Origin of the sequence: Marilutibacter maris, from assembly GCF_003233695.1 — a bacterium.
GTDB classification, from domain to species: domain Bacteria; phylum Pseudomonadota; class Gammaproteobacteria; order Xanthomonadales; family Xanthomonadaceae; genus Marilutibacter; species Marilutibacter maris.
The window spans coordinates 3675339-3730194 of the sequence record NZ_CP029843.1 but is presented as its reverse complement, the minus strand read 5'-3'; the positions used below and the strand labels follow the sequence as shown (position 1 = coordinate 3730194).

Annotated in this window: 53 protein-coding genes and 1 pseudogene (2 of these 54 only partly in view); 24 read left to right on the top strand and 30 right to left on the bottom strand. The window is 68.4% G+C overall.

The annotated features are described in order from the left end of the window. Both grxD and C9I47_RS16140 read right to left on the bottom strand, forming a co-directional pair. Positions 1-892, bottom strand: partial view of a Grx4 family monothiol glutaredoxin gene (grxD, locus tag C9I47_RS16145; RefSeq protein WP_111267674.1) — the 5' portion only. It extends 38 nt beyond the left edge of the window; 892 of the gene's 930 nt are visible here — the first part of the coding sequence; the start codon lies at positions 890-892; its stop codon lies off the left edge, out of view. Positions 893-942: 50 nt separating this feature from the next. Further along, positions 943-1974 (bottom strand): DUF1176 domain-containing protein, encoded by a 1032-nt coding sequence (locus C9I47_RS16140; RefSeq protein WP_223250186.1) that lies wholly within the window; start codon positions 1972-1974, stop codon positions 943-945. A 134-nt stretch (positions 1975-2108) separates the two neighbouring features. On the opposite strand from C9I47_RS16140, the gene C9I47_RS16135 reads away from it, so the two are divergent. Continuing rightward, positions 2109-2888: a polysaccharide deacetylase family protein gene (locus tag C9I47_RS16135; protein ID WP_111268195.1), complete on the top strand. Its 780-nt coding sequence runs from the start codon at positions 2109-2111 to the stop codon at positions 2886-2888. 820 nt (positions 2889-3708) lie between these two features. Here the strand turns inward: C9I47_RS16135 and C9I47_RS16130 are convergent. From C9I47_RS16130 to C9I47_RS16120, 3 genes are all read right to left on the bottom strand, one after another. Continuing rightward, on the bottom strand, positions 3709-4398 hold the full coding sequence (locus C9I47_RS16130) for a methyltransferase domain-containing protein (protein WP_111267672.1): 690 nt from the start codon (positions 4396-4398) through the stop codon (positions 3709-3711). Between the two features lie 9 nt (positions 4399-4407). Further along, positions 4408-5022 carry an SGNH/GDSL hydrolase family protein gene (locus C9I47_RS16125; RefSeq protein WP_111268194.1) on the bottom strand — a complete coding sequence of 205 codons (615 nt, stop codon included), beginning with the start codon at positions 5020-5022 and terminating at the stop codon, positions 4408-4410. A gap of 118 nt (positions 5023-5140) precedes the next feature. Beyond that, positions 5141-6400: an aminotransferase class I/II-fold pyridoxal phosphate-dependent enzyme gene (locus C9I47_RS16120; RefSeq protein WP_111267671.1), complete on the bottom strand. Its 1260-nt coding sequence runs from the start codon at positions 6398-6400 to the stop codon at positions 5141-5143. A gap of 203 nt (positions 6401-6603) precedes the next feature. Here C9I47_RS16120 and rsgA point away from each other — a divergent pair, with 203 nt between their 5' ends. The 3 genes from rsgA (at position 6604) to C9I47_RS16105 (ending at position 11840) form a co-directional block, all read left to right on the top strand. Beyond that, entirely contained in the window at positions 6604-7812 is a 1209-nt protein-coding gene (gene rsgA / locus C9I47_RS16115) for a ribosome small subunit-dependent GTPase A (RefSeq protein WP_407067528.1), read from the top strand. A 304-nt stretch (positions 7813-8116) separates the two neighbouring features. Further along, on the top strand, positions 8117-10684 hold the full coding sequence (locus C9I47_RS16110) for a TonB-dependent receptor (RefSeq protein ID WP_111267670.1): 2568 nt from the start codon (positions 8117-8119) through the stop codon (positions 10682-10684). 1 nt (position 10685) lies between these two features. Continuing rightward, entirely contained in the window at positions 10686-11840 is a 1155-nt protein-coding gene (locus C9I47_RS16105) for a cytochrome-c peroxidase (RefSeq protein WP_111267669.1), read from the top strand. Positions 11841-11855: 15 nt separating this feature from the next. Here the strand turns inward: C9I47_RS16105 and C9I47_RS16100 are convergent, their stop codons facing one another. Continuing rightward, positions 11856-12458 carry a hypothetical protein gene (locus tag C9I47_RS16100; protein WP_111267668.1) on the bottom strand — a complete coding sequence of 201 codons (603 nt, stop codon included), beginning with the start codon at positions 12456-12458 and terminating at the stop codon, positions 11856-11858. A 120-nt stretch (positions 12459-12578) separates the two neighbouring features. On the opposite strand from C9I47_RS16100, the gene C9I47_RS16095 reads away from it, so the two are divergent. Then, positions 12579-13850, top strand: coding sequence for a flavohemoglobin expression-modulating QEGLA motif protein (locus C9I47_RS16095; protein WP_111267667.1), 1272 nt, complete (start codon positions 12579-12581; stop codon positions 13848-13850). Here the strand turns inward: C9I47_RS16095 and C9I47_RS16090 are convergent. Further along, the gene (locus C9I47_RS16090; protein WP_111267666.1) at positions 13847-15250 is read right to left on the bottom strand and encodes a hypothetical protein; all 1404 of its coding nucleotides are present in this window, start codon (positions 15248-15250) and stop codon (positions 13847-13849) included. The two genes, C9I47_RS16095 and C9I47_RS16090, sit on opposite strands and share 4 nt — an antisense overlap. A gap of 175 nt (positions 15251-15425) precedes the next feature. Here C9I47_RS16090 and C9I47_RS16085 point away from each other — a divergent pair, with 175 nt between their 5' ends. After that, positions 15426-17720, top strand: a complete 2295-nt coding sequence (locus C9I47_RS16085) for an NADP-dependent malic enzyme (RefSeq protein ID WP_111267665.1) — start codon at positions 15426-15428, stop codon at positions 17718-17720. 228 nt (positions 17721-17948) lie between these two features. On the opposite strand, the gene C9I47_RS16080 is transcribed toward C9I47_RS16085, so the two are convergent. The 5 genes from C9I47_RS16080 to C9I47_RS16060 form a co-directional block, all read right to left on the bottom strand. Continuing rightward, positions 17949-18422, bottom strand: coding sequence for an REP-associated tyrosine transposase (locus C9I47_RS16080; RefSeq protein ID WP_111267664.1), 474 nt, complete (start codon positions 18420-18422; stop codon positions 17949-17951). A gap of 624 nt (positions 18423-19046) precedes the next feature. Continuing rightward, a complete protein-coding gene (locus tag C9I47_RS16075) occupies positions 19047-19445 on the bottom strand; it encodes an STAS domain-containing protein (protein ID WP_111267663.1) in 399 nt (132 codons plus the stop codon). Between the two features lie 29 nt (positions 19446-19474). Further along, positions 19475-19864, bottom strand: coding sequence for an STAS domain-containing protein (locus C9I47_RS16070; protein ID WP_111267662.1), 390 nt, complete (start codon positions 19862-19864; stop codon positions 19475-19477). Then, positions 19864-20295: an ATP-binding protein gene (locus C9I47_RS16065; RefSeq protein ID WP_111267661.1), complete on the bottom strand. Its 432-nt coding sequence runs from the start codon at positions 20293-20295 to the stop codon at positions 19864-19866. Before C9I47_RS16065 ends, C9I47_RS16070 begins: the two co-directional genes overlap by 1 nt. Beyond that, the gene (locus tag C9I47_RS16060) at positions 20289-22193 is read right to left on the bottom strand and encodes a SpoIIE family protein phosphatase (RefSeq protein WP_190238541.1); all 1905 of its coding nucleotides are present in this window, start codon (positions 22191-22193) and stop codon (positions 20289-20291) included. Before C9I47_RS16060 ends, C9I47_RS16065 begins: the two co-directional genes overlap by 7 nt. A 766-nt stretch (positions 22194-22959) precedes the next feature. On the opposite strand from C9I47_RS16060, the gene aceE reads away from it, so the two are divergent. Genes aceE through darG form a run of 3 tightly spaced genes read left to right on the top strand, consistent with a single transcriptional unit; the run spans position 22960 to position 27434 of the window. Further along, positions 22960-25665: a pyruvate dehydrogenase (acetyl-transferring), homodimeric type gene (gene aceE / locus C9I47_RS16055; protein WP_111267659.1), complete on the top strand. Its 2706-nt coding sequence runs from the start codon at positions 22960-22962 to the stop codon at positions 25663-25665. A gap of 30 nt (positions 25666-25695) precedes the next feature. Continuing rightward, positions 25696-26301, top strand: coding sequence for a DUF4433 domain-containing protein (locus C9I47_RS18315; protein ID WP_111267658.1), 606 nt, complete (start codon positions 25696-25698; stop codon positions 26299-26301). 8 nt (positions 26302-26309) lie between these two features. Next, positions 26310-27434, top strand: coding sequence for a type II toxin-antitoxin system antitoxin DNA ADP-ribosyl glycohydrolase DarG (gene darG / locus C9I47_RS16045; RefSeq protein ID WP_111267657.1), 1125 nt, complete (start codon positions 26310-26312; stop codon positions 27432-27434). 95 nt (positions 27435-27529) lie between these two features. Here darG and C9I47_RS17665 read toward each other — a convergent pair whose 3' ends face one another. From C9I47_RS17665 to C9I47_RS16030, 4 genes are all read right to left on the bottom strand, one after another. Next, entirely contained in the window at positions 27530-28477 is a 948-nt protein-coding gene (locus tag C9I47_RS17665; RefSeq protein WP_145985551.1) for a hypothetical protein, read from the bottom strand. 93 nt (positions 28478-28570) lie between these two features. Continuing rightward, complete coding sequence (locus C9I47_RS16040; protein WP_145985550.1) at positions 28571-29260, bottom strand: hypothetical protein; 690 nt, start codon at positions 29258-29260, stop codon at positions 28571-28573. Positions 29261-29328: 68 nt separating this feature from the next. Beyond that, positions 29329-30267, bottom strand: coding sequence for an HNH endonuclease (locus tag C9I47_RS16035; RefSeq protein WP_111267655.1), 939 nt, complete (start codon positions 30265-30267; stop codon positions 29329-29331). Between the two features lie 105 nt (positions 30268-30372). Beyond that, positions 30373-30690, bottom strand: coding sequence for a helix-turn-helix domain-containing protein (locus C9I47_RS16030; protein WP_111267654.1), 318 nt, complete (start codon positions 30688-30690; stop codon positions 30373-30375). Positions 30691-30775: 85 nt separating this feature from the next. Between C9I47_RS16030 and C9I47_RS16025 the strand changes: the two genes are divergently transcribed. After that, a complete protein-coding gene (locus C9I47_RS16025; protein WP_111267653.1) occupies positions 30776-31075 on the top strand; it encodes an XAC0095 family protein in 300 nt (99 codons plus the stop codon). Between the two features lie 134 nt (positions 31076-31209). On the opposite strand, the gene C9I47_RS16020 is transcribed toward C9I47_RS16025, so the two are convergent. Next, positions 31210-31686 carry a hypothetical protein gene (locus C9I47_RS16020; RefSeq protein ID WP_111267652.1) on the bottom strand — a complete coding sequence of 159 codons (477 nt, stop codon included), beginning with the start codon at positions 31684-31686 and terminating at the stop codon, positions 31210-31212. Between the two features lie 446 nt (positions 31687-32132). On the opposite strand from C9I47_RS16020, the gene fic reads away from it, so the two are divergent. From fic to C9I47_RS16005, 3 genes are all read left to right on the top strand, one after another. Then, positions 32133-33245 carry a protein adenylyltransferase Fic gene (gene fic, locus C9I47_RS16015; RefSeq protein WP_111267651.1) on the top strand — a complete coding sequence of 371 codons (1113 nt, stop codon included), beginning with the start codon at positions 32133-32135 and terminating at the stop codon, positions 33243-33245. A gap of 137 nt (positions 33246-33382) precedes the next feature. Then, positions 33383-33637 (top strand): hypothetical protein, encoded by a 255-nt coding sequence (locus C9I47_RS16010; protein ID WP_145985549.1) that lies wholly within the window; start codon positions 33383-33385, stop codon positions 33635-33637. A 224-nt stretch (positions 33638-33861) separates the two neighbouring features. Next, on the top strand, positions 33862-34857 hold the full coding sequence (locus tag C9I47_RS16005) for a bifunctional helix-turn-helix transcriptional regulator/GNAT family N-acetyltransferase (protein WP_111267649.1): 996 nt from the start codon (positions 33862-33864) through the stop codon (positions 34855-34857). Between the two features lie 60 nt (positions 34858-34917). On the opposite strand, the gene C9I47_RS16000 is transcribed toward C9I47_RS16005, so the two are convergent. Continuing rightward, positions 34918-35367, bottom strand: a complete 450-nt coding sequence (locus tag C9I47_RS16000; protein ID WP_111267648.1) for a hypothetical protein — start codon at positions 35365-35367, stop codon at positions 34918-34920. Between the two features lie 147 nt (positions 35368-35514). Here C9I47_RS16000 and C9I47_RS15995 point away from each other — a divergent pair, with 147 nt between their 5' ends. Then, entirely contained in the window at positions 35515-36090 is a 576-nt protein-coding gene (locus tag C9I47_RS15995) for an RNA 2'-phosphotransferase (RefSeq protein ID WP_111267647.1), read from the top strand. A gap of 44 nt (positions 36091-36134) precedes the next feature. Here C9I47_RS15995 and C9I47_RS18115 read toward each other — a convergent pair whose 3' ends face one another. Both C9I47_RS18115 and C9I47_RS17775 read right to left on the bottom strand, forming a co-directional pair. Next, complete coding sequence (locus C9I47_RS18115) at positions 36135-36257, bottom strand: hypothetical protein (RefSeq protein ID WP_262982908.1); 123 nt, start codon at positions 36255-36257, stop codon at positions 36135-36137. 260 nt (positions 36258-36517) lie between these two features. Further along, positions 36518-36694 (bottom strand): hypothetical protein, encoded by a 177-nt coding sequence (locus C9I47_RS17775; protein ID WP_190238539.1) that lies wholly within the window; start codon positions 36692-36694, stop codon positions 36518-36520. Between the two features lie 447 nt (positions 36695-37141). On the opposite strand from C9I47_RS17775, the gene C9I47_RS15985 reads away from it, so the two are divergent. The 4 genes from C9I47_RS15985 (at position 37142) to C9I47_RS15970 (ending at position 40430) form a co-directional block, all read left to right on the top strand. After that, positions 37142-37801, top strand: coding sequence for a CmcI family methyltransferase (locus tag C9I47_RS15985; RefSeq protein ID WP_223250184.1), 660 nt, complete (start codon positions 37142-37144; stop codon positions 37799-37801). A gap of 78 nt (positions 37802-37879) precedes the next feature. After that, on the top strand, positions 37880-38263 hold the full coding sequence (locus C9I47_RS15980; protein ID WP_111267645.1) for a hypothetical protein: 384 nt from the start codon (positions 37880-37882) through the stop codon (positions 38261-38263). Positions 38264-38350: 87 nt separating this feature from the next. Next, positions 38351-38725 (top strand): hypothetical protein, encoded by a 375-nt coding sequence (locus C9I47_RS15975; protein ID WP_111267644.1) that lies wholly within the window; start codon positions 38351-38353, stop codon positions 38723-38725. Between the two features lie 61 nt (positions 38726-38786). Next, the gene (locus tag C9I47_RS15970; RefSeq protein ID WP_145985548.1) at positions 38787-40430 is read left to right on the top strand and encodes a DUF6438 domain-containing protein; all 1644 of its coding nucleotides are present in this window, start codon (positions 38787-38789) and stop codon (positions 40428-40430) included. A 97-nt stretch (positions 40431-40527) separates the two neighbouring features. Here the strand turns inward: C9I47_RS15970 and C9I47_RS15965 are convergent, their stop codons facing one another. The 5 genes and pseudogenes from C9I47_RS15965 to C9I47_RS15950 form a co-directional block, all read right to left on the bottom strand. Next, positions 40528-41520 carry an MBL fold metallo-hydrolase gene (locus C9I47_RS15965; RefSeq protein ID WP_223250183.1) on the bottom strand — a complete coding sequence of 331 codons (993 nt, stop codon included), beginning with the start codon at positions 41518-41520 and terminating at the stop codon, positions 40528-40530. A 129-nt stretch (positions 41521-41649) separates the two neighbouring features. Next, positions 41650-41760, bottom strand: a complete 111-nt coding sequence (locus C9I47_RS18310; protein ID WP_223250395.1) for an excalibur calcium-binding domain-containing protein — start codon at positions 41758-41760, stop codon at positions 41650-41652. 2 nt (positions 41761-41762) lie between these two features. Next, positions 41763-41900 (bottom strand): annotated as a pseudogene (locus C9I47_RS18305) (YHYH domain-containing protein); the annotation flags it as partial. Positions 41901-41987: 87 nt separating this feature from the next. Then, a complete protein-coding gene (locus tag C9I47_RS15955) occupies positions 41988-42257 on the bottom strand; it encodes a hypothetical protein (protein ID WP_111267642.1) in 270 nt (89 codons plus the stop codon). Positions 42258-42379: 122 nt separating this feature from the next. Then, the gene (locus C9I47_RS15950; RefSeq protein ID WP_111267641.1) at positions 42380-43216 is read right to left on the bottom strand and encodes an NAD(P)H-dependent oxidoreductase; all 837 of its coding nucleotides are present in this window, start codon (positions 43214-43216) and stop codon (positions 42380-42382) included. Positions 43217-43311: 95 nt separating this feature from the next. Here C9I47_RS15950 and C9I47_RS15945 point away from each other — a divergent pair, with 95 nt between their 5' ends. The 3 genes from C9I47_RS15945 (at position 43312) to C9I47_RS15935 (ending at position 46505) form a co-directional block, all read left to right on the top strand. After that, on the top strand, positions 43312-44217 hold the full coding sequence (locus C9I47_RS15945; RefSeq protein ID WP_111267640.1) for a LysR family transcriptional regulator: 906 nt from the start codon (positions 43312-43314) through the stop codon (positions 44215-44217). Between the two features lie 88 nt (positions 44218-44305). Further along, positions 44306-45175 carry an arylamine N-acetyltransferase family protein gene (locus tag C9I47_RS15940; RefSeq protein ID WP_223250182.1) on the top strand — a complete coding sequence of 290 codons (870 nt, stop codon included), beginning with the start codon at positions 44306-44308 and terminating at the stop codon, positions 45173-45175. 145 nt (positions 45176-45320) lie between these two features. After that, positions 45321-46505, top strand: a complete 1185-nt coding sequence (locus tag C9I47_RS15935; RefSeq protein ID WP_111267639.1) for a helix-turn-helix domain-containing protein — start codon at positions 45321-45323, stop codon at positions 46503-46505. Here C9I47_RS15935 and C9I47_RS15930 read toward each other — a convergent pair. Further along, on the bottom strand, positions 46438-47181 hold the full coding sequence (locus C9I47_RS15930; RefSeq protein WP_190238538.1) for a DUF2306 domain-containing protein: 744 nt from the start codon (positions 47179-47181) through the stop codon (positions 46438-46440). The two genes, C9I47_RS15935 and C9I47_RS15930, sit on opposite strands and share 68 nt — an antisense overlap. A 345-nt stretch (positions 47182-47526) precedes the next feature. Here C9I47_RS15930 and C9I47_RS15925 point away from each other — a divergent pair, with 345 nt between their 5' ends. Continuing rightward, on the top strand, positions 47527-48273 hold the full coding sequence (locus C9I47_RS15925; protein WP_111267637.1) for a glucose 1-dehydrogenase: 747 nt from the start codon (positions 47527-47529) through the stop codon (positions 48271-48273). 81 nt (positions 48274-48354) lie between these two features. On the opposite strand, the gene C9I47_RS15920 is transcribed toward C9I47_RS15925, so the two are convergent. The 3 genes from C9I47_RS15920 to ald all read right to left on the bottom strand — a co-directional run bounded on the left by C9I47_RS15920 (position 48355) and on the right by ald (position 52155). Then, the gene (locus C9I47_RS15920; protein ID WP_111267636.1) at positions 48355-49125 is read right to left on the bottom strand and encodes an SDR family oxidoreductase; all 771 of its coding nucleotides are present in this window, start codon (positions 49123-49125) and stop codon (positions 48355-48357) included. Positions 49126-49306: 181 nt separating this feature from the next. Further along, the gene (locus tag C9I47_RS15915; RefSeq protein ID WP_111267635.1) at positions 49307-50833 is read right to left on the bottom strand and encodes a tetratricopeptide repeat protein; all 1527 of its coding nucleotides are present in this window, start codon (positions 50831-50833) and stop codon (positions 49307-49309) included. 203 nt (positions 50834-51036) lie between these two features. Further along, a complete protein-coding gene (gene ald, locus C9I47_RS15910; RefSeq protein WP_111267634.1) occupies positions 51037-52155 on the bottom strand; it encodes an alanine dehydrogenase in 1119 nt (372 codons plus the stop codon). A gap of 209 nt (positions 52156-52364) precedes the next feature. On the opposite strand from ald, the gene C9I47_RS15905 reads away from it, so the two are divergent. After that, positions 52365-52838 carry an Lrp/AsnC family transcriptional regulator gene (locus C9I47_RS15905; RefSeq protein ID WP_111267633.1) on the top strand — a complete coding sequence of 158 codons (474 nt, stop codon included), beginning with the start codon at positions 52365-52367 and terminating at the stop codon, positions 52836-52838. 25 nt (positions 52839-52863) lie between these two features. Here C9I47_RS15905 and C9I47_RS15900 read toward each other — a convergent pair whose 3' ends face one another. Beyond that, entirely contained in the window at positions 52864-53259 is a 396-nt protein-coding gene (locus tag C9I47_RS15900; protein ID WP_111267632.1) for a g-type lysozyme inhibitor, read from the bottom strand. 247 nt (positions 53260-53506) lie between these two features. On the opposite strand from C9I47_RS15900, the gene C9I47_RS15895 reads away from it, so the two are divergent. Continuing rightward, a protein-coding gene (locus C9I47_RS15895) for a tetratricopeptide repeat protein (protein ID WP_190238537.1) crosses the window boundary here: on the top strand, positions 53507-54856 show its 5' portion. The gene runs 72 nt beyond the window's last position; 1350 of the gene's 1422 nt are visible here — the first part of the coding sequence; it begins with the start codon at positions 53507-53509; its stop codon lies beyond the right edge, outside the window.

The window sequence follows — 54856 nt, the reverse complement described above, 5'->3', positions numbered from 1 at the left end:
CGTCGATGCCGCCCTCGATGTTGTAGAGCTCACGGAAGCCGAGGCCGCGGAAATGCTCGGCCGCCTGCGCGCTGCGCCCGCCGTGGTGGCAGAGGAAGGCGATCGGGGTGGTCTTGTCGAGCGCTTCCAGCTGCTTCATTCCGCCCCCGTCCAGGGTCGAGAAGGCGATGCCGACCGCGGCCATCTCGCGTTCCGCGGCCGGGCGCACGTCGACCACGGTCAGGGTGCCGGCGGCAACCCGCTCGGCGACCTCGGCCGGGGTGATCGGCCGGACCTTCGGCGGTGCGTTCGGGTTCTCGATCACCAGCCCGCGGCCGCGCTCGTCGTCGACCCAGTCGATCGACAGGCCGTCGGCGCGGCGCACCCCGGCCAGGTCGAACTGCAGGCGCAGGCCGTCGATCTCGACCGCGATCGCGTTGGCGTCGGCCGGGGCCAGCTGCAGCCGGGTCTGGAAGCGCGGGTCGACCTCGACCTGCACCGCGTAGCCCTCGCCGGCGTTGGCGGCGGCATCGAGCAGCATCTGCCGGGCGGCCGGGGTCACGCTGACCGACGGCGGGCTGCGATCCGGCGCCGGCAGTCCGAGCACGCCGTGCAGCTCGCCGGAGTTGAGCATCTGCTCGACGATGTCGCTGCCGCCGACCAGCTCGCCGCCGATGTACAGCTGCGGGATCGTCGGCCACTGGCCGTATTCCTTGATGCCCTCGCGGATCTCCGGGTCGGACAGTACGTCGATGTGGGCATAGCCCTCCGGCAGCAGCGCGTTCAGCGCGCCGGCGGCCTTGGCCGAGAAGCCGCACTGCGGCGCGTCAGGGGCGCCTTTCATGAACAGGACGACCTTGTTCGACTGCAGCAGGGACTCGATGCGCGAACGCAGGGCGGGATCGAGGGACATGGACACGGTTCCGTGAAGCGGGGGAGAACCTGACATTTTACCCCTGCTCGCTAGCGGCCGTCGGACCCGGCCGGCGAGGCGTCCTCGCGGACCTCGCTGACCAGGGTCGGCAGCGGCCAGGCGCCACCGGGAAAGCCGCGGCACAGCCCGGTGGTCTGCTCGTGGCTGCCGACGAAGGTCTCGCCGTTCCAGGTCCAGGTCCGCGAGCCCCAGCAGTCGCCCACGCCGCGGCCCTTGTGCCCGGCCTCGATTCGGCCGCGGTAGTACTCGTTGCCGTCGGTGGTCACCAGCACCGGTCGATACGGCGCCTCCGCGTTGATCACCCAGAAGGCGCTGCCGCTGTTGTAGGCGGCGAGCCAGCAGTGCGCCGACACCAGGCGCTTGCCGTTGGAAAGTCCGCTGATGCTGAGGTCGGAGACCGGATTGCCGTCGTTGCCGAAGGACAGGCTCGGGCACGCGTCGGGCTCCAGCTGCGCCTCCAGTTCGCGCAGCAGGGCCGTGTGCTCATCGGGCGACAACGCGATCCCGGCATCGTCGAGCGCGGGCAGATCGATCACCGGCATCGGCCGCGCGGCCGGCACCTGGGATTCGTCGCGCGTGCCCTTGCGCATCAGCGCGCCGGGGGTTCCGAGCCGTCCCTGGGCCTCGTCCATCTTCAACAGCACCGCGGCGGCACCGTGGTCGGAAAGCGGGTAGACCGTACCGCCCGGGGCGATCCACTCGATCCGGGTGTCGCGGGCGAGCGCCCCGAGCAGGGCGGCGGTCTGGGGCGAGGACAGCGCCCCGTCGGCGGCGACCGTGCCCAGATCGCCGCCGTCGATCCGCAAGGTCAGCGGAAACGCTTCCTGCGCGGATTCTCCGGAGGCGTCCCAGGCGTCGCCGATCTGGACTTCGGCGGTCACCGTCTGCCCCGGTCCGGCGTGGCGCGTGAGCAGGACCGATACCGGCAGGTCGCCGCCGCCGGGCTGGTAGCCGGCCGCACGGCAGGTGCCGGTGTTGTCGCAGGCCAGCAGCCAGTCGTGGTGCTCGAAATGGACGCCGGGGCGGGTGGTGGCCGATGGCGACGACGCCAATGCGGCCATGAGTACGATCCAGCCGGGCATTCCCTGCATGGTCCGGTTCACCTGTCCGTGGGAGAGTGGCGATTCTACTCGTTGCCCATTCCCGTCAGGCGGGTTCCGCGCCGGGCGGTTGCCGGCGTGGCATGATCGCGCGCATGTCCGCTTCGTCCCCGCACCGCCCGCCGCGATACCCATGGGCCTGGGCGTGGGCCTTCGCCGTCTCGCAGCTGGCGGTGTTGGCGCTGTGGGCCTGGGCCGGTTGGCGTTGGGGCCTGCCGGCGTTGCTGGCGACGCATCTGGCCATGGTCTGGGGCACCTTGAAGCCGCAGTCGCGGTTGTTCGGACCGGTGCTGACCCGGCTGCCGACCGATGCCCGCGAGCTGTGGCTGACGATCGACGACGGTCCCTCCGACGACACCCTGGCGATCCTCGACCTGCTCGACGCGCATGGCGCCCGGGCCACCTTCTTCGTGGTCGGCGCGCGTGCGCTGGCACGCCCCGAGCTGGTGCGCGAGATCGTGCAGCGCGGCCACGGCGTCGGTAACCACAGCTTCGACCACCCCGCCGCGAGGTTCTGGATGCTGGGGCCGCGCGCGATGGCCCGGCAGATCGGCGAGGCGCAGGCGGCCCTGGCCGGCATCCTCGGGCAGCCGCCGCGCTGGTTCCGCGCGGTGGTCGGCATGGCCAATCCGTTCGTGGCCGCGGCGCTGAAACGACACGGTCTGGCGCGGGTGGCCTGGTGCGCGCGCGGCTTCGATGCGGTCGAGCAGGATCCGGCGATCGTGGTCACCCGTCTGGAGGGCGGCATCGGGCCGGGCGCGATCGTGCTGCTGCACGAGGGCGCCGCGCATGGCCGCAGCGTCGCCATCCTGGCGGCATGGCTGCGGCGGATGGACGAACTGGGGTACCGCGGCGTGCTGCCGGACGCGCGCTGACCGCCTGTCGGGACCGCGACGCGATCCTGGCGGCACGGTTTTTCGTAGGAGCGGCGCAAGCCGCGATCCCCGGGCTGCGCCCGGGAATCCCCAAAGTTTGCTGCGCAAACCTTGGGCCCCGCCGTTGCGCTTCCACACCCCCATTCGCGCTGCGCGCGAATCGCCCCCTGACTCAGGGGGCTGGGCTCATGAGACAGACAAGCGCTCTTCGTAGGAGCGGCGTAAGCCGCGATGAAGCGCTCATGGGAAAGCCCCGGTCGCAGCTGACGCAGCTCCTACAGGTCAATCTCGCGGCATGCCGATGCGCGCGTCGAAGCCTCCCGTAGGAGCGGCGTGAGCCGCGATATCCGGCTGCGCCCGGATATCTCCCAAAGTTTGCTTCGCAAACCTTGGGCCCCGCCGTTGCGCTTCCACACCCCCATTCGCATCTGCGATGCGAATCGCCCCCTCACTCAGGGGGAACGATATCCGGCTGCGCGCGGATATCTCCCAAAGTTTGCTTCGCAAACCTTGGGCCCCGCCGTTGCGCCTCCACACCCCCATTCGCATCTGCGATGCGAATCGCCCCCTCACTCAGGGGGAAACGATATCCCGCTGCGCCCGGATATCTCCCAAAGTTTGCTTCGCAAACCTTGGGCCCCACCGTTGCGTTGCCACACCCCCATTCGTGCCTACGGCACGAATCGCCCCCTGACTCAGGGGGCTGGGCCCGCGCTAGATCGCTTCTCGTAGGAGCGGCGTAAGCCGCGATGAAGCTTTCGTGGGAAGGCCCTCGCGGCCTACGCCGCTCCTACATGGGATGTGGGCGCACCGCAGGTGCCTATGGCGCGTGAGCGACGACCCGCCAGTTGTTGAACGGGGTGTCGCCGGACAACGAGTCGACCTCGACCCTCAGTCCGGCGTCGGCCAGGCGCGCGCACAGCGCCTCGCGCTCGGGGTAGTGTCGCGGCGCGGCGTTCATCCAGCCCAGCACCCGCGAGAACACGTCGACCGCGCGGGTCACCCGGGCGCGGCTGCCGCCGTCGTCGAAGCCGGTACGGATCACCAGCTTCGCGCCCGGCGCCAGCATCGCGATCGCGCCGTCGAGGATGCCGTCGTGCGCTTGGCGCGGCACGAACTGCAACACGTCCAGCACGGCGACGCTGCCGCGGTGCGCGGGCAGTCCGCCGGCCAGGTCGAGGCGGGCGAATCCGGCGTCGAGTCCGGCCCGGTCGGCCGCGCGCGCGGCACGGGCGATCTTGCCGGCATCGATGTCGACGCCGCGGTAGGGCAGGGCGAGACCGGCGTCGCGCAGCGCATGGGCGAGCAGGCCCAGCCCGCAGCCCAGATCCAGCACCGGCGCCGAGGTGCCGCGCAGGGCGTCGACGATGCCGGGGTAGAGCGGATCGCTGGACAGTTTGCCGCGGACGTAGAAGTAGTCCCAGTAGCTGCCCAGCGGATGCGCGGGGCGGTAGGCGCGTGCGATCGCGCGTGCGGTGGCCGAAGGCAACGGGCGCGCGTCGTCGCTCATCCGGCGGACTTAGTCGGCCAGCAGCCCGCGTGCCACCGGCAGTGCGACCCGGGTCCACTCGGCGTACATCGAGGCCGACGGATGCAGGCCGTCCTCGGCCACCATGGCCGGTTCGGCACCGTGCTCGCGCGAGACCGGGGTGATGTCGACGAACACGACCCCGCGCGCCGCGCACAGTTCTCGGGCGGCGGCATTGAACGCGTCGATCTCGGCGCCGATCGCGTCGACGCCGCGGTCGTCGCGCTCGCCGAACGGGGTCACCCCCCAGTCCGGGATCGACAGCACCATGACCCGGTCGGCGCGGCCGCCGGCATAGCCGATCGCGCGCACCAGCAGGGCATCGAACTCGCTGCGGTAGTTGTCCAGGCTGCGTCCGCGGTACTGGTTGTTGACCCCGATCAGCAGGCTGACGAAGCCCCATTCGCCCAGCGGCTCGGCCGCGTCCAGCGCCTCGGCCAGCTCGTCGGTGGTCCAGCCGGTGGTGGCGATGATGCGCGGGTCGGCCAGCGCCACGCCTTCGTCGCGCAGGGCGGCGGCGAGCCGTACCGGCCAGCGGTCGTCCTCGGCCACCGCCTCGCCGATCGTGTAGCTGTCGCCGAGGGCGAGGTAGGGCGTCGGCGTCATCGTCGGTTCCTTGGGTCGGGTGGGGCCGGCGCAGGCGGCCAGCAGCGCGGTCGTGACCAGCGCAGCGACGAGCGGATGGCCGGCGCCGAACGCCCGCCGCGCCGTCGCGAGGGCGGTTTCAGCCCAGCGCCGCACGTGCCGATCCGCCATCCGCGTCGCGGTCGGCGCGGCGGTCGAGGACCCGTTCGATGCGCTGGAACACCTCGCGCAGTTCGTCGGGTTGCGGCAGCAGGGTCACCCGGAAGTGGTTGCGGTAGGGCACGTTGAAGCTGCTGCCCGGCACCACCAGCACGTTTTCGGTTTCCAGCAGTTCCAGCGCGAAGCGGTGGTCGTCGAAGCCTTCGGCGGCGGCGCCGGCAACCGCCGGGAAGGCGTACAGCGCACCGGCCGGGGCGACCAGTTGCAGATGGCGGCTGGCGGCGACGCTGTCGATGACCGCGCGGCGCGCCTCGTACAGCCGGCCGTCGGGCGCGCACAGCGCGTCGATGGTGTTGTCGCCGTGCAGCGCCGCCTCGACCGCGAACTGGCCGGGCACGTTCGCGCACAGGCGCAGCGCACCGAGCAGGTCCATCGCGTGATGGAACTCGCCGATCGCCAGCGGATCGCCGGACAGCACCGCCCAGCCGACCCGCCAGCCGCAGGCGCGGTGGACCTTGCTCAGGCCGCCGAACGACAGGCAGGGCACGTCGCCGGCCAGCGGCGCGATGGGCTGGAAGCCGGCACCGTCGTACAGGATCGAGTCGTAGATCTCGTCGCACAGCAGCAGCAGGCCGTGGCGCGCGGCGACCGCGACGATCCGCTCGATCAGCTCGCGCGGATAGTTGGCGCCGGTCGGGTTGTTCGGGTTGATCAGCACGATCGCGCGGGTGCGGCTGGACACCAGCGCCTCGATCTCGTCCGGGTCGGGCAGGAAGCCGTTCTCCGGCAGGCAGCGGTAGTAGACCGGGCGACCGTCGTTGAGGATGGTCGCCGCCGACCATAGCGGGTAGTCGGGCGAGGGCAGCAGGACCTCGTCGCCGGGGTTGAGCAGGGCCCGCAGCGACAGGTCGATCAGTTCGCTGACGCCATTGCCCAGGAACACCCGTTCGGGGGTCGCGTTGGGCGTGCCGCGCTTGCGGTAGTGGGCGGCGACCGCCTCGCGCGCGGCCGGCAGGCCCTGCTGGTGCGTGTAGGGGTCGGTCTGGTCGATGCCGTCGACGATCGCGCGCTGCAGGTGGGCCGGCGCGCGGAATCCGAACGCGCCCGGGTTGCCGATGTTGAGCTTGATCAGGGTGCGGCCCTGGGCCTCCAGCTCGCGTGCGCGCCGGGCGAGCTCGCCGCGTATCTCGTAACGGACTTCGGACAGGCGTTCGCGGGTCTTGAGGCTGGATGGCGGCATCGGCGGAGGGGGCGGCGGGCGTGGAAGGGGCGCGTCGGCGCGGGGCCTGGCGCTGCGTGGAAATCGCGATTGTCCGCCAGACTATCCGAATGCGGAGCCGTGTCCAGCGTCCCCGCAACGGCCCTTCAGCGGCGATCCGGGCGCTCCCGGCTGGCCGCGACGACACCCGGCGCGGATAGAATCCGCAGCATGCGACCGGACAGCTGCCGCCCTTGACCGCCACCATCGCCGACCTGCAGTCGATCGGTTGGCCCGTGAACGGGCTGCGCACCGGCATCGACGCCGCCACCGACGCGGCGCTCCCGCCGGGCTGGGCCCGCCTGCTCGACGCGCATCCGGCCGCGCGGCCGGCGCGGATCGTCGAACAGCACCGCAGCGGCTACATGGTCGCCGAATCTCCGGATACCGGCGACGCTCCCGGCAACAGCTATCGGGCCGAGTCCCTGCCGGAATGGACCCGGCCGGCCCAGTACCGCAAGGGCGAGGTCGCGCCGGAGGAACGGCCGGCGGTCGGCGACTGGGTGCTGGTCGAGGGCGAGGGCGGCTCGGCGCGGATCGTCGCCCTGCTGCCGCGCTGGAGCGCGATCAAGCGCGGCGCCGCCGGCGAGCACTACCGGCAGCAGCTGATCGCCGCCAATGTCGACACCGTGTTCGTGGTCAGCGGGCTCGACGACGATTTCAATCCGCGCCGGATCGAGCGCTACCTGCTGCTGGTGAGCGGCACCGGCGATGCCGCCGAACGCTCGGCGCTGGAACCGGTGATCGTGCTGACCAAGGCCGACCTGGCCGAGGCGGCCGAGCCGGGCGCGGTCGCTGCCGCCACCCAGGCGCTGCGCGCGCTGGGCGACCCCGGTCTGGCGGTATGCGCGCTCAACGCGCGCGACCGCGATGCCGTCGCCACCCTGTCGCCCTGGCTGCGGCCCGGGCGGACCGTGGTCCTGGTCGGCAGTTCCGGCGCCGGCAAGTCGACCCTCACCAACAGCCTGCTCGGGATCGAGCGGATGAAGACCGGCGAGGTCCGCGGGAGCGACTCGCGCGGCCGCCACACCACCACCCATCGCGCGCTGATCCCGCTGCCGTCCGGCGCCTGCCTGATCGACACCCCGGGCATGCGCGAGCTCAAGCCCACCGGCGAGGAGGACGTCGCCGAGAGCTTCACCGACATCGAGGCCCTGGCCGAGCAATGCCGCTTCCGCGACTGCGCCCACGCCCGCGAGCCCGGTTGCGCGGTGCGCGCGGCGATCGAGGCCGGGACCCTGGACGCGCAGCGCTTCGCCAACTACCTCAAGCTGCGCGACGAAGTCGCCGGTGCCGCCGGCAAGCTCGCCGACCGCCTCGCCCAGAAGGCGCAGACCCGGGTCCAGAGCAAGGCCGTGAACAAGCGGCAGACCGACAAGTACGGCAAGCGCTAGCAGGAGCGCCCGCGGGGCCCGGACGGCGGTCCGCTCACCTTGCGCCGGCCCGGCGCGAACGATCGAATCCAGCGGCCGGGTCATTGAAGGGCTGGCCGTCGAAGGGCTGGTCGTCGAAAGGCTGATCCGGCACCTGGCCGATCCTGTCCGTCCCGCGTGCGCGATCGTGGGCGATGAAAACGTTTCATTGACAAATGTGAACGGGGTTTGCAGACTCCCTTGACCAGCCAGCCGAGCGTCTTTCCAGACGTTCTCTCGCCAGCGGATCCGGCCCGACCGGCCTCCTTCCGCTTCGAGAGTTCCGATGAGATTTCTGACACTCGCCATCGTTCCGATCATGGCTGCCGGCGCGCATGCCGCCGAGCGCGTTGACGATGGGGCACCCGCATCGTCCGAATCCGCCACCGACACGTCCGCGTCGAGGTATCTGGCCGATCCGCCGACCCTCGACACGATCACCGTCGTCGGCCAGCGCCTGTTTCCGTACCAGGAAGGGATGGTCCTCAACGAGGGCTACATCGACGACCAGGTGCGCGGCAACGGCGATATTGGCACCCTGCTGCGGATCAATCCGAACGTGCAGTTCGACGATTCGGCGGCCGCGTCGTCGAACCGCATGGGCGAAATCCGTCCTTCTGACATCAGCATCAATGGCGGCCTGTACTACCAGAACCTGTTCCGGTTCGACGGCGCCACGTTCAACAACGATCTCGACCCCAGCTCCGACAATCCGCACCACGTCGCCGACGTTCCCAGTTCGACCCAGGGCATCGCCCTGGACACCGAGCTGATCGGCCGGCTCACCGTCTACGACAGCAACGTGCCGGCGGGTTTCGGCGGGTTCAACGGCGGAGTGGTCGATGCGCAGAGCAGGAAGGCCAAAGACGGCTTCGGCGGCAAGGTTTCCCTGCGCATGTCGCGCTCGGCATGGAACGAGATGATCCTGCCCGAGGGCGACGAGGACAGCGCCGGGCTTTCCTCGCGCTATACCACCCAGCCCAACTACGACAAGTACCGACTCGCCGCGATGCTGGAGGGGCGCACGTCGCGGGGGCTGGGCTGGATCGCCAACGTGCAGCGCACCCGCTCGGACATTCCGCTGCGCGGCTATTCCTCGGGCAACGTGAGCCCGGACGACGCCTTCATCAAGGAACAGCGTCGCCAGAACACCAGCGCCAGCCTGCGTCTGGACTGGACCGGCGAGCGCGTGGATCTGGCCGCCAGCCTGACCTACGCGCCCACCGATGAGCGCTACTTCACCCAGAACGCCAAGAACTCCTATTTCGACCTGAAACAGGGCGGGCCGATCGCCAGTGTGAGGATGAGCAGCGGGCACGGCGCCTGGACGCTGGCCCAGACCCTGAGCCACAGCGATATGGAGAGCTCGCGCCGGGTGGAACCGGCGGTCGACTACTGGAAGTCGTGGGCGCGCTCGAGCGAGTTCGACTGGGGCGTCAACAACAGCAGCTTCGAGGGCAACTGGGGCAACGTCGACCAGCGCAATCGCACGAGCGGCTACGGGCTCACCCTGTCGCGCGAGCCCATGCGCTGGGGTGGCAGCGAGCACGCGCTGCAACTGGGCCTGCAGTACCGGGACCGCTTGGGCACCTATCACCGCCTCAACGACCATTACAGCTATCTCAGTCCAAGCGCGACCACGACCTGCACCACGGCCTCGGGCACGGTCGATACCGAGGCCTGCTCGCTCGCGCCGGTGTACGCCAGCACCAGCGGCGGCCTGGTGGCCGGACAGGGGCAGTACTTCCGCACCATGAACGTCTACCGCGCCGGCCACTTCGAGGCCCGGGTGAAGGAGTGGAGCGTGTTCGTCGAGGACGACATCCGCCTGGGGCGCTGGAGCCTGCGCGCCGGGCTGCGGGTGGACGGCGACGACCTGATGGACAAGACCACCGTGGCACCGCGACTGGCGCTGTCGTGGGACATGTTCGGCGACCGCCGGACCCTGCTTACCGCGGGCGCCAACCGCTACTACGGCCGCAGTTTCTTCTCCTACAAGCTGCGCGAGGGGCGCGAGAACCTGCAGACCACCCATACCCGCACCGCCGACACCCTGGAGTGGACGCCGAGTCGGCAGTACACCGCCAACAACAGGTTCGAGACGCTGGATATTCCGTACAGCGACGAGCTCAATGGCGGAATCAACCAGCGCTGGCGCGGGCTGGACATCAACCTGAAGTACGTCCGTCGCGACGGCCACGACGAGGTGCTGCGCCAGCGCGTGGCGAGCGATGACGACAGCGGCTACTACTCCAGCAACGTCTACCAGTACGTCAACGCCGGTCGCAGCCGCAGCGACACCTACACGCTCAGCATCGGGCCCGAGAAGCCCTGGGCGTGGCGCGGCGCCGCCACCCACTGGCAGTTCGCGTTCGACCACACCGATGTGCGCCGCAACTATTCGGACTACGAGAGCAGCTACACCGACGGCAGCTACAACCGCTGGGTCCGTTACGAAGGCACCTTGATCCGCGCCTACGAGCTGCCGCAGAGCAGCTACAACCGCCCGTGGACGGCGCGCCTGTCCAGCCAGACCCGGATCGCGCGCTGGGGCCTGTTGTGGAGCAACTTCTTCCGCTATCGCGCCGGCCATACCGGTCTGGCCACGGTGGATACCGAGCCGTACCAGGGCGAGGAGATCGACGTGATCCGGCGCTACGAGTTGCCGCGCACGTTCACCTGGGACAGCACGGTGGAATACACGCTGCCGCTGGCCGGCGACAGCGAGGCCTATGTGCGGGTGGAGGCGCAGAATGTGACGAACCGGCGCAACCCGCTGTCGGGGGCGCCCGGCGGAGTGAGCTACTACGAGCCCGGGCGCAGCTACTGGCTCGAACTGGGGTACCGGTTCTGAGATGAGACGGGTCGCACGATCGGGCAGCGCCGCGGCGCTGCTGTTGCTGGCCGGCCTCGCCCCGGTCGCGGTGGCGGATGCGGACAATGCGGTGCAGGAGGGGGGGGACGTCTGCCGGCAGCGGATTGCTCCCAGTGCTCCGTCGATCGACTTCGCCTGCCTGCGCGAGATCTACTCGCGGCCGATCGGCGAATGGCCGGCGCCGCAGGTCGCCGAGGGCGCCGTCTGGCAGGAGCTGGCGCCGCTGCCGCGACGGGTGCCCGAGCCGCCCGACAATCCGGGGACGCCGGAGAAGGTGGCGCTGGGCAAGGCCCTGTTCGAGGACCCGAGGCTGTCCGGGTCCGGCCAGATCGCCTGCGCCAGCTGTCACGACCGTCAGCTGGGCTGGGGCGACGGACGCAGCGTGTCGTTCGGTCATGACCGCCAGGCCGGCAGGCGCAACGCGATGAGCGTGGCGATGGCGGCGTATGCGGCGCCGCTGTTCTGGGACGGGCGCGCGGGCAGCCTGGAGGCGCAGGCGCTGCATCCGATCCAGGACCGGGTCGAGATGGCGGCCAGTCTCGCCGACGTGGAGCGGCGCCTGAATCGCGACGGGGCTTATCGCGAACGGTTCCGACAGGTGTTCGGCGAGCGTCGCATCGGCATCCACCGGGTCGCACAGGCGCTGGCCGCCTATCAGCGCAGCCTGGTGCCGCGCTCGAACCGCTTCGACCGGTTTCTGGAAGGGCGCCGCGACCTGCTCAGCGACCGGCAGTTGTGGGGCCTGCACCTGTTCCGCACCCACGGCCGCTGCATGAGCTGCCACAGCGGTCCGGCGTTGACCGACAACCGTTTCCACAACCTGGGCCTGCACTTCTACGGGCGTTCGCGCCAGGACCTGGGCCGCTACGAGGTGACCGGCGATCCGGCCGACAGCGGCAAGTTCCGTACCCCATCCCTGCGCAACGTGCGCCGGACCGGCCCGTACATGCACAACGGCATCTTCAGGGACCTTCGCGGGGTGATGAACATGTACAACGCCGGGATGCCGAGACCCCGGCCGAGGCCCGGCCAGGAGGACGATCCGCTGTTTCCGCGCCCGGACCCGATGCTGGAGCCGCTCGATCTGCACCGCAGCGAACTGGAGGCGATCACCGAATTCCTGCAGACGCTATGAGCCCGCGCTCCCGCCTCAGCTGCCCCACAGCACGCCGGGCGTGCGCGGGCACTGGTTCACCGGCTCGGGGTCGTCGCGGTTGCTGTCCAGTAGCCAGCACTCGTCCAGCACCGAGCAGTAGCAGGCGCGCAGGCGGACGTTGTGGCGTTCGCGGTCGAGCGCCTCCCAGGCCGGTGTCACCGGGTCGGGCTGGGGGTAACGGACCAGGTTGATCCACTCGCCGGGGGCGATCACCCGCCGCTGGATGCCGCTGGACAGCAGGGTCGGATCGTCCGCGGCGTTGGCCGGGACCCCGCAGCACAGCGACAGTAGCGTGTCGGAATCGCGTACCGGGGCATCCTTGTAGAGGAGCTCGGCCCAGCGCACGCGGGCCGGACCGGTGCCGCGGTTGAGCAGGTCGAGGGTGATCTGGGGCGCGCCTTCCGTCGACGCGTTGCTGGTGCCGAACATCAGCGACGGCCACACGCTGGCGGCGAGGATGCGCTCCTGGGTGCGGTTGGCGTTGACCGCGACGAAGACCGAAACCACCGAGATCACCAGCACGCCGATGCCGATCACGATCTCGAACAGGCGGCTGCTGGAGCGGAGCGGGGGCTGCGGGGTCGCGGGTTCGGTCATGGCGTTTTCCTGGTCGGGTCGAGGGGCCGGCGCACCGGGTCGGCCGGATTATTCCATCTCCCGTCGGGTCGGCGTGACGCGCGGCGGCACGGCCCGGTCGCGAATGGGTAGCATGCACGGATGAAGGGAACGAGCGCCGACGACCTCGCGATCGCCCACCATGCCGCGCTCGATGCGCGCATGGTCCAGGCCGCGCGCGGAATCCGTCTGCTGACCCTGACCAGCTGGCCGGCCGGGCAGGAGCAGCGGTTCCTGGAGGAACACGCTACCGGGCGCCTGGCCCTGCCGCGGATCGAATACCCGCGCCACGACTTCGCCGAGGTCCGCGCCGAGCTGGAGGCGGTCGCCGCCGAGGCCGATCCCGACCACCCGCTGGGCCAGTACCTGCGCGAGTCGGCGCACAGCTGGGGGATCGCGGCGCAGTTGCTCGAATCGCTGGGCACGCCGGCGGTGACCGCGCATTCGGTGCGGCTGTTCGGGCGCCCCGACGAGGCCCTTCCCGGCGACGGCCCGAGCGCGCGCGAGGCGGCGCAGCACTTCATCTCGATCGCCGACGAACTCGACCGCGAGCTGATGGCGCCGGCCGAGCACATCACCGTGTCGGCGACCGCGTTGCAACTGCAGTTGCAGCGCGAGCTGGACAATTTCTTCGGCGAACGGGTGATCGAGGTCGAGCTCGACCCGGAGCTGATCTCCAAGGCCGCCGCCGGCGCCACCCGCATCCGTCTGCGCAGCAATGCCGCCTTCAGCGACTACGACCGCGACCAGCTGCTGCAGCACGAGGCCTTCGTGCATTCGCTGACCGCGATCAACGGCCGCCAGCAGCCGGTGCTGCCGAGCCTGGGGCTGTCCTCGCCGCGCAGCACCGAGACCCAGGAGGGGCTGGCGACCTTCGCCGAGCAGATCACCGGCAGTATTGATATTGGCCGGATGAAGCGGATCAGCCTGCGCATCGAGGCGGTCGACATGGCCCTGGGCGGGGCCGATTTCGTCGAGGTGTTCCGCTACTTCCTCGATGCCGGCCAGGCCGCCGAGGAGAGCTTCGCCTCGGCCCAGCGGGTGTTCCGCGGGGTGCCGGTCAGCGGCGGCTGCGCGTTCACCAAGGACACCGTCTACCTGCGCGGCCTGGTCTCGGTGCACACCTTCTTCCGCTGGGCGCTGCGCGAACAGAAGCTGCAACTGTGCCGTTGGCTGTTCGCCGGCAAGATGACCCTGGCCGACGTGCAGCGCTTCGAGCCGCTGTTCGTCGACGGCGTGCTCGAACCCGCGCGCTGGATGCCGCACTGGATCACCCGCGCCAATGGCCTGGCCGGAATGCTGGCGTTCTCGCTGTTCGCCAACCGCATCCGCCTCGACGCCATCGCCGGCGGCGACGAACCGCTGGAGCTCTAGCGGTCCGGCGCCGGCAGCGGCTCGATGCGGCCGTCCGCCCGCACCACCGCATCGGCCGCGGCATCGCCTTCGACATCGCCGTCGACCAGAACCACGCGCCCCCCGATGGGTTCGCCGCGCACGTGCGGAATCTCGTGGGTCAGGCGCATGAACATCCAGGCCTTGGCATCCGCGGCGACCCGCAGGCGCAGCGGCCGGGCCGGGTCGCGGTCGCGCACCGCCTCCACCAGCGCCGGGGTGAATACCGCCTGCACCTCGCCGACCCGGTGCATCCAGCGCATCACGTGGATGCCGTGCCAGAGCACCAGCACCGCGAGCAGGCCGGTGGCGGCCCTGCCCCAGCGCGGCAGGCGCGGCCAGGCGAGCGCGAACACGCCGGCGACGACCGCGGCGAAGCCGTAGCCGTACTGGTTGTAGGCGGTGGGCAGCACCAGCACCGGGCCCAGCGCGGCGAGGCCGCCGCCGACCAGCGCCGCCGGAGCCCGCCAGCCGGTCCGGGCGAGGGCCGCCAGCACCACCAGCCACAGCGCGATCGCGACCCACACCGAGGGGTCGGCGAACCCGCGCACGAGGGCGCTCAGGGTTTCGAAGGCGCCGAACTGCGGCAGGAACACGAAGTACTCCAGGGCGCGGACCGGGATCCGCTCGATCGACCACGCATACGCCCCCGAGCCCTCGCCGGCGGCGCCGAGCACGCCGATCCGCAGGGCCAGGTAGGCCGCCGCCGGCAACGCCGAGCCCAGCAGGCCCCAGCGCCAGCCCGGCCGCTCGCGGTCCAGCAGGGCGGCGACCGCCAGCAGGGCCGGGATCGACAACGCCGCTTCCTTGGCCAGCAGGCCGATGGCGGTCAGCAGCGCGCAGCCGATCGCGACCGCCGCCTGGCGCGGGCGCCGCGCGCCGGGCAACGTGCTGCTCGACGTGCTGCACACCCAGCCGCAGGCCAGCGCCATCGCCACCCACAACAGGTCGCCGATGGTGCCGACCCAGCCGTGCACATAGGTCGCGTAGGGGCCGAGCGCGAAGCCCAGCGCGCCGATCAGCGCCATCGCCGGCGCCGCGCCCAGGCGTCGCAGCAGTCCGGCCAGCAACGCGGTGTTGAGCGCGCCCATCGCCACCAGCACCGCGTGGAAGGCCATCGGCGTGTCGAACAGGTGCCGCGACAGCCACAGCCACAGGTTGAAGGTCAGCGGGCGGTACTGGAACACGCCCGGATCGGTCCAGGCCATCCACGGCAGCGGGCCGCCGTCGGCCGACCATGCGCGCGCCGCCCATTGCAGCTCGTCGTGGCTGAAGTAGCCCGGGTTGGCGACCAGCGGCCACTGCGCCAGGAACGCGAGCAGGGCCGCGGCCGGCAGCAGCCAGGCCGGGATGGGGGGCGTGGAGGTCGGCGGGCGGGCCATCCGGAATCCGCAGGTTGCGAACCGCCAATTCTGGTCAATCGGGCCGGGTTTGCCAAAGCATGGCGGCGCCGGCCGGTTTTCGTACGTGGGCGTATGGCGCGAGGTGCTTGACGGATCACTGGTTGTTGTGGATATCGCCGGTAGAATCACGGGCCCGTCCCTGGTTCCCGTCCTGATGTCCGACAACGACGCCTTCAAGCAAGCCGCGCTCGACTACCACCGCCTCAGCCCCGCCGGCAAGATCAAGGTCACCGCGACCAAGCCGATGGTCACCCAGCGCGATCTCGCCCTGGCGTACTCGCCCGGCGTGGCCTACGCCTGCGAGGCGATCGCGGTCGATCCGAACACCGCCCGCGACTACACCGCGCGCGGCAACCTGGTCGCGGTGGTCAGCAACGGCACCGCGGTGCTGGGCCTGGGCGACATCGGCGCGCTGGCCGGCAAGCCGGTGATGGAAGGCAAGGGCGTGCTGTTCCAGAAGTTCGCCGGCATCGACGTGTTCGACATCGAGGTCGACGAGCGCGACCCGGACAAGCTGGTCGACATCATCGCCAGCCTGGAGCCGACCTTCGGCGGCATCAACCTGGAGGACATCAAGGCGCCGGAGTGCTTCATCGTCGAGCGCAAGTTGCGCGAGCGGATGAAGATCCCGGTGTTCCACGACGACCAGCACGGCACCGCGATCATCGTCGGCGCGGCCGTGCTCAACGCGCTGGAAGTGGCCGGCAAGGACATCGAGAACGTCAGGGTCGCCACCACCGGCGCCGGCGCCGCCGGCATCGCCTGCCTGGACATGCTGGTCGCGCTGGGGGTCAAGAAGGAGCACATCACCGCGTTCGACCGCGAGGGCGTGATCTACAGCGGCCGCCCCAACCTGGACCCGGACAAGGCGCGCTACGCCAGCGACACCGACAAGCGCAGCCTGGAGGAAATCGTCGAGGGCGCCGACCTGTTCCTGGGCCTGTCCGCCGGCGGCATCCTCAAGCCGGAGATGGTCGCGAAGATGGCCGACAAGCCGATCATCCTGGCGCTGGCCAACCCCTACCCGGAGATCCTGCCGGAGGACGCCAAGAAGGTCCGTCCGGACTGCATCATCGCCACCGGCCGTTCGGACTACCCGAACCAGGTCAACAACGCGCTGTGCTTCCCGTACATCTTCCGCGGCGCGCTGGATGTCGGCGCGACCGTGATCAACGAGGACATGAAGCTGGCCTGCGTACGCGCGATCGCGCGGCTGGCGCGGATGGAGGCCGGCGACCTGGGCAGCGCCTACGGCGGCGACGTGCCGACCTTCGGCGCCGAGTACCTGATTCCGCGTCCGTTCGACCCGCGCCTGCTGGTGATGCTGGCGCCGGCGGTGGCGCTGGCGGCGATGAAGTCCGGCGTGGCGACCCGTCCGCTGGACGATGTCGAGGCCTACGTCGAGCAGCTCGGCCAGTTCATCCACCGCACCGGTCTGGTGATGAAGCCGGTCTACGACCGCGCCCGCAGCGACCGCAAGCGCGTGGTCTACGCCGAGGGCGAGGAGGAGACCGTGCTGCGTGCGGTGCAGACCGTGGTCGACGAGCGCCTCGCCTATCCGGTGCTGATCGGCCGCCCGGAGGTCATCCAGGCGCGGATCGAGCGCCTCGGCCTGCGCATGCGCGAGGGCGCCGACTACGAGCTGACCAACATCAACGACGACCCGCGCTTCAACGACTACTGGCAGCAGTACCACGCGCTGACCGAGCGCCGCGGCGTCACTCCGGCCGCGGCCAAGAACCTGCTGCGCTCGCGGCCGACCCTGATCGCCTCGCTGATGGTCGAGCGCGGCGAGGCCGATGCGATGATCTGCGGCCTGGTCGGGCGCTTCCACAAGAAGCTCGGCTACCTGCGCAGCGTGTTCGACTTCGAGCGCGGCGTCACCGGCACCGCCGCGATGACCGGCGTGATCAACGACAAGGGCGTCTGGTTCTTCCTCGATACCCACGTCCAGGTCGATCCGCCGGCCGAGCAGATCGCCGAGGCGACCCTGCAGGCGACCTACCGGCTGAAGCTGTTCGGGGTCGAACCGCGGGTCGCGCTGTTGTCGCACTCCAACTTCGGCAGCCACGACAACCCGTCGGCGGCGAAGATGCGCAAGGTCCGCGAGATCCTGGCCCAGCGCATGCCCAAGCTGGTGGTCGACGGCGAGATGATGGCCGACACCGCCTGGGACGAGGACCTGCGCAAGCGGATCTTCCCCAACACCACCCTGGAAGGGCGCCCGAACCTGTTCGTGATGCCGAACCTGGACGCGGCCAACATCACCTACAACATGATCCGGATGATGACCGAGGGCGTCGCGCTGGGGCCGATCCTGATGGGCCTGGACAAGCCGGCGCACATCCTGACCCCGAACTCGACCTCGCGCCGGGTCGTCAACATGACCGCCATCGCCGCGGTCGACGCCCAGATCCGCGCCGCCCGCGAGGCCGGCCACAAGGCCTGATCGCATCGCGCCGCTCCTGCCTTTCGTAGGAGCGGCGTAAGCCGCGATGGGGCCTTCATGGGAGAGCCCGGGTCGCAGCTCACGCAGCTCCTACAAGTCAATCCTGCGGCATGCCGATGCGTGCGCTGATGCCTTTCGTAGGAGCGGCGTAAGCCGCGATGGGGCCTTCATGGGAAAGCCCGGGGTCGCAGCTCACGCAGCTCCTACGGAACCCACATGGTGAGCGGGTCATAGCCACACCGCATCCCAGTACGGGTACCACCCACAGCGACGCACCAGGCCGGCGCGCACCGGGTTCATCACCAGATAGCGGGCGGCGCCGAGCAGGTCCTCCTCCTTGCGTAGCGCATGGTCGTGGTAGGCGCGTGCCCACACTGGCCCAGCATGTCGCTGGTCACGGCGCACGCAGCGGGCGGTACTGGTCTTGATCCGTCGGATCAGGGCGGGCAGGGCGTCGTCCTCGCCGAGAGCGACCAACCCGTGCCAGTGATCCGGCATCAGCACCCACGCCAGCAGGTGCGACCTGGTCCAGCAGCGGGGATCGACCAGTGCGCGGGCCGCGGTCATCGCGCGTGCCGGGTCGGCGAACAACCGGCATCGATTGTGGGTGGTGAAGGTCACCAGGTAGATCTGGCCGGCGGTGGAGGTTCGCCCCCGCCGCAGCGCGGCGTGACCATGTCCTGATGATCGAGTGGTCTTCATGCGATGAGCATGCAGACGCGATATGCGGCACGAAGATCGGTGAATGGCGCTGGTTAAGGTCGGACTTTGTCCCGGGAACGGGCAGGGCTGGCAATGCAACTCCTGCCTTTCGTAGGAGCGGCGTAAGCCGCGATCCCCGTGCTGCGCCCGGGAATCCCCAAAATTTGCTGCGCAAACCTTGGGCCCCGCCGTTGCGCTTCCACACCCCCATTCGCGCCTTCGGCACGAATCGCCCCCTGACTCAGGGGGCTGAGGTGCCATGACACCTGACGTAGGAGCGGCGTAAGCCGCGAGGGCCTTCATGGGAAAGCCCGGGTCACAGCTGACGCAGTGCCTACGGGTCAATCCTGGGGCATGCCGATGCGTGCGCGGATGCCTTTCGTAGGAGCGGCGTAAGCCGCGAGGCCCTTTATGGGAAAGCCCGGGTCGCAGCTGACGCAGCTCCTACGGGGCAATCCCGGGGGCATGCCGATGCGCGCGCGGATGCTTTTCGTAGGAGCGGCGTAAGCCGCGATGGGGCCTTCATGGGAAGTCCGCGGGTCGCAGCTGACGTAGCTCCTACGGGTCAATCCTGGGGCATGCCGATGCGCGCGCTGATGCCTTTCGTAGGAGCGCGGTGTCGGGTCAGGGGGTGCCGTCGTCGGGCATGTCGAGGTCGCCGTCGAGCACGCCTTGCTGGATGCGGTCGAGGTAGGCGTCGGCCTCGTGGCGGGTGTCGAAGACCGCTTCCAGCGGCACCGCCCTGGCCAGGTCGATGACCTTGCGGATCTGCGGCGGCGGATGCAGCAGCAGGACCTGGCCGCCCTCCGGCGCCAGCGCCTTGCGCGCGCGCAGGAGGGTGCGGATGCCGGCGCTGCTGATGTACTCCAGGTGGGCGATGTCGAGCACCAGCGCGCGCGGTCCGGCATCCAGCAGCGGCGCCAGCGCGGTCTCCAGTTCGACGTGGGTGTGGGTGTCCAGCCGTCCCGACAGCCTCAGGTACTGATTGCCGTTGACCGGCGGGTAGGTCTCGATCTGCAGCATCGTCGTGCCCGTCCTGCGCCGGTGGCCGTTCAGTCCTCGTCCTCGTCGGCGCCCTGCAGCACCTTGCGCTGCATCGCGTCGAGATAGGCGTCGGCCTCCTCGACCGAGGCGAAGATCGAGTTCATCGGCACCGCCTTGACCATGTCGAACACCTTCTTGATCTGCGGCTGCGGGTTGGCGACCAGCACCTTGCCCGAGCGCGTCGCCAGCGCCTTGCGCGCGCGGAACACCGAGCGGATCCCGGCCGAGCTGATGTACTCCAGGCCACTGAGGTCCAGCACCAGGGTGGTGATCGACGGGTCGGCCAGCAGCGGGGTCAGCGCGGCGTCCAGCTCGGCATGGGTGTGGGTGTCGAGACGACCGCCGAGAGCGACGCGCTGGCTGGCGGCGGCGGGCTGGATGTCGATGTTCAGGCTCATCACGCGGACTCCTTCTGGTTCATGCGAAGGCTGAGGTCGAGCAGGTTGTACGGCTCCTCGCGCCGGTAGCTGACCGATTCGGCGAGGCTGCGGATCAGATGCACGCCCAGGCCGCCGACGTCGCGTTCGAGGATGTCGCCGTCGAGGTCGGGCGGCGGCGCCTGGGTCGGGTCGAACGGAGCGCCGGTGTCGCGGAACTCCAGCCGCAGCAGCTCGCCGGCGATCGCGATGTGCACCGACAGCTCGTGACGCGGGACGCCCTCGGGGTCGCCGCCGTACTTGATCACGTTGCTGGCCAGCTCCTCGACGATCAGCCGCACGTCGGCGCACAGCTCGGCGTCGATGCCGTGCAGCTTCAGCACCGCCTCCAGCGATGCGTTCAGGTCCTCCACCCGGGCCAGTTCGCCGGGCACGATCAGGCGGATCAGCATGCGTTCGATGCCTCCATGGGCGTTTCGGGGGTCGGGTCCAGCCGCAGCCGGATCGCCAGCACGGTGATGTCGTCCTGCGCCGCCGGCTGGGCGAAGGCGTGCACCTCGGCGATCAGGCGTTCGCACTGGCCGCGGGCGTCGCGATGGGCGCGCACGCTGGCGATCAGGCCCTCCATGCCGAAGGCGACGTTGCCGGCGTCGAAGGCCTCGGTCACGCCGTCGGTGTAGGCGAGCAGGGTCATGCCCGGCTCCAGCCGGCAGCGCCACAGCGGGAACGCCTCGGCCGGCTCGAAGCCCAGCGGTCCGCCGGTCTCCACCGGCAGGGTCTCGATGCGGCCGTCCGGGTGCAGGCACACAGGCGGGTCGTGGCCGGCGCTGGCCAGCACGCAGTCGCCGCTGCGTACGTTGATCCGCCCGCACAGCACGGTCGCGAACATGCAGGTGTCGTTGCCCTCCACCAGCCGCCGCGACGCCGCCGCCAGCACCTGCGAGGGATCGCCGCCGCCGCGCGCGGCCGCCTCCAGCACGGTGGTGGTGCGGGCCATGAACAGCGCCGCCGGCACGCCCTTGTCGGAGACGTCGCCGATCGCGAACCACAGGTCGTTGTTGCCCAGCTCGACGAAGCTGTAGAAGTCGCCGCCGACCGCCTTGGCCGGCTCCAGCTGGGCATAGGCCTCCAGGTGATGGTCGGCGCGATCGATCACCCGGCCCGGCGGCAGCATCGCCAGCTGGATGTCGCGCGCGATCGACAGCTCGCTCTCCAGCTTCTGCCGCGCCGCGCCCATCTCCTCGATCTCGACCAGCTGGCGCTGGATCGAGCTGCGCGCATGCTCCAGGGTGCGCGCCATCACCCCGACCTCGTCGCCGCGATGCAGGTCCGGCACCGGGGTCGTGTAGTCGCCGTCGGCCAGCCGCGCGGCCGAGTCCGACAACCGCTGCACCGGCTGGGCGATGCGCCGCGCCAGCCGCCCCACCAGCAGGGTGCACAGCAGCGCCAGCACCAGACCGCCGGCCGCCAGCAGCGCCAGCGCCTGGTTGAGCCGCGCCTCGATCAGCGCATGCGACTGCGAGACCAGCACCGACCAGCCGCTGTCGCCGACCGGGCCGATCACGCTGAGCAGGTCCTCGCCGCTGCGTTGGTTGGTGTGCGACAGCAGCAGGTGACGGTGCTCGCCCGCGGCCGCCGCCAGCGGCGCAAGGTCGCCGCGGCCGGTGTCGGCGACATGGACGTCCAGCGAGCGCTGTCCAGCGTCCGCCGAGGCGTCGGGCCCCATCGCCACGGTGCCTTCGGGGGCGACCAGCCAGACCTGCCAGCCGGGCAGGTGGGCGAGGGTCTGCAGCGGGTCGGTCAGCGCGGTCAGCGGCAGGTCCAGGCTGACCATGCCAAGCGCCTCGCCGCTGCGGCCCCGCCGGCGCAGCGGCGCGTTGTAGGTGACCATCCACACACCGCCGGCGGTCTCGTTGAAATACGGCTCCGACCACCAGCCCGCGCGCTCGGACAAGGTGCGCTGGAACCAGGCGCGGGTGCGGTAGTCGTAGCCGTCGGCGATGAAGTCGCGGTCGGGGCGATCGAGGCTGACGTAGCGGGTGTAGGCCTCGCGGCCGCCGTCGGCTTCCAGCGCCAGCAGGCCGCCGGCGCAGCCCGGGGTCGCCTCGACCAGCGCGCGCAGGGTTTCGGTGAGGTCCCGCGGATCGAGGGGGGAGTCGGCCGCCAGTTCCGACAGCGCGCCGGCGGTGACCGCGACCGTGTCCATCATCGTGTCCAGGTGCTCGGCCATCTGCTGGCCATTGGCCAGGGTCGTCAGCCGCGCCTCCTGGTCGATCCGCCAGTGCGTGTACCCGGCCATCGCCGCGGTCATCAGCACCACCACCGTCACGCTGACCAAGCCGGACCACAACGCGATCCGCGTGCGCAGGCTGTGCCGCCAGTGGACCTGCCGGCCCGGCGTGCCCGAACGCTGCTCCGTTGGCCCCCCTGCAGGCCCGTGCTCACTCCGATCCGTCATCGGTGGCGAATCCTCGCCGCACCGGAACCGCACGCCCTGGACTGCCGAGCGCGTGGATCGCCCGGGGGCACCGGGCGCCTCGAGGCCGACGCAGGCCGATCATACGCAGCAGCCATGTGTCGGAAATGTGCATTGCGCCGCGTTCGCGGTCACCGATCGGCCCGCGGCCCCTCGCCTCTGTAGGAGCGGCGTGAACCGAGAGGGCCTTCATGGGAAAGCCTGGGTCGCAGCTCACGCAGCTCCTACGGGTCAATCCTGGGGCATGCCGATGCGTGCGCGGATGCCTTTCGTAGGAGCGGCGTCAGCCGCGATGAGGCCTTCATGGGAAAGCTCCGGTCGCAGCTGACGCGGCTCCTACGGGGTTCCGGCGCAGGGATGGGACGCGCGAGGTTCTTGCTCTTCGTAGGAGCGGCGTGAGCCGCGATGGGGCGTTCATGGGAAGGCCCGGGTCGCAGCTGACGCAGCTCCTACGAAAGGCAAGACCGGGGCGCGCGACCGGCCGCTGGTATGCAATGCCTGCCGGCTTCGCATACCAGCGACCAAAGGCTGAGCCGGGGGCGGCCGGGGCGGCACGGAAGGGCGCGGTCCGGCTGCTAGAATCGGGACTCTAATTTCCCCCACCTGACTCACGAGGCGCGGCCATGGGGCCGCGGAGCGCATGACCCAGACCTACGAGAGCCCGTTCGCCGACCTGCTGCAGAACGACCCGGACCCGGCCGAGACCCAGGAATGGGTCGAATCGGTCCAGGCCGTCATCGCCCATGACGGTGCCGAGCGCGCCCACCAGCTGCTGCAGGGCATGGTCGAGGTCACCCGCCGCGCCGGCGCCCACCTGCCGTTCTCGCCGACCACCGAGTACATCAACACCATCCCGCCGCACCTGGAGCCCAAGACCCCGGGCGACCAGACCATGGAATGGCGGATCCGCTCGCTGATCCGCTGGAACGCGATGGCGATGGTGGTGCGCGCCAACCGCAAGCCCGGCGACCTGGGCGGCCACATCGCCAGCTTCGCCTCGGCGGCGACCCTCTACGACGTCGGCTTCAACCACTTCTGGCGCGGCCCCGAGGGCGACCACCCCGGCGACCTGATCGGTGTGCAGGGCCACAGCTCGCCCGGCATCTACGCGCGCTCCTTCCTCGAAGGCCGGATCAGCGAGTCGCAGCTCGACCACTTCCGCATGGAGGTCGACGGCCGCGGCATCAGCTCCTACCCGCACCCCTGGCTGATGCCCGACTACTGGCAGCTGCCGACGGTGTCGATGGGCCTGGGCCCGATCGCCTCGATCTACCAGGCGCGCAACTGGAAGTACCTGGAAGGCCGCGGCCTGATTCCGAAGTCCGACCGCAAGGTCTGGTGCTTCATGGGCGACGGCGAGTGCGACGAGCCGGAGAGCCTGGGCGCGATCTCGGTGGCCGGCCGCGAGGGTCTGGACAACCTGGTGTTCGTGATCAACTGCAACCTGCAGCGCCTGGACGGCCCGGTGCGCGGCAACGGCAAGATCATCCAGGAGCTGGAGGGCCAGTTCCGCGGCGCCGGCTGGAACGTGATCAAGACCATCTGGGGCAGCTACTGGGACCCGCTGCTGGCGCGCGACACCAGCGGCAAGCTGCGCCAGCTGATGATGGAGACCGTCGACGGCGAGTACCAGAACTGCAAGGCCTTCGGCGGCGCCTACACCCGCGAGCACTTCTTCGGCAAATACCCGGAGACCGCGCGCCTGGTCGCCAACCTGTCCGACGAGGACATCTGGCGCCTGAACCGCGGCGGCCACGACCCGCACAAGGTCTACGCGGCCTATGACGCGGCGACCAAGATGAAGGGCATGCCGACCGTGATCCTGGCCAAGACGGTCAAGGGCTACGGCATGGGCTCGGCCGGCGAATCGCTGAACCCGACCCACCAGACCAAGAAGCTCGACGACGAGGCGGTCCGCGCCTTCCGCGACCGCTTCAACATCCCGGTCACCGACAAGCAGCTGGCCGACGGCCAGGTGCCGTTCTTCCACCCGGGCAAGGACTCGGAGGAAGTGCAGTACATGCTCGAACGGCGCAAGTCGCTGGGCGGCTTCCTGCCGCAGCGCCGCCGCCAGGCCAGCCAGTCGCTTGAAGTGCCCAAGCTCGAAGCCTACGAGCGCCTGCTCAAGGCCACCGGCGATCGCGAGATCAGCACCACCATGGCCTTCGTGCAGACCCTCAACATCACCCTGCGCGACAAGCAGGTCGGCCCGCGCTGCGTGCCGATCGTCGCCGACGAGGCGCGCACCTTCGGCATGGAGGGCCTGTTCCGCCAGCTCGGCATCTACGCCCCGCAGGGCCAGAAGTACAAGCCGGTCGACCGCGACCAGCTGATGTACTACCGCGAGGACGCCGCCGGCCAGGTGCTGGAGGAAGGCATCACCGAGGCGGGCGCGTTCGCCAGCTGGATGGCCGCCGCCACCAGCTACAGCACCAACGATTTGCAGATGCTGCCGTTCTACATCTTCTATTCGATGTTCGGCTTCCAGCGCATCGGCGACTCCGCCTGGCAGGCCGCCGACATGCGCGCGCGCGGCTTCCTGCTTGGCGCCACCGCCGGCCGCACCACCCTCAACGGCGAGGGCCTGCAGCACGAGGACGGCCACAGCCACCTGCTCGCCGGCGCGGTGCCCAACTGCCGCAGCTACGACCCGACCTTCGGCTACGAGGTCACCGTGATCGTCCAGCACGGTATGCAGCGCATGCTCGCCGAGCAGCGCGACGAGTACTACTACATCACCCTGATGAACGAGAATTACACCCACCCGGAAATGCCCGAGGGCAGCGCCGACGGCATCATCAAGGGCATGTACCTGCTCAAGGACGCCGGCAAGCCCAAGAAGGGCGAGCTGCGCGTGCAACTGATGGGCAGCGGCACCATTCTGCGCGAGGCGATCGCCGCCGCCGAGCTGCTGGACAAGGATTTTGGTGTCACGGCCGACATCTGGTCCTGCCCCAGCTTCAATGAGCTGCGCCGCGACGGCGTCGACGCCGAGCGCTGGAACCGCCTCAACCCCGAGGCCAAGACCCCGCGCAAGCCCTACGTGACCGAACTGCTGGACGGCCGCCAGGGCCCGGCCATCGCCGCCACCGACTACGTGCGCGCCTTCGCCGACCAGATCCGCGAGTACGTGCCGATGCGCTACACCGTGCTGGGCACCGATGGCTTCGGCCGCAGCGACACCCGCGCCAACCTGCGCCGCCACTTCGAGGTCGACCGCTTCCACATCGCCCACGCCGCCATCGCCGCCCTGGCCGCCGATGGCAAGATGAGCGCCAAGGACGTCACCCGCGCGATCAAGGAGTACAAGATTGACGTGGAGAAGCCGAATCCGATCGGGGTTTGATGGTTCTCAAGACCATGCCTTGACGGATATATGAACGGAGGGGTGATGGATCCACGAGTTACGGAACTCCATTGCATCATGCCGATGGGAAATATTTCATCGGTTTTAGTTAATGGTATTCTGTCGTACGAACGGGCTAATACGCTGCCACACGAATCCATAGCGATGGCGCCAGTGCAAGAGCGTCGAGACCAAAAGCAGGTTCCTGGCGGTCTCCGTTTGCATCAATATGCCAATCTTTACTTCCACGCTCGGAACCCTATGCTCTACAAGAGGCTTGGCGAAGCTCCGACCTTGGCTGTTCTCCGGGTTTCGACCGATGTGCTGCGTGTGCGAGACGTTGTCATTACTGATTGTAATGCCGCTAGCGATTACGCTAGATACCTGGCGCCTGGGCAATGGCAACTTCTCGATTTCGATGACATTTACGCGACGGATTGGAGGCACCCAGGAAATGCATCGCGATACTACCAGCATAGATCAAGAAAATGTGCAGAAGTTCTGGTGCCTCACTTAGTTGATTCTCGATTTCTGAGAGGCGCCTATGTGATAGATGTTCAAGCAGAGCATCGGTTGAGGAAGGTCGGGTTCAATTTGCCCATTGCTGTGAATCCAAGCTTTTTTTTCGCTAAGTGAGAGCGGATATGGTTAGGGCACTTATCGGGGACATGTTTGAGAGCAAGGCGTCCGCTTTGGTCAATACGGTCAATTGTGTTGGCGTTATGGGGAAGGGAGTCGCCGCCGAGTTCAAAAAGAGGTTCCCCCAAATGTACGAGGACTACCGCGATCGGTGTGATCGTGGGTTGGTTCAGTTGGGGCAGCCTTACGTTTACCGCGACCTGGCAGGTGTGATAGTTGTGAATTTTCCAACGAAAGGTCACTGGCGATCAGCTTCTCGCCTTTCTGATATAGAGCGCGGCTTGGATTATCTCGTAAACCATCTCGAAGAGTGGGGTATTTCTAGCCTTGCTATGCCGCCCTTGGGGTGTGGAAATGGTGGGCTAGATTGGGCTGAGGTGGGGCCCATGATTTTTCGAAAGCTCAATTCATTATCAGTTGATGTTGAAGTCTACGCGCCATATGGAACTGCCAAGACGAAGTTGACTCAAGAGTATCTTTCAGCTCCTTCGCAGATGAGCTTGGATGGCAAGGGAAGGAAGCCAGAAAAACTAAATCCGAGTTGGGTTGTGTTGGTTGAGGTGCTTCGTGAGCTTCAGCAGCAGCCTTATGCGACTCCGGTAGGACGAACGATCTTTCAGAAGATTTGCTATGTTGTAACGGAAATGGGAGTGCCGACCAACTTTTCATTTGGAAAAGGTAGTTACGGGCCATTCTCAGACGGCGTTAAGGATGCGCTGCACGATTTTGCCAATAGAAATTGGATACATGAAGAGCAGCTTGGTCGAATGCTAGCGCTACGCGTGGACGAGTCGTATGAGAAGGATCGCACCAAATACTTAGATCAAATCAGCGAGCATCAAAGGCGTATCATGAAGGCTGTTGATCTATTTAGTCGGATCAAGAACACAGAGCAAGCTGAAGAGGTTATGACGGTATTGTATGCATGTCGACAGATTAAGGATGGGGCTGTCGACCGAGAAGTTGAAGAGCTAGATCTCTATAAGTACATCCTGGATTGGAAGAAGAGCTGGAATACGGATGAAAAGAGAGCCTCTTTAGCAGGCGCTATCAGAAGTCTAGTTTTACTAGGTTGGATGAAGGTGCGCATCAGTGAATCGATGGTTCATGATGATTTGGAAGCTGCTTGACGTTGCCGTAATGGCCAGCGCAGCTCGAGTAAGCGCGTCTGTGCAAAAGAGGCGGGTTGGACTTCATATTTTTTCTGACATGTCAGTTTTTCGATTCAAAAGAGTAGCTGCTGACCGTCGCTCTCCAACGGAATTACTTCGTTCACTATGAGCGTTGGCCGCCGATCGACGTGTGTCAGAGATGCGACGTGTCTGTTAACAGTCGCATGGAGACGACAGTGAAGAAACATCGCGGACTTGAACCGGCGAATGCTGCCGCTCGCGGGGTTGCAGTTTAAGATGTGGTCTTGGTACTGGAACCCTATAGAATTTGTTTCTTGGTTGCCGCGAGTAATTATTCCTTCGAGCGTGACGTCGATGCCGTGTTTCAGCTCTGGGAAGAGGAATTCATCCTCTTCTTTGTCTTCAGAGTCGAACAGAGATGTTTGATCCGACGTAATTTTCGTGGTGTGAAGATCGCCGATCTGTGGGTATGATCCGACAATCATGGAACGTCCCTTTGTTATCGGCGCCACTAATTTTCTTAAGGTTGTCTTCGGTATCTCGTAGTACCACTTTAGATACTCGGCAGGCAGATAGAGCACTTCGCCATCGGAATTTAGTATTCCGACGATTGTCGCGCTCTCCTTCCATTCCGCGTTGGTAGTGCCCCATCCGGAGGCCTTTCCAGTATGCTTCACAAGATCAATGAATATCCGAAGAGCGTCAACAGATTTTCTTGCGATATCTTTGAATCCTAGATCGGAAAAGTCGCGTTCTGCCATCTTTTCACCAGCTTTCTTGGCGTATCCGGTAGCGAAAGCGGTGGCCGGGATTGCGATAATTCCTAAAACGTAGGCGATCCAAGATCCTTCACCGGTTTTGATGGGGATCTGGTACTCAATCGAGCTGAAGCCTCTAGTTTGCTTTCGATTGAAGAAGCGGATGGCTTCGTCAATGCCGATCAGAGCTGTGCCGCCGGAGTTGGCATCGATGACGCCAGGAGGAGCGCCGCTCCATTCGTAGCTTAGGAATCCAACCGAATATTCTTCAAGATCGTTCATCTGTCTTCCTTGTCAGCGTTGCTTAAAGAATTTCTTCAAAATGAGAGGTCGTTGAATATGGGGGCGGTGTATTTAGAATGATATCTTGTTAAATTAGGGAGTGTCCGGACAAGTATTTTTGTGCGATATATCGTGGTTGGGCTTCTGCTGTCTGACGAAATGAGCGGTCTTGTGCTGATCTTGCTCAGCGCTCGCCAAGCGATTGATCAGTGTGATCCACCGATCACCGACCTGTATCCCCGTCTTAACGGTCTCTTCGTGGGTTAGGCAGGTGAACGCGACAAAGCAGGTAACCACAGCGCTGATGCCATAGACCCAGCCGGTGAAGCTTGTGTGCCCGGAGTGTGCGGCCAGCAAGCCCATGAGTGCCGCAGCGGATGCAAGTGCAAAGTAGGTGATCAGGCAGAGGGCGCTCCCGTGCCGAGATCGGGCGAGCCGTGCAAGCACGGTGCCGTTCCAGTGGACTGTTTGATCATCCGGGTTGAACGTGAGCAGGTCCCAGATCTCCGACAGCTCCTGTAGGGACCGGCTTCGGTTCGGTTGCTCCAGGGCCAGGCGAATGATGTGAGACGGCAGGTAGGTGCCGAACAGATGCCTCACGGATACCTCCAACCAGAGGTCGCCCGTGCTGCATGACTTGTCCCACAGTTCCAGGAATTCGCGGCGGTGCTGGCCGCGTCGGCCGTGTAGTCCGAACACGCCGCGTGCCGCGTATAGCACCAGTACGAAAAGAACGGCAGGAAGGAGGAATCCGGCGCCCCCTGCTTCAAGAATCTCCTTCACGGTTCCCTCCGTTGCAGTGGTAAATGCGGCTAGGCCAAACTACAAAAGTGGTTCTGGAAGTACTCTCATCACCCTAGCCTCGCCGCAAAAGCCTTGCGATGGTGGCTTAGGAAAGCCGCCTGTTCCGGTCCGAAGCGATCGACCTTCGTAGAGGGTGAAATCGACCAGCGTTCAAGCACGTCCTTGCTGAGGGAGGGGTGCATCCGCATCCGGCCATCGTCCTCAAACGTGATCAGTCGTTCGTCGAATAGGGCGTCGATGTGCGGGGACAGCATGATTCCGTTGAAGCCGTTGATACGTTCGGCATTGCTCGAATCCCGCCACGGCTTGATGTGGCTGGCGACCAGAAGGCGAGAGTCTTCTACTCCCGTGACGCGACAACGTGGATCGAGCGACATCACGCGGTTACGGAACAGCCCTTGGCCGATACGGGCCTTGGTCAGTTGGAGGCGTTGTGTTTCGGGAATCGTGGTGTCGCTCTCGACAAGATGCAGGTCTTCGAGCACTTCGGCATTGGGCTCTGCGACCGCGAGCATGGGCGAAAATACCGGCGGTGCCTCCACGCCGAGCAGGGCGAGCAGGATGTGGCCCAGCGCGTCCGAAATCCCGGCCAGATAGCAGCCTTGGTTGCCATCTCCTGTCTTCTGGATGGGGGAGTATTTGGTGGGGAGAAGCGGTGCGATGCGCTCGATATGCGCTTTCGGCCTCAGGGGTTTGGGGGCGTCGTTGAAGTAGACGCTGACTAACCAGCCTTCGTCCGACCAGTAGTCGCCAACATGGCCAAACTCACTAGGCTTGGGGCTAGCGGAGACTGTCTCGATCACTTGCCCGATCGCGCCGATCTGGCCATTGGCATACGAAAACACGATGTCGCCGGGGCGAACCAGACGCATGTTCTCGTAGGTCTGGTTGAACGCGCCATTTGCATTGCGCTTCGGTGACCACAGATACCCGCCACGAACTTCGTGGTCACGGGTCTGCTTGTGGTTCACCCACCAGAACGCCATCGCTAGATCCTCCCCGGCCGCCAGGATAGCGCCAGAAGGGCGGCGTGGAGCAAGTCAACACGGCCTGAGGTAGGCGCAATGCCCCGAGAATGCAATCGGCTCTGGCTAAGTTTTGATATCCGCCAGCAACTTGCGCTGCTTGGCCAGCGACAGGCCCGCCGCCGCACGCACGATCTCAGCCAGGGTGTCGGAGTCGGCCAGCAGGTAGGCCAGGGGCACGCCCAGTGCGTCCGCGAGTTGGCGCGCGGTCTCGAAATCCGGCTCCGACGTGCCTTTCTCGTAGCGGGTGATCCGGCTCGACACCACGTCCTCGGACAAACCGATCCGTCTGCCGAGCTCGCGCTGGGACAGGCCCGCCTTGAGCCGTTCGGCGCGCAGGCGGCGGGCGAAGGTTTCCCGGGGAGTGGGCGGTTTGGTGGCCATCCGGCAGGGGCGTTTGGGACCCCGTCAGGATGGCGTCAGTCCCTGCTGGTGTATGCTACATTTAATGTAGCAATCAAGCGGGGCTATGAAGATGCGCGCGGCTCTCAGTGACCATGAGGAGTTCATCGCGAGCGGAGCCGAGGTCGATCCGACTGCGCCCGCCACCGGCTACCTGCTCCCCGAGGATGCTTATCGCACGCTGGAGCAGGCGCGGGACCGCCTGGATCTGCTGGCGCGCCTGGCGGCGCCGCGTGATCCGCAAGATGACGCGCCCGAGGCCGAGTTGCCGCTCAGGATTGCCGCGCTGGCGCAATGCTTCGAGGAGTTGGCCGACCAGCTCGATCGCGGCCTGCGGGCGGCGCGCTGGTCGAAATCGCTGCCTTGATGCGTGGCTGAGCGCGCTGGCCGCGTGCCCTCGCCAGGCAAGGTGCACAGAACCCGCCCCTGCGCATCCAATCCCCCGGCCAGGCAGTCCCCGGGTAGCACGCGCCCGCCTTCAGGACGGACGCGGTGGGCCGATCAATCCTCTTCCGGAAGCATGACGGTCAGCGCGTCGAGGCCCTTGAAGTCGCTGGTATGGAAGGCGACCACCTTGCGCCCGTCGACGGTCCATTCGTCCCAGGGCTCGTCGTCCTCGTCGGAATCCTCGGGCGGGCCCAGTTTCTTGCGCAGCGATGCGCGCGAGTCCTCGTGGTCGACCGAATAGGGCAGGGGGCCGGTATAGCCCTTGTCGCCGGCCTGCTTCAGATGAAGGGTGATGACCGAGAAGATGCCGACGCCCCGTCCGAGGCCTTGGTGATTGCCGAAGACTGAAGGGTCGCGGACGCTGACGGTCAGGGCGCCGATGTCCTCGCTTTCCTCGAAGTCGTCGCGGGCGATGACCGGGGTCTTGGCGATGCCGGCGTCGCGGAAGGCGGCGACCAGCTCCGGGTCGCGGGTGGACTTGCCGAAGAAACGTGCCCAGTGGGCGTAGTCAGCGTTCTGCGCTTTCGTCATGCATGCAGTCCTTTACTTGGTTGGGGTGCGACGGCGCGATGTTCCCGACATGCACCTCCGGCCCCGGTGGCCCCGGGGCGCCGCCGGGAGACGCGGACCCATCGGCCCGTTCGCCCCATGGCTGCCCACCTTGCCAGATTCGTGGGGTCTGGGGCGCAGCGCCAGGCATCGCGGGGGGAGCACTGCGGTGGACTGTCCAGAGATGGCTTGCCGTGGGGTGTATTCCGAATCGCGCCACTCATTGGCGCGATTCCATCCGCTGTGGCGCGATTCGCGCTCGGCTGTGAGGCGCCGGGCGATGACTCAGCATGCAGCCAGGCCGGCCAGTCCTCGCTATCCGCCACCATATGTCGACATTTTTGTTGAAATCGTACGTATTGGCGCCTAATGTCGATCGTGACGACATGTCGGCTATTTGTGTCGACAAATATAGGTTTTATCGACATATGTCATTCGACCCGCGACGTCCCTACAACACGCTTCCGGAACTGCCCCCGGCTGCGGAGATCGAGAGCAAGCCGGTCCTGAAGGCCTGCATCGAGGCCAGGGCGGCGCTGGCCGAGTTGAAGGCCGTCGGTGGCCTGATCCCCAGCCAGGCGGTCCTGATCAACACCATTCCCTTGCTGGAGGCCCAGGCCAGCAGCGAGATCGAGAACATCGTCACCACCAGCGATGCCCTGTTCCGGTTCTCCCAGATGGAGGAGCGCGCGGACGACCGGGCGACCAAGGAGGCCCTGCGCTACCGCGGTGCGTTGCACCGGGGGTTCCAGTCCATCCGGGAGCGTCCGCTCAACACCAATACTGCGGTGATGGTCTGCAGTTGGATCAAGGGCGGCGACATGCAGATCCGTCGCGTGTCGGGCACCGCTTTGTCCAATGCGGCGACCGGTGAGGTGATCTACACCCCTCCCGAAGGCGAGGCGCTGTTGCGGGAAAAGCTGGCCAACTGGGAGCGCTTCATCCACGAAGCGACGACGGTCGACCCGCTGGTCCGGATGGCGGTCGCCCACTATCAGTTCGAGGCGATCCATCCATTCCTGGATGGCAACGGCCGCACGGGCCGCGTGCTCAACCTGCTGATGCTGGTGGAGCTGGGCTTGCTCGACCAGCCGGTGCTGTACCTGTCGCGCCATATCCTCCGCAACCGTCCCGAGTACTACGCCAGGCTGCAGGCGGTGACGCGCGATGGTGCGTGGGAGGCGTGGATCGGTTTCATGCTTGCGGCGGTCACCGATACTGCCCGCTGGACAACCGCCAAGGTCAGGGCCATCCGCCAGTTGCAGGCTGAAGCCACCGCCTTCGTGAAGGCGCGGGCCGGCAAGATCCATTCCCGCGAACTTGTGGACGTCCTGTTCGAGCAGCCGTACTGCCGCATCCAGAACCTGGTCGAGGCCGGGGTCGCCAAGCGTCAGACCGCTTCGGTCTACCTGAAGCAACTGGTGGACATCGGCATGCTGCGAGAAGTCCGGATGGGGCGGGAGAAGCTCTTCATCCATCCCGGTTTCGTCCGCCTGCTTACCAGCGACGAACACCCGGTCTCCGCCTATGGCCAGGACTGAGGGCTGGGCCCGCCATCCCAAGCGTTGGCCCCGAGGGTGAGTCCACCCGCGGACGTTCACACACCTCCGCCCACGACGTCCTTGAAGCAAGGGGCGCCCCGACCGCGCCCATGGAGGACGTGATGATCGAGGCATTGGTGATAATCCCCCGCAACGAGCAGACCGCGCTGATTCCCGAAGGGGCGTCGGTGGTGTTGAACGGCATGCATGGCCAGGCCGACTGCCGGGTATTCCTGCGGGTCGACCCCGACGGCGTCGGCCCCGACGACAGGACCTATCTGCACATACGCACCCGCGCGCCCTGGTACACGCTGGAGGGGGTGAACACCCTGCAGTGGTTCGGGCCGGGCCTGGTGGAGGCGCCGGTGCTGGGGGTGGAGCGGCTGCGCTAGGGGCTGCCGTTGCGATTCATGCCGGGTCCCGGGCGATCACGTCGCCAGGACCGGGTGAAGGATTCCGTGCCCGCCCCCTCACCCCAACCCTCTCCCCCCGCGGTTGGGGGAGGGGGGGGCTGTTCGAGCCAATGGTCGGGGCGGGGGCCTGCGCGGGTGGGGGCTTGCCGAGTGGGTCCGCAGTATTTATGTTAGTGCTTACGTAAATTCTGTCGGATGCCGCCATGAGCTTCCTTTCGGTCCAGGGCACCCTGGCCCTCGCCAGCCGTCTGAAGGTGATCAGCGAGCGCAGCTACGACCTGATCGACCAGGTCTACCGTGAGCACGGCATCGGCCTGCAGGCGCGCTGGTTCCCGGTCCTGCGGCTGTTGCAGGAGCGCGGGCCGTTGAGCGTGGGCGAGATCGCCCGCGAGATCGGCCTGACCCACTCGGCGATCAGCCAGCTCGCCACCAAGCTCACCCGCGAGGGCCTGCTGCAGCGCGAGCCGGCGCCCGGCGACCGCCGCCAGCGGGTGCTGGCGCTGACTGCGCGCTGCCAGGCCGAGCTGAAGGCGGCGCGGCCGCTGTGGCAGGCGATGCGCGAGACCGTCGAGCACCGCATTACCGCCACCGGCGTCGACCTGCTGGATGCGCTGTCGCGCTACGAGGCCAGCCTCGACGAGCAGCCATTGCCGGCCGAGGTCGCGCGGCGCCTGCGCCAGCGCCGGGCCACCGAAGTGCGGGTGGTGCCGTTCGCGCCGCGGTGGCGCGGCGACTTCTACCGGCTCAACGCCGAATGGCTGGCGAAGTACTACCGGATCGAGCCGATCGACCACGCGGTGTTGTCGGAGCCGGAAAAGCACATCCTCGAGCCGGGCGGCGCGATCCTGATCGCCGTGGTCGGCGACGAGGCGGTCGGCACCTGCGCCCTGATGGTCGATGCTCCCGGCGTCTACGAGCTGACCAAGATGGCGGTCACCGAGCGCCACCAGGGCCTGGGCATCGGCCGCAAGCTGATGGACGCGGCGATCGCCGAGTTCGAGCGCCTCGGCGGCCGCGAGCTGTTCCTGGAATCGCAGCAGCGTCTGCAGCCGGCGCTGCGCTTGTACGAGAGCGTCGGCTTCGAGCTGCAGCCGGGGGTGAAGCCCGGCACCCACTACCAACGCGCCGACGTCTACATGATCTATAGGGGCCGGACCGCTCGCGACCCGGGCGGCGACGCCCGCTCGGACGCCGCCTGAGGAGGGCAGGGCCGGCCCGGCCGCGGCGCGCGGCCCGTGCCGAAGCCGTGTTCGCCCCGGCTACGGCAACGGCGTGCCCTGGTCGGCGATCGCCAGCCAGGTGTCGCCGTTGTGGCTGTAGGTCACGCCGGTCAGGGCGCGCTGGCGGTAGCCGATCGAGGGCAGCTCGTAGACCGTTTCGTAGAGGATGAACGCCGATTTGCAGCCGTCGACCACGCGGTAGCGTTCGCTCCAGCGCCACAGACCTTCGCGGCCGCTGAAGTGTCCGGCCAGGGTCTGCATGATCGCGTCGATGCCGTAGCGGACGGCGCCGCTGGCGAACACCGTCACCGCGCGTTCGTCGTGGACGGCGCGGAAGGTCTCGGCGTCGTAGTCGCGGAACGATTCCATGTCCATCCGTTGCGCGGCCTCGAACTGGGCCGCGCAGCCGGCGGCATCGCCGGCCTGGGCGGTGGGGGCGATGGCCAGGGCGAGCAGGGTGGCGAGGGGGGCGGGGTTGCGGATCGTCATCGTCGTCGGCCTCATGTCGGGGAGGGCAGGGCGACGATAGGCGCGCAAGTGGGTCTATTCGATATCCGATGAAGGCATGATCAATGGGGCCAATCGGGCTGGTGCCGCCGCTCGGGAACGCGTGTGGCGCCTCTACAATCCCGCCCCATGAGCGACACCCTGATCCGCACCAGCAAGTTCCTGAGCCTGATCCTGCGCCACGAGCCGGGGAAGATCGGCCTGCAGCTGGATCCGCAGGGATGGGCCGATATCGATGAGCTGCTGCGGTGTATGCGGCCGCACCATCGGATCGACCGCGCGCTGTTGCAGCGGGTGGTCGAGGGCAACAACAAGCAGCGCTTCGCGATCAGCGAGGACGGCCGCCGCATTCGCGCCAATCAGGGGCACTCGGTCGCGGTCGACCTGGCGCTGGCCCCCTGCGAGCCGCCGGCGCAGCTGTTCCATGGCACCGCGACCCGCTTCCTCGATTCGATCCGCGAGCAGGGGCTGCTGCGCGGCGCCCGCCATCATGTGCACCTGTCCGCCGACCGCGACACCGCCACCGCGGTGGGTCGGCGCCACGGCAAGGTCGTGGTGCTGTCGGTCGATGCCGGCCGCATGCACGCTGAGGGCCACCGCTTCCACCGGGCCGACAACGGCGTCTGGCTGACCGACACGGTGCCGCCTGGCTTTCTGGGGAATCTCCCGGACGATGCCGAGGGCGCTGCATCCGGCGTCGATTGATCGAGCAAGCGCTGCGGCGGTAGCGCCCCACCTCAGCGTCGATGTCAGCCCTTGCCCGGCGACCTCGCCTGCGCGCACGGACGCAACAGGACATAGGACGCCAGTGCGAGCATGGCGGCCAGCGTGGCAAGCGTCTGCAACAGGGTCGCGAAGGCGTCGGTATGCACCTCACCAGCAACTGGCGAGCTACGCCGGGGAGCTGAAGCGCGGCCCCGGCGAGATCGCCGCTGGCGAGGAAGCGACCGGCTCCGGCAGCGACGCCGGTCCCCGGCTGTTGCGCCATCCGCTCTGGGCGAGCGTCGCCGGCATGCCGGCGGCCGCAAGGACGATCGCCTCGCCGGCCACGCGGGTGGTGGTGAAGATGGCCGGTGGCCATGCCGGCGCGCTCCTTGGGCAACACGCTGATCGACAACGCGTCCATTAGCCCTCAGGGCAAGCGGCTGCCGATACCTGTCACGACCAGCGGTCCGGCCAGGACCGCCGTCGAGGCGTCGGGTGCGATCCGGCTCAGCCAGCCCGGACCGGCGGCGGCAATCAGCTGGCCCGGTCCAGACAGCACCGCGGCGGATATCCAGCGGGTGAACAGGGCGCCGACGAAAGGCACGGGCAGCATCGGGGCCGACAGCGGGATCATCATCAGACCGGCGGCGGGCGACCTCGCTGAGGGCGGCGTGCTCGAGGGCGTCGATGTGGCCGCGATCGCCGCCTGCTACGTCAACCTGCTCAATGGACTGTCGCTGCAGGTCCGCAACGGCGCACTGGGACTGCCTGCTCGGACACGACCGCGACTGGCGCGCACCGTGGTCCAGAGGGCGCCGGAAGAGCGTCCCTGTGGATGCGGGGGCGTCGGGAACACGTCATGCGATCCACTGCATGCCCTGTGGTCCGGCCCCGACGGGCGGCTCCGGCCGCCAGCGGGTACGCTGTGGCCAGGCGCGCGGGTCCGTTGGCGGAATGGCCGGACGACGGTCGCGCGATGTTGCCGGAGTGGGGACCGAAGGGGCGATCGACAATGCAGCAGGACACAGTGTGGCGGGACCCGGATTTTCGCGTGGACGGGGCGCAGGGGCGGGCATTCGCGTCCGCGATGCCGGTCGCGGTGCTTGATCGCATCCAGGCCGGCACCATGCGGACCTGCTATCGCGGCGTCCCGTTCTTCAAGAGCCCTTTCGACATCGGTCTGTACCTGCAGCTGCTGGGCCGGCTCGCGCCGCGTACGGTGATCGAGATCGGCACCAAGTTCGGCGGCAGTGCGCTCTGGTTCGCCGACATGCTGACAGCCCAGGGGATCGAGGACCCACGGGTGGTGTCGGTCGACATCAATCCGCAGTCCCGCGTCGAGGATCCCAGGATCCGCTTCCTGCACGGCGATGCCGGGCGCCTGGGCGAAGTGCTGACGCAGGAACTGCTGCGGGCGTGCCCGCATCCGTGGCTGGTGGTCGAGGACAGCAGCCACTTCTACGAGCACAGCCTTGCGGCGCTGGAGTTCTTCGATGCCCATCTGCTCGGCGGCGACTACATCGTCGTCGAGGACGGCATCGTCGACGGGCTCAGCGGCGAACACTACCGTCGCTACCGCAACGGCCCCAACCGCGCCGTCGCCGACTTCCTCGCCACGCGCGGCGACGCCTACGTCATCGATGAGGCGCTGTGCGACCTCTATGGGCACAACGCGACCTACAACCCCAACGGCTGGTTGCGCCGGCTGTAGTCGCGGGCACGTCGTTCCCGGACCGGTGTCGGGGAACGACGTATCGTGCCGGCCTCCGCCGCGTCCGCGGCTGTCCAAATGGTCGCGACCTCTCCCCTGCATCGCGTGATCGCGCTGCTGCAGGGTACGGGCGCGTCGGCGATCGCCGACGTCGGCATTGCGGATCTGCTGGCCTCCGAGCTTGACGCGCCGGTCCGCTCGGCGGAAGAGCAGGCCGAGCTGTGCCGCGAGCGTGCCGAACTGATGCGGCAATTGCTCGAGACACGACTTGCCGGTGGCGTCGGCTATCCGGTCGCCAACATGTTGATTGCGAGCCGGCACCTGGTCGGGCTACGCCATGACCTGCGGCGTTGGCGCGATCTGGCCGGCAGCGCCCGCTACTACCGCGAACATCCGGCGATCGCGCTACGGATCGCCAGGGCGGGGAAGACGGTGATCGGCGACGGCGAATGTCCGGCTTGACCGGACGTGTCGGTACCGTCGCCGCTGCCGGTGACCGTGGCGAAGTGGGGTAGGCTTGGCGCGACTTGAATGTACGGATACTGATCGATGATCCAAGACGGCTTCCTGATCCAGGCGCTGACGATGATGGCCTACCACCTTCCCACCCTGCTGGCCACGGTCTTCGGCCTGGCCATGCTGTGGGCACGCGCGCCGGCAGCGGCGCCGGGACGCGCACTGGCGATCGGCGGCACGGCGATGATGCTGGGGTCGTCGGTGCTGGGCATGCTGATCAGCATCGGCCAGACCTGGCTGATCCACAACACCGACGACGGGTTCGTGAGCATAAGCAGCATGGTCACGATCATCGGCGTGTTGAGCATGCTGCTGACCGTAGTCAATGCGGTTGGCCTTGGCCTGTTGGCCTGGGGCGCCAGCAAGGCGATGAGATCAGTCGCGCACAATGGTGGCCCGCGGGCCTGAATACGAGGGTGTCCCGCCGACGGGGATTTGGATCGGCGGCGACCATGGAATGGAGCCGTCGATGAAGCCTGGAGCGATACCTGCCGTGGTGTTGTTGCTCGTGGTGCCGCTGATCTCGTGTTCGCGGGAAGAACCTCGCGAGGTGGCGCGACCGGTGGACTGGCCGACCTGCCGTCCCGGACAACTGCTCGGGCATGTGCCCGATCGCGAGGCGGTGGACACGCACCGCCAGGGGCCGGCACCGGTGGTGCGCTACCCCTTCGGTACCGAGCGCGAGTATTGGGGAGGGGAGCTGATCCTCAGGGTCGACGAGACAGGACAGGTCGTCTGCTACAGCAGCTCCGGGAGACCGGTCGGTGACGAACTGCCCCTGAGCGACACGCAGCGCGCGGCGCTGGCATCGTTGCGGTACGAGCCCTTCGTCCGCGGCGGCCAGCCGGTCGCCTCGATCGTCACCGAGTGGTTCGACGAGGAGGAACTGCCGCAGACGCAGGTTGCGATGCCCACGGCTTCGCTGGAGGACGTACGCATCACCCTTGAACGCACGTCGTGCCTTGGTTCGTGCCCCGATTACAGGGTCGAGGTCCGCGGCGATGGCCAGGTGGTCTACGAGGGTCGCCGCTTCGTCGATGTCCCGGGTCGGTATGCGTATCGCGTGCCGGCACAGGAGGTCGCGCGGCTGGTCGAGCGCGCGCGCGAACAGGACCTGTGGTCGCTCAGGACGGATTACAGCGCCGCCATTACCGATCATCCCAGCCAAATCGTGACCCTCGATATCGGCGGGGAGGTGCATCGCATCCATGACTATTCCGGGCGCAGGATCGGCATGCCGCGTGCGGTCACGGAGTTCGAGAACGAGATCGACGCGGTCGCGCGCACGCGGATGTGGACCATCGTTTCCACCGAGGCGGTGAACCGGATGCAGGCGGACGGGTTCGATTTCGCTTCCGTGGCGGGCCGTGAGCTGCTGGAACGTGCGCTCTTCAGGGGCGAGGACGCCGACGATGAGGCGATGGCGCGCCTGGTCGAGCTAGGGGTACCGGTCGACGATGCCATGTTGAAACACGGCTACGGCGGCGCGCCCATGTCGCTGCTGGAGTTGGCGCTGCTCAGGGCTCACCCGGCGGTGGTCGAGGCGTTGATTGCCCGCGGCGCACTGGAGACCCGCGGCAAGCCCGATCAGGCCAAGATCGATGCCGCTTTCCGCTCGGCGATCGCCGGCGGCAGGTTCGCGCTGGTCGAGAGGATCTGGAACGTGGCGGCGACGCGTCCTCATCCGTCGCTGTACTTCGATGATGTGTCCGATGGCGAGCAGAAGGCCGCCAAGCGTTCGCCGGTGACCTTGCTGCTATCGCGTCCCTTCGCCGATGCCCGGCCGTGGGAGGGGCGGGCGATCGCGCGCTGGCTGATCGCCCAGGGCTGCGACATGACCGCATCGGCGGCGGATGGCGCGACCCTGTTGCATATCGCGGCGGCGGCCAACGATGCCGGACTGGTGCGCGATCTGCTGGACCGGGGCTTCGATGCATCCACTCCCGGCCGGTACGGCCTGCCGGCGCTGGGCAGTACCGAGGACGAGGACATCGCGCTGATGCTGCTGGAAGCCGGGACCGATCTGTCGGCCCTGCCGGACCTCAGGCGGCAGGCGACCAGGGGCCGCTGGCAGCGCGTGGTGACGTGGCTCGACGCGCACGATAGTCAGTGACGATGCGGGCCCCGTGGCGCCGTGCTCCACGGGTGAGGCCCCGGCATCGATGACCCTCAGGCGGCCCGGCAGCCTGAGCGTGCCGGGCCGCCCGCAATCACTCCGCGACCCAGACCGTCTTGCCGTCCTGCTTCTGGATCCGGCCGACTCCGGGGAACGGGCCGTGCACGTTGTAGGTGCGCTGTCCGTTGGAGGCGAGCTGCTCGACCAGGGCGCTGCGACTGGTCGCGGCGGTCTCGGCGTCGCCGTCGAAGCCGTTCGGCCATTCGGGCTTCTGCACCGAGATCACCGAGTGGTGGGTGGCGTCGCCGACGTAGAGCAGCGAGTCCTGGCCGGAACTGATCAGGTAACCGCTGTGGCCGGGCGTGTGGCCCTTGATCGCCACCGCCTTGACCTGCACCGGCAGGATTTCGGCGTCGGGAGCGAAGGTGGCGACCTTCGGTTCCAGCGCGGCGACGAAGGCGGCGTGCCCGGGGATCATCACCGCCTTCGAGGTGTCCGCGTCCATGCCGGACAGGAACGTCCATTCGGGCTCGGACATGTGGATGCGGGCGTTGGCGAAGGCCAGCGCGCCGTCGGCGCCGACCAGACCGCCGACGTGATCGCCGTGCGCGTGCGAGATGAAGATGTCGGTGACCTCGGTGGGTGCGACGCCGGCCGCGGCCAGAGATTCGCCCAGGTGCCCGGCGGCATCGCCGAAGGCGGCGCCGGCGCCGGTGTCGAACAGCAGCACGCGGTCGTCGGCCTTCACCAGCAAGGGCTGCAGGCCCAGCTCGAGCGCATCGGTCGCCAGGCCGGCGTCGCCGAGCACGCTGGCGACCTCGTCCGGGGTGTGGCCGACGCCGAACACCTGGTTGTCGTTCGGAAACGCCAGCGCGCCATCGCGCAGCGCGGTCGCCGACAGCTCGCCGATCGCGAAGCCATGGATGTTCTCATCCGGCACCGGCGCTTCGGTGTGGAACGGGCTGGCGCCGGTGGCGGCGTCGCCCGATGCCTGCGGCTCGGCGGTCTGTTGCGAGCAGGCGGCCAGGGTCATCGCCGCGGCAAGGGCTGCGAACAGGGACGAAGCACGAACGGTGGAGCGGAGCATCCGGATTCTCCGATTGCATGTGGGGAGGGTCCGGATTCTGTCCGCGACGGTGGTGCCCGACAAGGCCCGATATCGGAAAGCAGTGTGCCAGGCGGTGGTTGCAACGGCGTTGCGCGGTTGCCGGCGCGCCTATTCGCAGCCGATGCCGTCGCCGTCGCGATCGAGGTGGCGCGCGTAGCCGGGGTCGCCGCGTCGCACCGGTGCCGCGCCGGCGGCGCGGCGGCATTGCCGCGGTGGCAGTGGTAACCGCCATTCTTGCGGTCGTTGTGACAGCCCTGCGCGTTGAGGCGGCCGCCATGCGCGGCGGCGGTCTGGGCGCAGAACAGGACGCCGGCGACCAGCCAGGCCAGTGTCGGAATCGCGGATCGGATCGTCACCATCGGGCACCCCCCATGCCTTCGTGCGATAGCGCGATCCTAGCGCTGCCGATCGCCGGCTTCAAAGCGCGGCCACCGGCGAGGGGCGGCTCAGGCGCCGGAGATGCCCAGGGTGCCGTGGCCCTCGACCAGGTCGATCAGGGTACCCAGGCGATGGGTCTCGGCGGCGCGCTGCAGGGCCAGGTCGATGCGCGCACGGCGCGGGTTGTCCTGCCAGTGCGGCACCTTGTAGATGACCGCACGCGGGTACTGGCGGACCACGTCGGCGTCCTGGATCCATTGCCAGTCGCCGGGCATCAGCTCCTCGTGCTGGGCGAACGCGCGTGCGGTGGCGTAGTCGTGCGAGTAGATCAGGTTCATGTGCGCCTCGTCGGAGCGGCGGCGTCGATTCCCGGACTGTCCGGGGATACATGAACCAACGCCGCCGCCAGGCGCACGCGGCCAGGCGCGTGTCCGCCGGTGACGAAACTGCCGCGAGCGGCTCAGGCGGCGGTCGCCACCGCCGTTCCCGCGTCGGCTTCCGTTTCGTCGTCCGTACCTGCGCTGCGCAGGTGCGCGGCAAAGCCGTGCACGCCGGGCGCGATGTCCTCGCGCAGGGTGCAGGCGGGAATCTCGTAGTCGCCGTGGTTCTGGCGGCGGAACGGAATCGGCGCGGTGGTCTCCAGGGTGTCCAGGCGCGCGGCCAGCTCGGCGCTGACCTGCCGGTAGCGCGTCTCGTCCATGCGGCCGCTGCGGTAGAGCAGGAACGGCGGCAACACGTCGAAGCCGGGGTAGTAGAGGGTGCCGTGCTGGATCGGGAACAGCAGGTCGTCGATCGGGCCGTTGATCCCGCGCGCGGCGTAATGCGATTCCCAGCCGCCGGTGGTCACCACCAGCATCGCGCGCTTGCCGGCCATCGTGCCCTCGCCGTAGCGGTCGCCCCAGTGGCGGTCGGAGTGCTCGCCGACGCCGTAGGCGAATCCGTAGGCGTAGACGCGCTCGACCCAGCCCTTGAGGATCGCCGGCATCGAGAACCACCACAGCGGGAACTGCAGGATCACCACATCGGCCCAGCGCAGCTTGTCCTGCTCGGCGGCGATGTCCGGACTCTGACGGCCGTTCTCGAATGCGTGCCGGGAGTCGCGCTCGGGATGGAAGCGCTCGCCGATGGCGCCGTCCAGACTGTCGTCGGGGTCGAGCACCGCCTTCCAGCCCATCGCGTACAGGTCCGAGACCTGCACCGAATGCCCGTTGCCCTGCAGGCGGTCGACGATGAAATCCCTGAGCGATCCGTTCAGCGACTGTGGTTCGGGGTGGGCGTAGACGAGCAGGATGTTCATTGGCGATGCCTGTCGGGAGTGGGGTCTCCAGCATCGGCTCCGGCCATGTATATTTGAAATGAATTACGAATATTTCAGGTATCAGCACTGTTGATATGAGTGGCGTGGCTTTCAAGGGGCTCGACCTCAACCTGCTGGTGACCCTGGACGTGCTGTTGTCCGAGCGCAACGTCACCCGCGCCGCCGAACGCCTGCACCTGTCCCAGCCGGCGGTCAGCGTGCAACTGTCGAAGCTGCGCGACGCGCTTGGCGATCCGTTGCTGTTGCCGGGCGCGCGTGGCATGCGGCCGACCGTGCGTGCCGAGGCCCTGCGCGGGCCGTTGCGCGAAGCGTTGGAGACCCTGCAGCAGGCGGTGGCGCCGGCGGGCCCGTTCGATCCGGCGACGGCCACACAGGATTGGCGGATCGCCGCCAGCGACTATGCCGCCGCCACGGTCGTGCAGCCGCTGCTGGCAGGGCTGCGGGCCGCGGCGCCTGGCACGCGCCTGGCCATGGTCGACATGGTGCCGGCGCGGATCGCGCGCCAGGCCGAGGACGGCAGCATCGACCTGGCCTTCCACACCTTCGACGATGCGCCGCCCGGATTGCGCCAGCGCCGCCTGTTCGTCGAGCGCTACGTGCTGGCCGGCCGCGCCGACCATCCGCGGCTGCGACGCCGGCCGACGCCGGCGCAGTTCTGCGGGCTCGAACACGCGATCGTCTCCCCGGATGGCGGCGGCTTCCGCGGCGCGACCGACGAGGCCCTGGCCGCGCGTGGACTGTCGCGCCGGGTGGTGCTGTCGGTGCCGCATTTCCTGCTGCTGTTGTCGGTGCTCGCCGAAACCGACCTGGTGGCGATGCTGCCCGAGCGGCTGGCGGCCCGGCATCCCGGGCTGCGGGTGGTGGCGCCGCCGGTCGAGGTGCCGGCGTTCGAGCTGGTGATGCTGTGGCACGAGCGCGTGCATCGCGCCCCGGCCCACCAATGGTTGCGCGGCCATATCCTGGCCTCGCTCGCCGGCTGATCGCATGCCGTGCCGGAATCGATGCGCCACGGTGTTCCAGCGGTACCGGCCCGGCACGCTTGACCTCAACCGTGCTTGAGGGCGCAGCATGACGCTCCCCCCGCACGAGGACGCCGCGATGGCGACGCCGCTCACCGATATGGATCTGTACCTGCAGCGCCTGGGCTTCGATGCGCCACCCGCGCCGAGCCTGGATACCCTGGGTGTGCTGCAACGCCGCCATACCGCGGCATTCGTGTTCGAGAACATCGCCAGCTTCATGCACGCGCCGGTGCCGATCGATCTGCCGGCGCTGCAGCGCAAGCTGCTGCACGAGGGCCGTGGCGGCTATTGCTACGAGCTCAACGGCCTGTTCCTGGCCCTGCTGCAACAGCTGGGATTCGAAGCGCGCGCGCTGACCGCGCGGGTGGTGATGGGCACCGGCGAAGATGCGCTGACCGCGCGCACCCACCAGCTGGCCCTGGTGACGATCGACGGCGTGGCGCATGTGAGCGATGTCGGCTTCGGCGGCATGGTGCCGACCGCGCCGTTGCGGCTGGATACCGAGGCCGCGCAGGCGACCGCGCACGAGCCTTATCGCTTGCTCCGGCGCGGCGACGGCTACCTGCTGAGCGCGCAGGTAGGCGACGAATGGCGGCCGATGTACGTGTTCGATCTGCAGCCGCAGGCGGCCATCGACCTGGAAGTCGGCAACTGGTACGTCGCCACCCACCCGGACTCGGGCTTCCGCCACCAGCTTCGCGCCGCCCGCACCGGTCCCGGATACCGCAAGACCCTGCGCGACGGCAGCTTCGCGATCCATCGGACAGGCGCGGACAGCGAGCGCCGCGAGCTGGCCGATGCCGACGCGGTGATCGAGGTGCTGCGGCGGGAGTTCGAGTTGCGCCTGCCGCAGGGCCCGGCGCTGCGCGAGCGGATCGCCGGGCACCTGGCGAGCGCCGCCGCGGCCGCTGCCTGACCTGCTTCCCCGTGTCTGCCGTAGGAGCGGCGTAAGCCGCGACGGGGCTTTCCCGCCAAGGCCCAATCGCGGCTGACGCCGCTCCTGCGGTTGAGGTTCGTCGCGAACGCCGCGTCGCCCGACCGCGCCTGACATAATCGCGACAATGAGTCATTGGGTCGTCATCTACGCGATCGGTGCCGCCCAGGCCCTGCTGCTGGCGCCGGCGCTGTGGCGCCGCCCGGCCAACGCCGCGGCGAACCGGGTGCTGGCGGCGTGGCTGGCGCTGGTGGGACTGGACCTGGCGGTGAAGGCGGCGTTCCTGGCGACGCCCGCGCCGGCGCTGTTCCGGGTGCTGCTGCTGGTCGGGACGTTCCCGTTCCTGTACGGCACCTTCTTCTATCTGTACGTGCGCACCTTGACCACCGCGCGACGGCTGGTCTGGCGCGATCTGTTGCATCTGCTCGGCTTCGCGGTGGCGCTGGCGCTGTTCGCGCCGGGGCTGCTCGCGGACGCCGCGCTCAATGCCGAACTGATGCGCCAATGGCTGTCGCGCGCGCTGCCGCCGCCGGTGCCCTGGTACAGCCTGTTCCTGTACGCCTGGAGCCTGAGCTACGTGGTGGCGGCGCTGCTGCGGGTGGTCCGCTACCGGCGCGAGGTGCGCGAGCGCCGATCCGATGCCGATCGCATGTCGCTGCGCTGGGTGGTGGTGATGGCGCTGGGCCAGGTGCTGATCTGGGCGATCGCGCTGTTGCATGACACGACCCGCATTCCCGGCATCGACTATCTGCTGGTCTACGGCGCGGTCGCGGTCTGGGCCTGCGTGCTGGGCTATCTGGGCCTGATGCAGGCGCCGGTGTCGCCGGAGCGGGAAGGTGAAGCGGTGGACACGGACGTGGACGCGATCGCGTCCGTCGATGACCCGGGCGCTGGCGCATCGGCCGCCGTCGCGGCGGTCTCAAGTCCGGAGGCCGCCACCGACTCCGCCGACGATCCGCGCCTGCCCGAGGTGCAGGCGCGTTTGCAGCGGTTGATGGACGAGGAAGCGCTGTACCTGGCGCCGGCACTGACGATCGCCCAGGTCGCGCGCCGCAGCGGCTATCCCGAGTACCTGGTGTCGATGGCGATCAACCGCGGATTCGGCTGCACGTTCTGGGACTACATCAATCGGCAGCGTATCGGCGCGGCCTGCCGATGCCTCGCCGACCCGGACGACGGCCGCACCATCCTCGACATCGCCTATGCCTGCGGCTTTACCTCCAAGTCGACCTTCAACGCGGCGTTCAAGCGCGAGACCGCTGCGACCCCGAGCGCGTGGCGGGCTCGGCGGGCGCAAGCGCAGGCGTGCTGATCGCTACGGTCCGTCCCGGCGCCCGCGCGGACTCGCGGGCGGGTGAGCGTCGGTGCGCGCGCCATTGCGGCCAGCGCAGCCACAGCTCGCAGAGCGCCATGTTCAGCGACCAGCTCGCCCACGCCGAGAAGATGTAGACGGTGTCGAACGGCAGCGCCAGCGGGCCGGTGCCGACGAACAGGATCACCCGCAGGGTCACCGCGGAGAAGGTCATCGCCAGGCTGTGGCTCATCCAGCGCCGGTGGCCGACGAAGTCGCCGGCCACCGCAAGGCGGATGCCGTTGGCGGTGATCGCCAGCCACAGCACCGACAGCAGCGCGAAGCCCGCGCCCGAGGCCCAGCCTCCGTGCGCGTCGAAGGCCAGCGAGAGGCCGCCCAGGCCGCCGATCAGCACCCCGCCCGCGTACAGCCAGCCGGCGGTGCGATGCACGGCCGGCAGCCGGCAGCGGATCCAGCCACTGGCCTGCAGCGGCACCAGCAGCAGGGCCAGGCCGGCGCCGAAGAAGTGCATCGGCACGTCGATCCCGGACACCGCGAACTTGACCATGAACGGGTCGTGCGGGTTGAACGGGCGCATCCGCAGGAAGGCGAAGGCATAGGCGGCGACCAGCAGGCTGGAGGCAGCGAACAGGGTGTAGCGCAGGCCGTGCAGGCCGTGTCTGACGATGGAGGCCATCGCAAGCTCCGTCTGTGGAATGACGGCTCGATGCTCGCTGGCGGCCGCGCCGGGGTCGTCCGATCCGGCCGGACCGGACGACCGGACCGGCCGATCGCACCCCATGCCGGTCCGGGATTCCGTATCGAGGCCCCGTAGGAGCGGCGTGAGCCGCGATGGGCTGTTGTCGGGAAAGCGCCATCGCGGCCTGCGCCGCTCCTGCCGTCGACGCGCGCGTCCGCGTCTTCCCGAATGCGGGATGCTCATTCCCTGTTCCCGCACTTTTGTCCCGGCCGCCGCGTGCGCATCTGGAGTGGGGTGACGGCCAGCCGCCGTCCGCCTCCTCCCGCCATCAGGACAATCGAAATGAGCAAGTTGCAGAACAAGGTCGCCATCGTCACCGGCGCTTCCAAGGGCATCGGTGCCGCCATCGCCATCGCACTGGCCGCCGAGGGCGCCGCGGTCGTGGTCAACTACGCCACCAGCAAGGCGGGCGCCGACGCGGTGGTCGCGAAGATCGTCGCCGCCGGCGGCCGCGCGGTCGCGGTGCAGGGCGACGTCTCCGAGCTGGCCGACGCGCGCGCCCTCGTCGATGCCGCGACCGGGCAGTTCGGACGCCTCGACATCCTCGTCAACAATTCCGGCGTCTACAGCTTCGCGCCGCTGGAGGAGATCGACGAGGCGCAGTACCGCCGCCAGTTCGACGTCAACGTGCTGGGGCTGTTGCTGACCACCCAGGCCGCCGCGGCGAAGATGGGCGAGGGCGCCAGCATCATCAATGTCAGCTCGGTGGTCACCCGGGTCACCCCGCCGCACACCGCGGTCTACAGCGGCACCAAGGGCGCGGTCGATGCGATCACCGGGGTGCTGTCGAAGGAGCTGGGCGCGCGCGGGATCCGGGTCAACGCGATCAACCCCGGCATGGTCGAGACCGAGGGCACCCACAGCGTCGGGGTAATGGGCTCGGATCTGGAGGCGGAGACCATCGCCCAGACCCCGCTGGGCCGGATCGGTCAGCCGGACGACATCGCCACGATCGCGGTGTTCCTGGGGTCGGACGATTCGCGCTGGCTGAGCGGTGAGCAGATCGTCGCCAGCGGCGGCCTGCACTGAGCCACCGCGACCCGGTCCGGGCATGGGCCCGGGCCGGCGCCTTCCCGTGGCCGGGTCGCTCCGGGCCGCGGGAAGGCGCGCTCAGGTGCGGTTGATCGATACGCCGCCGTCGACCCGCATCGCACTGCCGGTGATGAAGCTGGAGGCGTCGGAGGCGAGGAACAGCGCCGCTTCGGCGATCTCGTCCGGTTCGGCGATGCGCTTGAGCGCGTGCAGTCCCTCGACGAAGGCCCGCGATTCGGGCGCCTGGGTGAAGTCGCGCGCGCCGGGCGTATCGGTGCCGCCGGGTAGAAGCGCATTGACCCGCACGCCGTGCGGTCCGGCTTCCGCGGCCAGCACCTGGGTCAGTCCGATCACGCCGGCCTTGGCGGCGGCGTAGGCGGCCATCCCGGGCATGCCGACGGTGTGGCCGACGAAGGTCGAGGTGAAGATGATCGAACCGCGACCGGCCTCGAGCATGGCCGCGAGCTGTCGGCGGGCGCCGAGGAACGCGCCGGTCAGATTGGTGTCGAGGGTGTCCCGCCAGTCGGCGACGGACATCCCGGTGACCGGTCCCATGGTGCCGACGCTGCCGGCATTGTTGAAGGCGATGTCGAGCGCGCCGAAGCGATCCAGCGCGCCATCGACAAGCGCGGCCGCGTGAGCCTCGTCGCGGACATCGCCGGGGCAGGCCAGCGCCTCGCCCCCGGTGCGCTCGATCTCCTTCACCAGCTCCGCGAGCGCGTCGGCGCGGCGCGCGCCCACCACCACGCGCGCGCCTTCTCCGGCGAAGCGCAATGCCGCCGCGCGTCCGATGCCCGAGCTCGCGCCGGTAATGATCGCGACCTTTCCGGAAAGCGATTGTGCTGCCATGGGTGCCGTGCTCCTCGAAGTGGGCGCACAGTGTCGGCAGTCGCCAGCGCCGATGCTGGCCGGATTCGGACCTGTGGTTGGGTCGGGACGCCGCCCGTGCGCGCCGCGTAACAAAAGGATGGACCCGTGCGGGCCCATCCCCGCGGTTGCCGCCGCCGCGATGGCCGCGCGGTTTGCCGCCCTAGTCCAGTTCCGCGGTGGGGATGATGTCGTAGCGCTCGATCCGGCCCACCGCGGCGATCGCGGCGGTCACGTCGTCGCGGGCCAGCATGGCCGCGCGTGCGGCGCGCATGGCGACGTTTCCGGGGAGCGGCTGCGGCAACGGATAGTCCTGCAGCCACTCCAGCATCCGCCCGCGGCGATCGTCCGATTGCAGCTGCGCGATCAAGCGGGCGGCGGCCTCGTCGATCCGTCCGGCGCGCAACAACGCTTCGAGCAGGATCGTTGGGGCTTCGTCTTCGTTCCCGTCGAGATGGGCCAGGGAGGCCCCGCCCATCCGCGCATCGCCGCGCTGGACGGCCGCGCAGTGACGGACCTTGTGCAGGACCATCTGGCCATAGGCGCTCATCTCGCCGATCTGCGCGACCGCGGCCATTGCCTCGTCCGGACGCCCCAGGCTGCAGTAGAAGTCGCCCAGATTGAGGGCCTGGCTGACGTTCTGTTCGCCCTGCTCGCTCAGCTGGCTGGCGCGTCGCATTTCGTCGAGGGCGTCGTCGACCCGACCCAGCCTCCTGAGTGCGACGGCGCGGCTGTCCATCAGCCAGACCTGCTCGTCGATGTGGGTGAACGCGGGGCGCTCCAGCGACGCGCGCGCGAGCCGGGCCATCGTGCGGTCGGCGAGCTTGATCACTTCCTCGTTGCGGCCGGCCGACAACAGCGCGTAGCTGAGCTGGACGTGCGCGCGCACGTCGTCGGGGAAAATCACGGCGTGCTGCTTCTGGGCCTCGATCTGGCGGCGCAACGCGCCATCCACGTCGTGGCCGGGCGCGTCGCGGTTGAACACGCGATCGAAGCGCTTGTCGCTGCGGATACGGATCAGGTCGACGGGCGTGTCGATACGGGTCAGCACCGCCCGTGCCTGCTCGGGCTGGTTCTGGCCGAGGCGCGCGAGCGCGAGGTCGTACCAGATCGAGCTGTCGCCACCGTAGGGGCTCTTCCAGTTCGCGTCGAACAGCGCCTGGGCCATCTCCACGCGCGCCCGGGAATCGGCCGGGAGGGCGTGGCGCAACTGGTGGATGACGATCTCGTCGATGTCTTCGAGCTGCTCCGGCCACCGTTGCACGAATTCGATGAACGCCGCCGCCGCCGCTTCGTGCTCGCCAAGGAAACTCTCGAGCATCGCCAGCCGATACCAGTCGTCCGAACCTGCTTCGGCGTAGCCGATGGCGCGCTGGCACAGGTCGCGCGCCCGTTTCGCCTGCTCCTCGCGGGTTGCGGCCCAGCAAGCGGTCGACAGTATGTGCAGCTGGACATCGCGGCTCAGCGTGTCGAACAGCGGGCTGTCGATGACCGCCGACAGCTCGCGGCCGACGCCCGCCATGTTGTCCTCGCGCAGCAAGGCGTTCGCCAGTGCGAGCCGCTGCCGGTAGAAGGTCATGTCGCGGTCCGGGGGCGCCACCGTCGAGGTTTCCATCGGCGCGGTCGTCTTGTCGATCGCCTTGGCGGCCGATGCCGGCGGTGCCGGCGCAAGTCCCGCCGCGGCCAGCAACGCCCCAAACAGAGCGCTGCGCCCGAACCTGCGTCCATCGATCAAGGTCTGCCCCCGTCGGAAGTCGTTGTCCGGGGCAGTGTCGCAGTCATGCGCATGCGGGGCCAGCGCCGACGCGATTCGGTGTCGCCCGGCGCGAATGCGAACGGGGCCTTGCGGCCCCGTCCGGTGTTGCGCGATCGGCCAATCGATGACCGCGCGGTTTACAGCCCGAGCACCTTCTCGGCCGGGACGTAGGCCAGGCCGTGGGCCTGGGCGACCGGCTCGCAGGTGACCTGGCCCTCGCAGACGTTCAGACCGTTGCGCAGGTGGACGTCGTCGATCAGCGCCTGCTTCCAGCCCTTGTTGGCCAGCGCCAGCGCGAACGGCAGGGTCACGTTGTTCAGCGCGAAGGTCGAGGTGCGGGCGACCGCGCCGGGCATGTTGGCGACGCAGTAGTGGACGACGTCGTCGACCACGTAGGTCGGCTCGGCATGGGTGGTCGCGCGCGAAGTCTCCACGCAGCCGCCCTGGTCGATCGCGACATCGACGATCACCGAGCCGGGCTTCATGGTCTTGACCATGTCGCGGGTCACCAGCTTGGGCGCGGCGGCGCCGGGGATCAGCACGGTGCCGATCAGCAGGTCGGCGCGGCGCACCAGCTCCTCGATCGCCGAGCGGGTCGAGAACACGGTCGAGATCGAGGTGCCGAACTGGGTCGCCAGGCGCTTGAGCGCATCGGCCGAGCGGTCGACCACGGTGACGTTGGCGCCCATGCCGATCGCGATCGTGGTCGCGTGGGTGCCGGACACGCCGCCGCCGAGCACCACGACCTCGGCCGCCGGCACGCCGGGCACGCCGCCCAGCAGCACGCCGCGGCCGCCCTGGGCCTTCTCCAGCGCGTGCGCGCCGACCTGCGGGGCGAGCCGGCCGGCGACCTCGGACATCGGGGTCAGCAGCGGCAGCGAGCCGTTGTTGGCGGTGACCGTCTCGTAGGCGATGCAGACCGCGCCGGACTCGATCAGGTCCTGGGTCTGCGGTGCGTCGGGAGCCAGGTGCAGGTAGGTGTACAGGATCTGGCCCTTGCGCAGGCGCTTGCGCTCCTCGGCCAGCGGCTCCTTGACCTTGACGATCATGTCGGCCTGGGCGAACACCTCCTCGGCGGTGCCGAGGATGGTGGCGCCGGCGGCGACGTAGTCGTCGTCGGTCAGCCCCGCGCCGAGACCGGCACCGGCCTGCACGACGACCTCATGGCCGTGGTGGACGAGTTCCTGGACGGACGAGGGGATCAGGCCGACCCGGTATTCGTGGACTTTGATTTCGCTGGGGACGCCGATGCGCATGGCGGTGGTCTCTGGGGTTGGAAGGTGCCGTCGTGGCCGGACCCGGGCAGTGGCAGCAGGAGCGTTGCCGGAACGATGGCCGGTCAGGACAGCGGACGATTATGTTCCGCAGTATGAACGAACAACCGCGCACTTTCTTTCCAAAATAATTGTCTTTTGGCTTCGAAAGTCGCACTGTATTCGAATCATTGATCGACTATTGAAATATCATGCGAGCGATCCAGCCCGACCTCGACGAGCGCGACCGCGCGATCCTGCGCCTGCTGCAGGAGGACGGCCGGCTGACCAACATGGAGTTGGCCCAGCGCATCAACCTGTCGCCGTCGGCCTGCCTGCGCCGGGTCAAGCTGCTGGAGGAACGCGGCCTGATCGCCCGCTACGTGATGCTGCTGGACGAGGAGCTGGCCGGCCTGCCCGGCACCGCCTTCGTCCTGGTCACCCTCGACCAGCAGGGGCGCACCGCGCTGGATGCGTTCGAGGGCGCGATCCAACAGCATCCGGAGGTGACCGAATGCTGCCTGCTCGCCGGCGCGGCTGACTACATGGTCCGCGTCGCCTATGCCGATGCCGCCGACTTCGAACGCATCCACACCGAGATCCTGACCCAGCTGCCGGGCGTGGTGCGGGTGCAGTCGACGCTGGCGCTGCGCACGGTCAAGAAGACCACCGCGCTGCCGGTGTAGCGGACCGTCGCCCGCGCCGCCGCGGTCAGTCGATCCGGAAGTGGATCGTGTACTGGGCGGTCTCGCCGCGGCGGGCCTGCGCACGCGGCTGGAACACCTCGATGCGGTAGCTGCCGTCGGCCGGCAGCTCGCCCGACCACTCGGTCCGCTCGATCGCGTCTTCCATCGCGAAGTCCTGCCCGGGTGCGATCACGTTGAAGTAGGCGTTCGCGCTGCCGGTCAGGCGCACCTCCATGGTCTGTCCGGCCTTCGCGCCCAGGGTGTAGCTGGCGGTGTCGTAGCCATGCACGCGGCCGCTGACGCTGCTGGCACTGGCGCCCTTGGCGAACTGCACGGCCTGGACGGTCTTGCGGTCCTCCGCGGTGGCGGCGGCGCCCGCCAGGGCGAGGCCGAGTGCGAGCCAACGCAGGAAACGGGGCATGGTGTGTTCTCCCGACTGGAACCGTGGAGGCGGCCCTCCCTGGCCGGGATGGACGCCGTCGGCGTCCGGGCCACCGATGCTGCGCCTGCCGCGGTGGCGTGGGAGTGAAGGCGATGACCGGGGCGCGCCTGCGCGCAGACCGCGGCGGCCTGTCCGGATCGGGCGTAACGCGCGAGGAGCGTGCCGTCGCGCGCATCGTCGGCGCGTACTGCCTACAATCGGCGGCCCTTCAGCATGGAACGCCGATATGCGAGCCGCTTCCGGATCCGCACGTTCAAGGACGGCCGTCGCGCTGGCGCTCGCGCTGGCACTGATCGCGGCAGCGGCGACGCCCGCGGTGGCGACATCGTCGCTGGAGCGCTTGTTCGAACGCGGGCGCTTCGACGCCTTCCTGGACCGTGCCCGCGATGCGGCGCAGCGCGACGACGCCGAAGCGCTGTTCCTGCTCGGCAAGGCCTACGACCTGGGGCGCGGCGTCGAGGCCGATGCCGGCACCGCGCGGGCCTATTACGAGCGCGCCCGCGCGCTGGGCTCGGCCCGCGCCAGCCACAACCTCGGGGTGATGGCGATGTCGGCCGACGACAACGACGAGGCGATCGCGCTGTTCGAGGAAGCGCTGGCGCGGGGGCTGCGGGTGCCGACCCTGTACAACCTCGGCCGTGCCCACACCCCGCCGGACCCGACCACGAGCTTTGGCCTGCGCGGCTTCGTCGATCGCGCCCGCACCGCCGGCGGCTATTACGCCCAGGCCTGCGACGAGGCCCCGGATGCGGCCTGCATCGCCGACGCCGGCCGCCAGTTCCTGCGCGCCTACATGATCGCGCGGCAGATGCCGACCATGACCGACGAAGAGCTTTCGCAGCTGCGCGAGTCGGCGCTGCTGTGGCTGCGCAAGGGGACGGAGGCCGGCGACGGTCTGGCCTGGACCAACTACGGCGTGTTGCTGAAGCTCGACGGCGACGATGCCGGAGCGCGCAAGGCCTTCGAGGCCGGCATCGAGCGCGAGGTGCCGGTGGCCTATTTCCAGTTGGCCGAGCTGGCCCGTGCCGGCGAAGGCTTCGAGCAGCGCGATACGGCGCTTGCGCTGAAGCTGTACGAGCAGGCGGCCGACGCCGGGATACGCGAGGCGATGGCGCCGGCCTTCAGGCTGCTGCAGGAACGGCTGGAGCACGAGGAGGACCCGGCTGTGCTGGAGCGTGGGCTGCAGCGCCTGGCCTCACTGCAGCCGGAGCCGGGTTTCGGCGACTACGGCATCGGCCGTCTGCAGAAGCGCCTGGACTGGTTGCAGTTCCGGGCGCTGAATCGGCAGTCGTTTCCGGCGCGGGCAATATCGGCGCGCGAGGACATGACACTCGCGTTGGATGCCTGCGGCCTGGATCTGGGCGGCGCCCACGGCGCGGCCTACAACATCGGTGTGAACTCGCACTGGCGGCTGGTCGCCTACGCGGCGCCGGGCGAACCCGTACGCCTGCCGATCGAGGGGCGGGTCGATGCGAAGGGGTGCGTGCGGAAACCGCTGAAGCTCAACGAAGAGCTGTACCGTCTGATCAACGATGGGGCGGAGTTCGCGCTGGGGTTCCCGAACTACAGCCTGCCG

Excerpts from the sequence above, each read along its gene's own strand:
- C9I47_RS16140 (WP_223250186.1), bottom strand. The coding sequence starts at position 1,974 with ATGGCCGCATTGGCGTCGTCGCCATCGGCCACCACCCGCCCCGGCGTC.
- C9I47_RS16135 (WP_111268195.1), top strand. The coding sequence starts at position 2,109 with ATGTCCGCTTCGTCCCCGCACCGCCCGCCGCGATACCCATGGGCCTGG.
- C9I47_RS16130 (WP_111267672.1), bottom strand. The coding sequence starts at position 4,398 with ATGAGCGACGACGCGCGCCCGTTGCCTTCGGCCACCGCACGCGCGATC.
- C9I47_RS16125 (WP_111268194.1), bottom strand. The coding sequence starts at position 5,022 with ATGACGCCGACGCCCTACCTCGCCCTCGGCGACAGCTACACGATCGGC.
- C9I47_RS16120 (WP_111267671.1), bottom strand. The coding sequence starts at position 6,400 with ATGCCGCCATCCAGCCTCAAGACCCGCGAACGCCTGTCCGAAGTCCGT.
- C9I47_RS16110 (WP_111267670.1), top strand. The coding sequence starts at position 8,117 with ATGAGATTTCTGACACTCGCCATCGTTCCGATCATGGCTGCCGGCGCG.
- C9I47_RS16105 (WP_111267669.1), top strand. The coding sequence starts at position 10,686 with ATGAGACGGGTCGCACGATCGGGCAGCGCCGCGGCGCTGCTGTTGCTG.
- C9I47_RS16100 (WP_111267668.1), bottom strand. The coding sequence starts at position 12,458 with ATGACCGAACCCGCGACCCCGCAGCCCCCGCTCCGCTCCAGCAGCCGC.
- C9I47_RS16095 (WP_111267667.1), top strand. The coding sequence starts at position 12,579 with ATGAAGGGAACGAGCGCCGACGACCTCGCGATCGCCCACCATGCCGCG.
- C9I47_RS16090 (WP_111267666.1), bottom strand. The coding sequence starts at position 15,250 with ATGGCCCGCCCGCCGACCTCCACGCCCCCCATCCCGGCCTGGCTGCTG.
- C9I47_RS16085 (WP_111267665.1), top strand. The coding sequence starts at position 15,426 with ATGTCCGACAACGACGCCTTCAAGCAAGCCGCGCTCGACTACCACCGC.
- C9I47_RS16080 (WP_111267664.1), bottom strand. The coding sequence starts at position 18,422 with ATGAAGACCACTCGATCATCAGGACATGGTCACGCCGCGCTGCGGCGG.
- C9I47_RS16075 (WP_111267663.1), bottom strand. The coding sequence starts at position 19,445 with ATGCTGCAGATCGAGACCTACCCGCCGGTCAACGGCAATCAGTACCTG.
- C9I47_RS16070 (WP_111267662.1), bottom strand. The coding sequence starts at position 19,864 with ATGAGCCTGAACATCGACATCCAGCCCGCCGCCGCCAGCCAGCGCGTC.
- C9I47_RS16065 (WP_111267661.1), bottom strand. The coding sequence starts at position 20,295 with ATGCTGATCCGCCTGATCGTGCCCGGCGAACTGGCCCGGGTGGAGGAC.
- aceE (WP_111267659.1), top strand. The coding sequence starts at position 22,960 with ATGACCCAGACCTACGAGAGCCCGTTCGCCGACCTGCTGCAGAACGAC.
- C9I47_RS18315 (WP_111267658.1), top strand. The coding sequence starts at position 25,696 with ATGAACGGAGGGGTGATGGATCCACGAGTTACGGAACTCCATTGCATC.
- darG (WP_111267657.1), top strand. The coding sequence starts at position 26,310 with ATGGTTAGGGCACTTATCGGGGACATGTTTGAGAGCAAGGCGTCCGCT.
- C9I47_RS17665 (WP_145985551.1), bottom strand. The coding sequence starts at position 28,477 with ATGAACGATCTTGAAGAATATTCGGTTGGATTCCTAAGCTACGAATGG.
- C9I47_RS16035 (WP_111267655.1), bottom strand. The coding sequence starts at position 30,267 with ATGGCGTTCTGGTGGGTGAACCACAAGCAGACCCGTGACCACGAAGTT.
- C9I47_RS16030 (WP_111267654.1), bottom strand. The coding sequence starts at position 30,690 with ATGGCCACCAAACCGCCCACTCCCCGGGAAACCTTCGCCCGCCGCCTG.
- C9I47_RS16025 (WP_111267653.1), top strand. The coding sequence starts at position 30,776 with ATGAAGATGCGCGCGGCTCTCAGTGACCATGAGGAGTTCATCGCGAGC.
- C9I47_RS16020 (WP_111267652.1), bottom strand. The coding sequence starts at position 31,686 with ATGACGAAAGCGCAGAACGCTGACTACGCCCACTGGGCACGTTTCTTC.
- fic (WP_111267651.1), top strand. The coding sequence starts at position 32,133 with ATGTCATTCGACCCGCGACGTCCCTACAACACGCTTCCGGAACTGCCC.
- C9I47_RS16005 (WP_111267649.1), top strand. The coding sequence starts at position 33,862 with ATGAGCTTCCTTTCGGTCCAGGGCACCCTGGCCCTCGCCAGCCGTCTG.
- C9I47_RS16000 (WP_111267648.1), bottom strand. The coding sequence starts at position 35,367 with ATGACGATCCGCAACCCCGCCCCCCTCGCCACCCTGCTCGCCCTGGCC.
- C9I47_RS15995 (WP_111267647.1), top strand. The coding sequence starts at position 35,515 with ATGAGCGACACCCTGATCCGCACCAGCAAGTTCCTGAGCCTGATCCTG.
- C9I47_RS15980 (WP_111267645.1), top strand. The coding sequence starts at position 37,880 with ATGGTCGCGACCTCTCCCCTGCATCGCGTGATCGCGCTGCTGCAGGGT.
- C9I47_RS15975 (WP_111267644.1), top strand. The coding sequence starts at position 38,351 with ATGATCCAAGACGGCTTCCTGATCCAGGCGCTGACGATGATGGCCTAC.
- C9I47_RS15970 (WP_145985548.1), top strand. The coding sequence starts at position 38,787 with ATGAAGCCTGGAGCGATACCTGCCGTGGTGTTGTTGCTCGTGGTGCCG.
- C9I47_RS15965 (WP_223250183.1), bottom strand. The coding sequence starts at position 41,520 with ATGCTCCGCTCCACCGTTCGTGCTTCGTCCCTGTTCGCAGCCCTTGCC.
- C9I47_RS15955 (WP_111267642.1), bottom strand. The coding sequence starts at position 42,257 with ATGAACCTGATCTACTCGCACGACTACGCCACCGCACGCGCGTTCGCC.
- C9I47_RS15950 (WP_111267641.1), bottom strand. The coding sequence starts at position 43,216 with ATGAACATCCTGCTCGTCTACGCCCACCCCGAACCACAGTCGCTGAAC.
- C9I47_RS15945 (WP_111267640.1), top strand. The coding sequence starts at position 43,312 with ATGAGTGGCGTGGCTTTCAAGGGGCTCGACCTCAACCTGCTGGTGACC.
- C9I47_RS15940 (WP_223250182.1), top strand. The coding sequence starts at position 44,306 with ATGACGCTCCCCCCGCACGAGGACGCCGCGATGGCGACGCCGCTCACC.
- C9I47_RS15935 (WP_111267639.1), top strand. The coding sequence starts at position 45,321 with ATGAGTCATTGGGTCGTCATCTACGCGATCGGTGCCGCCCAGGCCCTG.
- C9I47_RS15930 (WP_190238538.1), bottom strand. The coding sequence starts at position 47,181 with ATGGCCTCCATCGTCAGACACGGCCTGCACGGCCTGCGCTACACCCTG.
- C9I47_RS15925 (WP_111267637.1), top strand. The coding sequence starts at position 47,527 with ATGAGCAAGTTGCAGAACAAGGTCGCCATCGTCACCGGCGCTTCCAAG.
- C9I47_RS15920 (WP_111267636.1), bottom strand. The coding sequence starts at position 49,125 with ATGGCAGCACAATCGCTTTCCGGAAAGGTCGCGATCATTACCGGCGCG.
- ald (WP_111267634.1), bottom strand. The coding sequence starts at position 52,155 with ATGCGCATCGGCGTCCCCAGCGAAATCAAAGTCCACGAATACCGGGTC.
- C9I47_RS15905 (WP_111267633.1), top strand. The coding sequence starts at position 52,365 with ATGCGAGCGATCCAGCCCGACCTCGACGAGCGCGACCGCGCGATCCTG.
- C9I47_RS15900 (WP_111267632.1), bottom strand. The coding sequence starts at position 53,259 with ATGCCCCGTTTCCTGCGTTGGCTCGCACTCGGCCTCGCCCTGGCGGGC.